45 protein-coding genes and 2 pseudogenes are annotated in these 51,378 nt (G+C 43.7%); 9 read left to right on the top strand and 38 right to left on the bottom strand.

The window, feature by feature from the left end:
• Positions 1–54 precede the first annotated feature (54 nt).
• From HMPREF2685_RS10830 to HMPREF2685_RS04165, 3 genes are all read right to left on the bottom strand, one after another.
• Positions 55–183, bottom strand: a complete 129-nt coding sequence (locus tag HMPREF2685_RS10830) for a hypothetical protein (RefSeq protein WP_009732443.1) — start codon at positions 181–183, stop codon at positions 55–57.
• Positions 184–297: 114 nt separating this feature from the next.
• Entirely contained in the window at positions 298–1,272 is a 975-nt protein-coding gene (locus HMPREF2685_RS04170) for a sensor histidine kinase (RefSeq protein ID WP_070465475.1), read from the bottom strand.
• Positions 1,265–1,942: a response regulator transcription factor gene (locus HMPREF2685_RS04165; protein ID WP_049505925.1), complete on the bottom strand. Its 678-nt coding sequence runs from the start codon at positions 1,940–1,942 to the stop codon at positions 1,265–1,267. The genes HMPREF2685_RS04170 and HMPREF2685_RS04165 overlap by 8 nt, the downstream gene beginning before the upstream one ends.
• A gap of 147 nt (positions 1,943–2,089) precedes the next feature.
• Here HMPREF2685_RS04165 and HMPREF2685_RS04160 point away from each other — a divergent pair, with 147 nt between their 5' ends.
• Entirely contained in the window at positions 2,090–3,274 is a 1,185-nt protein-coding gene (locus tag HMPREF2685_RS04160) for a DUF2974 domain-containing protein (RefSeq protein WP_070465473.1), read from the top strand.
• A 227-nt stretch (positions 3,275–3,501) separates the two neighbouring features.
• Here the strand turns inward: HMPREF2685_RS04160 and HMPREF2685_RS04155 are convergent, their stop codons facing one another.
• The 4 genes from HMPREF2685_RS04155 to HMPREF2685_RS04140 all read right to left on the bottom strand — a co-directional run bounded on the left by HMPREF2685_RS04155 (position 3,502) and on the right by HMPREF2685_RS04140 (position 10,328).
• Positions 3,502–6,768, bottom strand: coding sequence for a pneumococcal-type histidine triad protein (locus HMPREF2685_RS04155; protein ID WP_070465470.1), 3,267 nt, complete (start codon positions 6,766–6,768; stop codon positions 3,502–3,504).
• Between the two features lie 7 nt (positions 6,769–6,775).
• Positions 6,776–7,711, bottom strand: coding sequence for a metal ABC transporter solute-binding protein, Zn/Mn family (locus tag HMPREF2685_RS04150; protein ID WP_148130445.1), 936 nt, complete (start codon positions 7,709–7,711; stop codon positions 6,776–6,778).
• 354 nt (positions 7,712–8,065) lie between these two features.
• Positions 8,066–9,049, bottom strand: a complete 984-nt coding sequence (locus HMPREF2685_RS04145) for a Gfo/Idh/MocA family protein (RefSeq protein ID WP_023917493.1) — start codon at positions 9,047–9,049, stop codon at positions 8,066–8,068.
• A gap of 16 nt (positions 9,050–9,065) precedes the next feature.
• Positions 9,066–10,328: a DUF6287 domain-containing protein gene (locus HMPREF2685_RS04140; RefSeq protein ID WP_023917492.1), complete on the bottom strand. Its 1,263-nt coding sequence runs from the start codon at positions 10,326–10,328 to the stop codon at positions 9,066–9,068.
• A gap of 248 nt (positions 10,329–10,576) precedes the next feature.
• Here HMPREF2685_RS04140 and HMPREF2685_RS04135 point away from each other — a divergent pair, with 248 nt between their 5' ends.
• Complete coding sequence (locus tag HMPREF2685_RS04135) at positions 10,577–11,098, top strand: DUF2975 domain-containing protein (protein WP_070465464.1); 522 nt, start codon at positions 10,577–10,579, stop codon at positions 11,096–11,098.
• Between the two features lie 10 nt (positions 11,099–11,108).
• Positions 11,109–11,315: a helix-turn-helix domain-containing protein gene (locus HMPREF2685_RS04130; protein WP_003006064.1), complete on the top strand. Its 207-nt coding sequence runs from the start codon at positions 11,109–11,111 to the stop codon at positions 11,313–11,315.
• 516 nt (positions 11,316–11,831) lie between these two features.
• Here the strand turns inward: HMPREF2685_RS04130 and metG are convergent.
• From metG to HMPREF2685_RS04065, 13 genes are all read right to left on the bottom strand, one after another.
• Entirely contained in the window at positions 11,832–13,823 is a 1,992-nt protein-coding gene (gene metG, locus HMPREF2685_RS04125; protein WP_070465461.1) for a methionine--tRNA ligase, read from the bottom strand.
• A gap of 214 nt (positions 13,824–14,037) precedes the next feature.
• Positions 14,038–14,730, bottom strand: coding sequence for a phosphoglycerate mutase (locus HMPREF2685_RS04120; RefSeq protein ID WP_003012031.1), 693 nt, complete (start codon positions 14,728–14,730; stop codon positions 14,038–14,040).
• Positions 14,731–14,874: 144 nt separating this feature from the next.
• Positions 14,875–15,321, bottom strand: coding sequence for a Fur family transcriptional regulator (locus HMPREF2685_RS04115; protein WP_003006041.1), 447 nt, complete (start codon positions 15,319–15,321; stop codon positions 14,875–14,877).
• 504 nt (positions 15,322–15,825) lie between these two features.
• Complete coding sequence (locus HMPREF2685_RS04110) at positions 15,826–16,101, bottom strand: HU family DNA-binding protein (protein ID WP_003006038.1); 276 nt, start codon at positions 16,099–16,101, stop codon at positions 15,826–15,828.
• A 110-nt stretch (positions 16,102–16,211) separates the two neighbouring features.
• Entirely contained in the window at positions 16,212–17,045 is an 834-nt protein-coding gene (locus HMPREF2685_RS04105) for a DegV family protein (protein ID WP_070465458.1), read from the bottom strand.
• An 89-nt stretch (positions 17,046–17,134) separates the two neighbouring features.
• The gene (locus HMPREF2685_RS04100; RefSeq protein ID WP_070465453.1) at positions 17,135–17,863 is read right to left on the bottom strand and encodes a metallophosphoesterase; all 729 of its coding nucleotides are present in this window, start codon (positions 17,861–17,863) and stop codon (positions 17,135–17,137) included.
• Between the two features lie 20 nt (positions 17,864–17,883).
• Complete coding sequence (gene recN, locus HMPREF2685_RS04095; RefSeq protein WP_045759180.1) at positions 17,884–19,542, bottom strand: DNA repair protein RecN; 1,659 nt, start codon at positions 19,540–19,542, stop codon at positions 17,884–17,886.
• Positions 19,543–19,548: 6 nt separating this feature from the next.
• Positions 19,549–19,983, bottom strand: coding sequence for an arginine repressor (locus HMPREF2685_RS04090; RefSeq protein ID WP_003012247.1), 435 nt, complete (start codon positions 19,981–19,983; stop codon positions 19,549–19,551).
• Positions 19,973–20,791, bottom strand: a complete 819-nt coding sequence (locus HMPREF2685_RS04085) for a TlyA family RNA methyltransferase (protein ID WP_070465450.1) — start codon at positions 20,789–20,791, stop codon at positions 19,973–19,975. The genes HMPREF2685_RS04090 and HMPREF2685_RS04085 overlap by 11 nt, the downstream gene beginning before the upstream one ends.
• On the bottom strand, positions 20,784–21,659 hold the full coding sequence (locus HMPREF2685_RS04080; protein WP_070465447.1) for a polyprenyl synthetase family protein: 876 nt from the start codon (positions 21,657–21,659) through the stop codon (positions 20,784–20,786). The genes HMPREF2685_RS04085 and HMPREF2685_RS04080 overlap by 8 nt, the downstream gene beginning before the upstream one ends.
• Complete coding sequence (locus tag HMPREF2685_RS04075; RefSeq protein ID WP_003006013.1) at positions 21,656–21,868, bottom strand: exodeoxyribonuclease VII small subunit; 213 nt, start codon at positions 21,866–21,868, stop codon at positions 21,656–21,658. Before HMPREF2685_RS04075 ends, HMPREF2685_RS04080 begins: the two co-directional genes overlap by 4 nt.
• Complete coding sequence (gene xseA, locus HMPREF2685_RS04070) at positions 21,846–23,186, bottom strand: exodeoxyribonuclease VII large subunit (RefSeq protein ID WP_070465444.1); 1,341 nt, start codon at positions 23,184–23,186, stop codon at positions 21,846–21,848. Before xseA ends, HMPREF2685_RS04075 begins: the two co-directional genes overlap by 23 nt.
• 152 nt (positions 23,187–23,338) lie before the next feature.
• Positions 23,339–24,223, bottom strand: coding sequence for a LysR family transcriptional regulator (locus tag HMPREF2685_RS04065; RefSeq protein WP_070465441.1), 885 nt, complete (start codon positions 24,221–24,223; stop codon positions 23,339–23,341).
• A gap of 172 nt (positions 24,224–24,395) precedes the next feature.
• On the opposite strand from HMPREF2685_RS04065, the gene HMPREF2685_RS04060 reads away from it, so the two are divergent.
• Both HMPREF2685_RS04060 and HMPREF2685_RS04055 read left to right on the top strand, forming a co-directional pair.
• Positions 24,396–26,018 carry a malolactic enzyme gene (locus HMPREF2685_RS04060; RefSeq protein ID WP_070465437.1) on the top strand — a complete coding sequence of 541 codons (1,623 nt, stop codon included), beginning with the start codon at positions 24,396–24,398 and terminating at the stop codon, positions 26,016–26,018.
• 21 nt (positions 26,019–26,039) lie between these two features.
• On the top strand, positions 26,040–27,314 hold the full coding sequence (locus HMPREF2685_RS04055; RefSeq protein ID WP_070465435.1) for a 2-hydroxycarboxylate transporter family protein: 1,275 nt from the start codon (positions 26,040–26,042) through the stop codon (positions 27,312–27,314).
• A 54-nt stretch (positions 27,315–27,368) separates the two neighbouring features.
• On the opposite strand, the gene HMPREF2685_RS04050 is transcribed toward HMPREF2685_RS04055, so the two are convergent.
• The 5 genes from HMPREF2685_RS04050 to HMPREF2685_RS04030 all read right to left on the bottom strand — a co-directional run bounded on the left by HMPREF2685_RS04050 (position 27,369) and on the right by HMPREF2685_RS04030 (position 31,798).
• On the bottom strand, positions 27,369–28,823 hold the full coding sequence (locus HMPREF2685_RS04050; protein WP_070465432.1) for a glycoside hydrolase family 32 protein: 1,455 nt from the start codon (positions 28,821–28,823) through the stop codon (positions 27,369–27,371).
• A gap of 9 nt (positions 28,824–28,832) precedes the next feature.
• Positions 28,833–29,708: an NAD(P)H-hydrate dehydratase gene (locus HMPREF2685_RS04045; RefSeq protein WP_070465429.1), complete on the bottom strand. Its 876-nt coding sequence runs from the start codon at positions 29,706–29,708 to the stop codon at positions 28,833–28,835.
• 52 nt (positions 29,709–29,760) lie between these two features.
• Positions 29,761–30,534, bottom strand: coding sequence for an HAD-IIB family hydrolase (locus tag HMPREF2685_RS04040; RefSeq protein WP_045759174.1), 774 nt, complete (start codon positions 30,532–30,534; stop codon positions 29,761–29,763).
• Positions 30,535–30,547: 13 nt separating this feature from the next.
• Complete coding sequence (locus HMPREF2685_RS04035) at positions 30,548–31,402, bottom strand: bifunctional methylenetetrahydrofolate dehydrogenase/methenyltetrahydrofolate cyclohydrolase (protein WP_041826248.1); 855 nt, start codon at positions 31,400–31,402, stop codon at positions 30,548–30,550.
• Between the two features lie 165 nt (positions 31,403–31,567).
• Positions 31,568–31,798: a DUF1797 family protein gene (locus tag HMPREF2685_RS04030; RefSeq protein WP_003005989.1), complete on the bottom strand. Its 231-nt coding sequence runs from the start codon at positions 31,796–31,798 to the stop codon at positions 31,568–31,570.
• A 248-nt stretch (positions 31,799–32,046) separates the two neighbouring features.
• Here HMPREF2685_RS04030 and HMPREF2685_RS04025 point away from each other — a divergent pair, with 248 nt between their 5' ends.
• The 3 genes from HMPREF2685_RS04025 to HMPREF2685_RS04015 all read left to right on the top strand — a co-directional run bounded on the left by HMPREF2685_RS04025 (position 32,047) and on the right by HMPREF2685_RS04015 (position 35,434).
• The gene (locus HMPREF2685_RS04025; protein WP_070466677.1) at positions 32,047–34,302 is read left to right on the top strand and encodes an ATP-dependent Clp protease ATP-binding subunit; all 2,256 of its coding nucleotides are present in this window, start codon (positions 32,047–32,049) and stop codon (positions 34,300–34,302) included.
• Between the two features lie 312 nt (positions 34,303–34,614).
• Positions 34,615–35,064, top strand: coding sequence for an NUDIX hydrolase (locus HMPREF2685_RS04020; RefSeq protein ID WP_070465426.1), 450 nt, complete (start codon positions 34,615–34,617; stop codon positions 35,062–35,064).
• 67 nt (positions 35,065–35,131) lie between these two features.
• Complete coding sequence (locus tag HMPREF2685_RS04015) at positions 35,132–35,434, top strand: DUF1827 family protein (RefSeq protein WP_003012157.1); 303 nt, start codon at positions 35,132–35,134, stop codon at positions 35,432–35,434.
• Positions 35,435–35,535: 101 nt separating this feature from the next.
• On the opposite strand, the gene ileS is transcribed toward HMPREF2685_RS04015, so the two are convergent.
• From ileS to typA, 13 genes and pseudogenes are all read right to left on the bottom strand, one after another.
• Positions 35,536–38,328 carry an isoleucine--tRNA ligase gene (ileS, locus tag HMPREF2685_RS04010; protein ID WP_070465424.1) on the bottom strand — a complete coding sequence of 931 codons (2,793 nt, stop codon included), beginning with the start codon at positions 38,326–38,328 and terminating at the stop codon, positions 35,536–35,538.
• A 252-nt stretch (positions 38,329–38,580) separates the two neighbouring features.
• The gene (locus HMPREF2685_RS04005; protein WP_049483060.1) at positions 38,581–39,399 is read right to left on the bottom strand and encodes a DivIVA domain-containing protein; all 819 of its coding nucleotides are present in this window, start codon (positions 39,397–39,399) and stop codon (positions 38,581–38,583) included.
• A 9-nt stretch (positions 39,400–39,408) separates the two neighbouring features.
• Positions 39,409–40,200, bottom strand: coding sequence for a YlmH family RNA-binding protein (locus HMPREF2685_RS04000; protein ID WP_024055398.1), 792 nt, complete (start codon positions 40,198–40,200; stop codon positions 39,409–39,411).
• A gap of 6 nt (positions 40,201–40,206) precedes the next feature.
• Positions 40,207–40,471, bottom strand: a pseudogene (locus HMPREF2685_RS10465) (YggT family protein).
• A gap of 1 nt (position 40,472) precedes the next feature.
• Positions 40,473–40,844 (bottom strand): annotated as a pseudogene (locus tag HMPREF2685_RS10960) (cell division protein SepF); the annotation flags it as partial.
• Positions 40,845–41,111: 267 nt separating this feature from the next.
• Positions 41,112–41,780: a YggS family pyridoxal phosphate-dependent enzyme gene (locus HMPREF2685_RS03990; protein ID WP_070465418.1), complete on the bottom strand. Its 669-nt coding sequence runs from the start codon at positions 41,778–41,780 to the stop codon at positions 41,112–41,114.
• 2 nt (positions 41,781–41,782) lie between these two features.
• A complete protein-coding gene (gene ftsZ, locus HMPREF2685_RS03985) occupies positions 41,783–43,048 on the bottom strand; it encodes a cell division protein FtsZ (protein ID WP_003005955.1) in 1,266 nt (421 codons plus the stop codon).
• 15 nt (positions 43,049–43,063) lie between these two features.
• Entirely contained in the window at positions 43,064–44,452 is a 1,389-nt protein-coding gene (gene ftsA / locus HMPREF2685_RS03980) for a cell division protein FtsA (protein WP_049498360.1), read from the bottom strand.
• A 142-nt stretch (positions 44,453–44,594) separates the two neighbouring features.
• Positions 44,595–45,818 (bottom strand): cell division protein FtsQ/DivIB, encoded by a 1,224-nt coding sequence (locus HMPREF2685_RS03975; protein WP_070465416.1) that lies wholly within the window; start codon positions 45,816–45,818, stop codon positions 44,595–44,597.
• Positions 45,802–46,884, bottom strand: a complete 1,083-nt coding sequence (locus HMPREF2685_RS03970; RefSeq protein ID WP_070465413.1) for a UDP-N-acetylglucosamine--N-acetylmuramyl-(pentapeptide) pyrophosphoryl-undecaprenol N-acetylglucosamine transferase — start codon at positions 46,882–46,884, stop codon at positions 45,802–45,804. Before HMPREF2685_RS03970 ends, HMPREF2685_RS03975 begins: the two co-directional genes overlap by 17 nt.
• Position 46,885: 1 nt before the next feature.
• Positions 46,886–48,235 (bottom strand): UDP-N-acetylmuramoyl-L-alanine--D-glutamate ligase, encoded by a 1,350-nt coding sequence (murD, locus tag HMPREF2685_RS03965; protein WP_070465409.1) that lies wholly within the window; start codon positions 48,233–48,235, stop codon positions 46,886–46,888.
• 90 nt (positions 48,236–48,325) lie between these two features.
• Complete coding sequence (locus tag HMPREF2685_RS03960; protein ID WP_049507003.1) at positions 48,326–48,574, bottom strand: DUF3165 family protein; 249 nt, start codon at positions 48,572–48,574, stop codon at positions 48,326–48,328.
• A 23-nt stretch (positions 48,575–48,597) separates the two neighbouring features.
• Complete coding sequence (gene typA / locus HMPREF2685_RS03955; protein ID WP_070465406.1) at positions 48,598–50,445, bottom strand: translational GTPase TypA; 1,848 nt, start codon at positions 50,443–50,445, stop codon at positions 48,598–48,600.
• A 178-nt stretch (positions 50,446–50,623) separates the two neighbouring features.
• On the opposite strand from typA, the gene HMPREF2685_RS03950 reads away from it, so the two are divergent.
• Positions 50,624–51,349, top strand: coding sequence for a 16S rRNA pseudouridine(516) synthase (locus tag HMPREF2685_RS03950; protein ID WP_070465404.1), 726 nt, complete (start codon positions 50,624–50,626; stop codon positions 51,347–51,349).
• The last annotated feature ends 29 nt before the right edge of the window (positions 51,350–51,378 follow it).

The following is a 51,378-nucleotide window of genomic DNA, read 5'->3' as shown; positions in this document are numbered from 1 at the left end:
GTAGATTTTTTTGATGTGTTGAACGTCTAGCAATGACATACTTTTCTCCTTTTTCTAGTAGATCAAGAAAAATTCTTGGGTTTGTTGCAGGACTTGGAGACCAAATTCCGTCTTTTCCAGATCGGTTTGCTCATTTGGTTTCTTAATCTTTTTGGGTTCTTTCATCCATTTCAAGAGTTTCATTTTCTTGACCTCCTTCATTTGATGAGACTATTGTATAAAAAATAAAAGGCGGCTACCATAACCTAACCTTTCATTTTACCGTTTATTTCTTACATTTTTGTAAGATGGAAAAAACTAATCCATGACCAACTTCTTCTCTTCAAAGCGAATAGCGACGGTTGTGCCTTGGCCAACCTCTGAGTGGAGGCTAATCTTGTGGCCCAATTGCTCTGCGATTTTCTTAGACAGATAGAGCCCCAGACCTGAGGATTGCTGGGTCATGTGGCCATTGTAACCGGAGAAGCCCCGCTCAAATACGCGGAGGACATCGCTATTTTTGATTCCAATCCCGCTGTCTTTTATATAGAGAGTCTGGTCCTTAAAATAGATCTCAATTCCACCTGTACTGGTATACTTGAGGCTATTGGACAAGAGTTGCTCGATGATGACCAAAAGCCACTTGCGATCGGTAATGACGGCGACATCCAAATCATGCAGGTTCACTGTCAAGTTCTTTTGGATAAAAAAGAGGGCATATTTGCGGACCACTTCTTTGACCAAGTCCTCTAGCGACACGCGCTTCAAGACCAGATCGTCATGAAAACTCTCCAGTCGCAGGTACTGTAGAACCAGATTGGCATAGGAATCAATCTTGAAAAGCTCCTGCTCCATCTGCTGCTTGACAATAGGTGTCTCGACATCTTGGACTAAGAGCTGGCTAGCTGCAATGGGCGTCTTAATCTGGTGAACCCAGAGGGTGTAGTAATCCATCAGGTCATTGAACTTGGCCTGGGCTACTTTACCCTGCTCCAGGCGCGCCTGCTGTTCTTCTGTATATTTTTCATAAAGGAGATGTTCCAGTGGTGAGGCAAGCTCTATTTCCTCATACAGCAAGGCTTTGCGGTAGTCTTGAAAGGTCATAGCGAAATCCCAGATCAAGATACAGAGGGTAAAAAATCCTAGCACTAGGGTCGCATAGAGGAAAACCGTCCCTGTCTCTGGAAAGAGATAGGCAAAGACCAAATCAATGATCAAAAAGATGACCAATAGATAGAGTAGGCGCCTGCGGGATACCACATACTGCCAGAAGATCGTTCCAAATTTATTCATGGGTCAACCCGTAACCGATGCCTTTCTTGGTTTCGATGAAGTTTGACAAGCCAGCCTCTTCTAGTTTCTTACGAAGGCGGGCTACATTGACAGACAAGGTATTGTCATCAATAAAGAAGTCGCTATTCCAGAGCTCCTTCATCATGTCATCGCGTGCTACGATACTGCCTGCATGCTCAAACAGGACGCGCAGGATCTGAAATTCATTCTTGGTCAGCTTGATGACTTCCCCTTCATACATCAAGTCCGTAGACTTGAGATTAAGGATAGCACCCCGGTGCTCCAGCAGATTTTGATCTGTCCCAAATTCGTAGGAGCGGCGCAAGAGCCCTTGGACCTTGGCAAGGAGGACATTTTGGTCAAAGGGCTTGGTGACAAAGTCGTCTCCACCCATATTGATGGCCATGACAATATCCATGGCTTGATCCCGTGAAGAAAGAAACATGATCGGAACCTTTGAAACCTTGCGAATCTCTTGGCACCAGTGGTAGCCATTGTAAAGAGGCAGACCAATATCCATGAGGATCAAGTGGGGGTCACTTTCGACAAAGATCCCAAGGACATCCATAAAATCCTCTACTGCGACCACTTCATAGCCCCATTGTTCCAATAATTGTTTGACTTGTTGGCGGATAATTTCATCGTCTTCTACTAAGAGAATTTTATGCATGGCTTTCTTTCCTTCTTTTTTTCTTCTTCCTATTATAACAGATTAAGAAGCAGAGAAAAAGATCGAGCGTAGCCTTCTTAACAGTAAGAGCTTTTTCTACTCCCATTTTTGTGCTATACTGAAAGAAATAAGACACGGGAGGCACAGATGTCGACGATTTTTGATTACCTAAAAGAAGTGACTTACGATTCCATATATGACCGCCCCTTCAAGGAGCTGGATGTCCTCGCATTGACAGAGCTGACCTATCTGCCCTTTGGACACATTGTGCCTCAAGGAGATACAACAGGAATTCCAGTGCGCCTGTCTGATGCGATGGAACTGATCGATCGGACTACCGATTTTATCGTGAGTAACCAGCACCTGCAATTAGTCGATGAGTTGGCTACTTCAAAGCGCTTTAAGAACATCAAACTCCTCAACTATGTCGATGAATACGATCCCGATGTACAAAAACAGTTTGCGGCCATGGCCTATCGGCTTAGTCTGGATACGTATTTGGTCGTTTTCAGAGGGACGGATGACACCTTGATCGGCTGGAAGGAAGACTTCCACATGACCTATATGGACCATGTCCCAGCTCAGAGGCGCGCAGCCAGCTACCTGCAACATGTCATGAAGGAATTTCCGAAAGGGCGCTTCTTGGTGGCTGGTCACTCCAAAGGTGGCAACCTTGCGACCTATGCCTGCTCGTATCTACCTGATTCCTTATTTGAGCGGGTCGACGCGATCTACAGCTACGATGCTCCTGGCCTCAACAAGGCCATCATCGAAACCGAAGGCTACCAGCGTACGTCTCCATACATTCGTCGCTTTGTCCCTCAGGGATCCATCGTTGGCATGATGTTGGAAGTGCCAGAACCGACGACCATTGTCAAAAGTCGCGCATTTGGTGGCTTTACCCAGCATGATGCCTTTACTTGGGAAATCAAGGACTACAGCTTTGTGACCGTTTCTGAAACCAGTCCAGATAGCCAGCAGACCGATCTGACCTTAAAACAATGGGTTCGCGAAACATCGGCAGACGAGCGCAAGAAGTTCTTTGATACCTTTTTTGGTATTTTTCTGGATGCCGGCATCACTTCCATCAATGACCTAATCGATCTCAAGCAGCTAGCCAAGGCCAAGGAAATCCTCCAAAATGCTCAAGATTTGGATCCGACCGAGCGAGAAATGCTGGAACGTCTCGCTAAACAACTCATCGACACCCGGGTACAAGCTTGGAAAAAATGGCAGACGGTGCCCCGCATCCTGGTTCAAATGGCCGCATTTTTCAAGCGAAAAAAAGCAGTCGAGCTTTCCTCACCACTGCTCCTGGAGCACAAGGAGTGAAGTTCAACTACTGACCTCTAATATTCACTAGAATGCAAAAAGAGGCTGGGACAAAAGTCCTAGCCTCTCAATTATTTTTGGATTGTCGAGCAAGACGCAGTGGTTGAGTGGGCTCTACTACGCTGATTTCATCAGCTTTTACAGCCCTACTCAACTGTGCGGAGGTGGGACGACGAAATCGAATTCTAACGAATTACCGATTTCTGTCCCACTCTCTTTTCTATTTTCTATTGGTTCTGAGGAGATGGAGTATCTGGCGTGCTTGCTTCTGTTGAAGCTGGGCTTGCAGGCTCTGTTTCTATCTCAGTTGTGGCAGGCTTGCTTCCTTCTGAAGCTGCTGCTTCTTTTTCCACCGGAGTTTCTGTAGCGACAGGCGTTTCAACCGTGGTAGCTGGTTTGCCCGCTTCGCTTGCAGATGGGGCAGCTGCCAACTCTGCCTGGAAGGCTTGGATGGCCTGTAGTAAGGCTGCTTTATCACTCTTTGGATTAGCCAATTGGTCAAAGAGAGCTTCTAAGCGATCAAATACAGCATCACTAGCTCCCTTGTCCTGCAATTGTTGGTGTAGAGCCATCAATTGGTTATAGAGCTGTTGATAAAGAGCAACATCCCCAATTTGAGGCTCTTCCGTTTGCTTTTGTTTTTGCTTTTCAATGCTATCACTGATTTCGCGTAGAAGTGCTTGCCCACTTGTAATAGCCTTGTCTGGATCAGATTCTTTTCCAAGTTGAGCCAAGCCTGCTTCAAAAGCAGTTCGTTTGCCTTGGTCTTCGACTTGTGGCAAGAGCGACTGGATTTGCTCTAAGAGAGCTGTCAAAATCTTGTTCTGTTGACGGGCTTCTGTTGCCTTATCCAACTCGCCATACAAGCCTTTGAGGAAATCATAAACCGCTACGTTGTAGGATGGAGTTTGACTTCCTTTTTGATCCAAAACTGTTTTTTCAATAGGATAGGTTTGGCCTTTTTCTTGGGAGAAGAGCTGGTCAATAGCTTGCTTGGTTTGGTAGAGTTCCATAAAGTGAAACTTGGAATCCCAAGCTTCTTCAAAGGCTTGAGCTCGGTAGAGCTTCAAGGCTAGATCTGCTGCCTTAGTGCGGAGTTCTGGTGTCAAGCGCGCATCGCTCAAGCTTTGGTAGAAATACTTGAGGTAGTCGACCGATGTCACACCCGTCCGATCTTGCATCTCCTGAACAGCTTCTAATAGCTTCCCTTCCTGCTCTAGACGCTTACTGTCCTTGGCAGCATAGGCTTCCTGCAGTTGAGAGACCAACTCTTCCTTCTTCAATTGGAATGCTTCTGTGTCTAGCAAGCGCACTTGTTCCAGCAATTCTTGGTAACGACGGTCCAAGGCTGTCTCTTCTTTTGGCTTGACCGCTTGAGTCGCATGAATGTACTGCGCATCAACCTGTTTGAGACTTGCCAGATAGCCCTCTGTTGAGTTACTTGGGAAACTCTTGACATTTTCCAAGAAGTGGCCCAAGATGAGCTCAATCCGTCTTTGTTGCAATGGATCAGAAGCATAGAGGCTGCGGCTTTCTGCTAAGAGTTGGTTGACCTTTTCCTCTACTGCTTTTTTGTCCAAGTCTCCTTTTTTGTAAGGAGATTGGATGGTTGGAAGACGGTGGGCTAAGTAGTCTGCTAGTCCTGCTGAACGTACCTTGATGTAGTGGTTGTGATCGCCATGCGGGATAACAAACTGACCATTTTCAATCTGGAGGCTATAAGGAGAAATCCCTGAACGAAGCGCTGTTGCATAGAGTTCATTGATAAAGTCTAGTTCAGGATTGCCAGTTTCAAGTGGGATGCGGACATGTTCCTTCCGAACGGCATAAGGATGGATGTGGGTCGGATCATATTCTTGGTCTGGATTGTTAAAGACAAAGAAACCATTGGAAATCTTAATGGCCTCGCGAGGGACACCGTAGGTCTTACTGATGTACTGGATCTTTTCCTCATCTGAGGCATCACGAGAATAGGTCGCAACGTCATCTGTCAGGGGCTGACCCTTGTCTTCTTCTTTCTTACCAGTTAGAGTTGCCTCCGCTGCTGCAATCTCTTGAGGAGAGAGGTCCTTTTTATAGAAATAATGGGCATGGTTGCCATGAGCGACCATATAGCCTTCCTCGTCCTTGCTGATGACCTTGTCAGCGTGGAAGCCGTGATCGTGCTCCTCTTCGTGCTCGTGATCATGACTGTCCCCATGTTCATGTTCATGATCGTGACTGTCGCCATGCTCATGATCATGCTCATGTTCAACTGGTTTTGTGCTTGGATTTGAAGGCAAGCTTGGACTTACTTCTGTTGGACTACTAGTTCCTTGAGCACGAAGCAATTGGAATTGCCGCGCCAACTCACGCTCTAAAGGCGATAGGGAGCTGTATGGGATAAAGTGGAAATGATCCCCATGAGGGTAGACAATCCCTTGATCGGTCCACTTGGTAATCTTACTTGGATCAAAGACAGAACCGTCAGACTCCACATGACGAGAAGACAACGGGGCTTTCTGCAATTCTTCGATCAAGTTGGTCAGGGTCGGACTTGGTTTGGAAGTAGCTGGTTTAGAAGTCGTTGGGGTTGTCTGTGTATTGCTTGGACTGGATGACGGCTGGTTGCTCGCTTGCTTCCCAAGGCTTGGAGAGGCTTGATCCGGAGTAACTTGCTCTGTGCTTGCTCCAGCTAGGTGTGAACTTCCTGCATGATGGCCAGCTTGACCACCTAAGACAGAGAGAGCTGCTGCTAACTCTCCAGCAGATAAGGCACTCTTTGGAATAAAATGGAAATGGCCACCATGGGGCACAATAAAGCCGTCCCCTGTATCTGAAATGACATCTCCAGGGCTAAAGACATAACCATCGTCCGTACGGTAGCCACCACCTGTATGGTTCTTAGCCGTCAGCATCTCTAGAGTCTTTCCTTCTTTCAGCGCTTGACTCGGTTGACGGAAGTCACGGGTCTTGCCTGCCTTGTGCGAGGAGCTCGCTTGCACCGATCCCGTCTCTCCTTCTTCTTTGGTGCCTCCCTTTTGTTGTTGGGCGATCTCCTCGATCGAGCGCACATTAACCGTATGTTGGGCATCCTTTAAGTAGAGATAGTATTTCCCAGCGCGTTTGATGATATAGCCATCCTTGACCTTGCTCACGATATCTGCTTCTTTCAGCTGATAAGTTGGATCCCGCAAAATCAACTCTTCACTAAAGATGGCATCAAATGGAACCTTGCCGCTGTAGTAATGAAAATGATCCCCATGAGAAGTGACAAAGCCTTCATCTGTAATCTTGATGACAATCTGCTCTGCCTGGGTCTTTTCCTTGGCATTGACTGCTTCGATGCTGTCTTCCTTTTTGCTGGTGGCAGACGATGACGATTTCTTGTCCGCTTGCAAATACTGAATCTGATTCTTTTTCTCTTCCTTGACTTGTGGTTGCTGACTGAGCGCATAGGCACAGAGTCCTAGCCCCAATGTCGCTACAATTCCAATCGTTCCCTTTTTCTTCATTCTTGATTTACTCCTCTAATTCCTTGGCTAAAGTCGCCATATTTTCTTCTAAATTTTCTAGTAGATCCTTATCGTTTTGTGGATCGGCTTCCAGTGGATCCAAGACCTTGACACGCGCCCCTGTTGCCTTAGCGATACTATCTGCCACCTTTGACGACGTGTGCTTTTCCACAAAGATCGTTTTCACTTTGTAGTCTTTGACAAACTGCTGGATCTCGGCCAATTGCCGAGCGGTCGGTTCTTGCTCTGGGGAAATCCCTGCAATCCCTAACTGCTTGAGACCAAAGCGTTTGGCCAGATAAGAAAAGGCCGTATGCTGGGTCACAAAAGTCTTTTGCTTGGCCTTGTCAAAGAGAGGCTGGTAGTGAGCTACTAGTTCCTCACAGCGCTTTTCAAGCTTTTGAGCATTGGCCTGATAGCGCTCCTTGTTCTTTGGATCGATCTCTCCCAAACGTTGGGCGATGATCTTTCCTTCCTCTGCGATTTTTACAGGATCCAACCAAGTATGCGGATCATACAAGTGCTTGGCTTCTTTTCCCTGACCAGCCTCGACATCCTCTAATCCAGCCACCTTATCAAGGGTCATTCCTTGGCTACCTTCGATCACTCGCAACTTGGAACCTTGAAGATTAGGATCTAAGCGACCGGCCCAAGATTCCAGGGTCTGAGAATGATAGACAAATACATCCGCATCATAGATCTGGGCTACTTCCTTGGTTGAGGGTTCATAATCATGGATCCCTGCACCTGACTGAACCATCCAGATGTCATTTTGATCGCCAGAGATTTCCTTGACCAGGGCATAGATAGGATAAAAACTCGTGACAATTTTAAGACCTTTTTTAGAAGGGGGCTTGCCTGCATTTCCTTGACTTCCACAAGCTGTCAGCAGAAAGAAACCGAGAAACAAGAGTCCCAGAACCTTCATTCTTCTCCTATTCATCCTTCACCTCTTTTTCATTTTCGTTAACTAGTTTATTAATCAGTTAATTAACTAGTTAATAATACTGCTAATCATTTGCTTTGTCAAGCCTTTTTTACATTTTTTTCCTTTTAATGCTAGAGACTAACAGTTGCCTAGACTCCACGAGCCTTCCTTGCAGTAAAAAGAGAGAGTGGGACAGAAATCGGTAATTCGTTAGAATTCGATTTCATCGTCCCACCTCCGCACAATTGAGTAGGACTGTAAAAGCTGATGAAAGCAGCGTAGTAGAGCCCACTCAACCACTGCGTCTTGCTCGACAATCCAAAAATAATTGAGAGGCTAGGACTTTTGTCCCAGCCTCTTTTCCGACTCCTATTCTTCTTCTGGGTAAACCAAGCCCCAGTCTTTGCGGAGTTGAGTCATGAGGTCCATGACATCACGGCTGTAGTTTAGGTAGAGATGATTTTCCCTTCCTGCGACTGCTGCTTCCATATCAAGGACTTCATACTGGAGGGCTTTAGCGGTTTCTCCTGCTTCGATCACTTCTTGTGATCCATCTTCCGTATAGGTGATGACCGCTTTTTGCCCACGCGGGTATTCGTAGAGTTCGATATAGCCCTTGTCATAAGCGATCGTCCCACGTTTCGGTTGTTTGGCGTGAAGACTCAGCGTCACCGTTGCCATTTCCCCTTCACGATTCGTAAGAAGGATCCCCGCTTGCTCATCGACACCAGTCGGTGCCAGCTTGACCTGTGAAACCATCTCTGTCGGCTGTGACGTCATAAACCAACGTACGAAAGACAGGGCATAGACACCGATGTCCAGTAGAGCTCCACCTGCCAGATTGCGATTGAAAAAGCGGTTGGTCATGTCGTATTCCTTATAGGAACCGAAGTTCATCTGGATAACCTTAAGGGGTCCCAGCTTGCCACTTGCTACAATTTCAGAGAGTTTCCGATAAATAGGCATATGGAAAATGGTCATGGCTTCTGCTAGTTTGACATGGTTTTCTTCAGCAAGCTTTATCGCTTCTGCCAATTCCTCACTGTTGAGGGTGATGGACTTTTCGCAGAGCACGTGCTTGCCAGCTGCGAGGGCCTTACGAAGATACTGGATATGAGTATTGTGAGGCGTTGAGATATAGATGATATCCACTTCAGGGTCTTCAAAGACTTCATCAATCTCTTTATAAACCTTTTCGATCCCGTATTTTTCAGCGAAGGCTACCCCCTTGTCATAGGTACGATTGGCAACGGAATAGAGTTTCCCACCAAGCGCTTCAAGGGCTTGCGCCAATTCATTGGCAATAACGCCTGTTCCAAGACTCGCCCACTTATAGTTGATGTGATAGCCCATGGTTTAATCTCCTTTTTTATTGACGGTAGAAATATTGATCAGCCGGGTAGTTGCCTGCAGATTGAGTGACCACTAGACGTGGCTTGCTGGTATCAGACTGGTCTCCATCTGGATTTTGGAAACCGATTTTCAGAAGTCCAATCGCAGCACCAGTCTCCCCCATCTTCATCTCAACATAAGGAATCTTGCTCTTCTTATCCGAATCTGCAACAGCCTTGAGGCTGCCTTGGCCCTTGACTTTTCCGTCTGCTTGGATGACGATTTCAGCCCCCTTGCCATTGCGCCAGGTTCCAGCTAAGCTTGAGAAGTCTCCTCCGTTAATAGCCGCAATATCCAAGTCTTTCTCTTTTTTCGGTTGTGGGTAAGCTTTCCACCACTCTAGATGGTAATCACGGTAGGCCACGTCACCAAAGAGAATCCGACGTTCTTGGGAAGCTACTCCGTCAGGACCTGTCACACCCGCTGGGATCAAGTACAAGGTTTGTTCCTGCCCTTGGATCGCAGTCGCATTTGCCCCTGTGAAATAAACTTCATAATAGCCTTTTCGCTTCTTGGGCTCTTTTTCTTTATTGAACAAGTAACTTGCCCGAGTGCCTCCACTCCAGAAAGTCCAGCCAGTCTCCCCATTTACAATACTTGGAAAGGCATTGGTCTTGTTTTGGTAATATTCTTCTGGAGTATAGCCATAAAGTTTAAAACCGGAATCTGCGATTTCCTTTTCATAGGTATCATTGGAATAAGCACCTTCAAACGGTGAGAGATTGCCATCAAGGACGACATCATTTGGATCTGTCGATTTGAAAAAATCCTCCCGATTGGCAAAGACCATCTCGTGGTCGGGATTTTTGTCAGACATGGTGACCGTGATCAAAGGCTTCTTATCTGTCTTGTATTTAAAGACACGAACAGTGACTGTAAAGTCTGTATTGCCATCGGACTTTTTCATCTTGCCTGTCGAAACTTTATTAGACCCTTCGACCTTCCAATCCGTGCTAAATTCAGCGGATACCTTGCCGTCAGCTGTTTGGTAATCGATCTTCCAGGCCTTGCCTTTTTTCTCGATTTTGGCTTCATCCCGTTCATTAGAGACATAGTCACCACTCAGGTCAATAGCTTTTTCCTTTGGCTTGGTGACCTTCTTGCTAGTCTGGTTAAATTCCTTTTGATGGTCTGGTTGGATGTTGGAGCTAGAGTAGAGATAAACTCCTCCGATCAGAACAACTGCTCCGACCAGCCCCAAAATCGGCCCCAGGTATTTTTTCTTCCACTTAAGATTCATTTTACTACCTCCATGGAATAAGATCTTTACACTAGTATACCCTAAATCGAAAGTATAGTAAAATTCCCCTCTATGTAGTGGTTTTCCAGGTTTAAACTGACTAGTCTTAGCAGAGAATACCTGTTTCTCAAAAATAATATTTTGTTTATCGTTATTTTTTTATCGTTTTTCGATACTTTTTTATTGACTATTTTTTTATAAAGAGTATACTATAAGTGAAAAATAAATAAACTTCAAGGAGGCTTGCGATGAAAAACTCAAAAACCTTAAAAAATGTCATTGAAGTCTTGACGGCTTTCATTTACTTCTGTGGCTTTATGACTGTGGCTGCACTGGTCGTCCACCTGCTTTCACGGATGGGAGTGTTTAAAGATCTCATTCAAACTGGACGCTTGTCCTTTGATGTGAATGGCATCCAACTCTTCCCCAAACATCCGCAACCTCTCTGGCAGCTGCTCTTCCCACTAGCCTCAAGCGCTATCTATATTTACCTTCTCATCACCATTCGCAGCTTCCTCCAAAATCTCTACCAAGAAAAGATCTTTTCTCACTCTAACATTGATCTTTGCAACCGAGCTTCGAAGATTCTCTTGGTCTTGTCCTTTATGTCTGGCACACTTGAAACCAGTGGAAATGCTTATCTCCTTCCCTTCACTTTCCAATTTACCTTTAACACAGGGCTTCTCCTTGCCGTTCCAATCGTCTGGGTCTCTGGCAAGATTCTGGAGAGAGGTATTGAGATTGCTGAAGAAAATGAGCTAACCATTTAAGGAGGTTGCCATGATTATCGTCAATCTAGATGTCATGCTAGCCAAGCGAAAGATGAAATCCAACGAGCTAGCCGACAAAATCGGCATCACCACAGCCAACCTCTCCATCCTCAAAACCGGCAAGGCCAAAGCCATCCGCTTCACCACCCTTGAAGCCATCTGCAAAGAACTCGACTGCCAGCCAGGAGATATCCTAGAATACCGGCCGGATGAATAGGACATATATTTAAAAATATAATTGGAGACCTTCCTTAGGTGAGGACGGACGGTAGCGAATCCCTTTGGGATTCCATACCTAAGATTTGAGCCTACTGTCTCAAATCTCCCGAAAGTCTGAAATGATACCGTTTCAGACTCTTTTCTCACTGCGGAAGTCTCCGTTAACATCCATTGCTAATAGGACTCATCTACCATCCTTGTAAAACTCAATGATAGGAACCATATCAATACAACAAAAGCACTCCCGCGGGAGTGCTTGAGAACATAGACAATCTGCTCTTCCATACAAATCAAATAAATTCTATAAAAATTAAAAAATTTATTCGTAAGAATTATTCAATCATCTACTGAATCTTTCCGCCGTGAGAAAAGTGCCTGAAATACAGTTGTTTCAGGCACTCGGAATTATTGAGACCTTAGGCTCAATAATTAGTCATGGAACTTCTTCGAAGTTCGCTGACGTCCGTACTCACCTAAGGAAAGTTTTTTAGATGATTTTTTCTTTGTCTATCGTTTAGCCAATGATACTTCCATTTGGTACAGATGGATCAACAGTTAAGACTGTTAATTGATCTCCGTATTCTGCGGAAAGAATCATGCCTTGGCTGACATATTTCTTCATCATCTTACGTGGTTTAAGGTTGGCTACGATTTGGAGTTTCTTGCCGACCAATTCTTGTTCATTTGGATAGAATTTCGCGATACCAGAAAGGATTTGACGGTCTTCGCCATCTCCTGCATCTAGGCGGAAGCGAAGCAATTTGTCTGAGCCTTCGACACGTTCCACTTCTTTGACTTCTGCGACACGGATTTCAACCTTGTCAAAGTCTTCAAATTTGATCTCATCTTTTTCAGACTTGAGTTCCACTTCTTCTGGAATCCATTCTTTTTCTTGTGGTTTACCAGCAGTCATTTGCGATTGGATGTAGGCAATTTCTTCATCCATGTCCAGACGTGGGAAGATTGGAGTTCCTTTGGCAACCACTGTAACATTTTCTGGGAAGCCAGCTAAGGTCAAGTTTTCAAGATCGAAGTCCATGCCCAAGCCTAGTTGTTCCATGATGGCATTTGAGGTGTTCATCATGAATGGTTGGATCAAGTGAGCCACAACACGGAGGCTGGCTGCCAAGTGAGTCATGACCGCTGCCAATTGTTCCTTGTCACCATCTTCTTTAGCGAGGACCCAAGGAGCAGTCTCATCGATGTACTTATTGGTACGAGAGATGATGTTCCATACGGCTTCCAAAGCGCGTGGGTAATCCACCGCGTTCATTTGCTTGTGGTATTCAGCGATGTTTTCTTCAACTACCTTAGCCAAATCTGCATCAAATGCTGTGACATTTTCGACATAAGCAGGAACTTGACCACCATAGTATTTATTGATCATGGCTACCGTCCGGTTAAGGAGGTTTCCAAGGTCATTGGCCAATTCATAGTTGATGCGAGCCACGTAGTCTTCTGGTGTGAAGGTACCATCAGAACCAACTGGCAAACTGCGCATGAGGTAGTAACGAAGTGGATCCAAGCCGAAGCGTTCCACCAACATTTCTGGGTAGATGACATTTCCTTTAGACTTAGACATCTTGCCGTCTTTCATGACAAACCAACCATGGGCAATCAAGCGTTCTGGCAATTTGATATCCAACATCATAAGAAGGATTGGCCAGTAAATCGAGTGGAAACGAAGGATGTCTTTTCCGACCATGTGGAAGACGGTTCCGTTCCAGAATCTGTCAAAGTTTTCATGATCTTCTTGACCGTATCCAAGAGCCGTCACATAGTTAAGCAGTGCATCAAACCAAACGTAGACAACGTGTCTAGGATTGGAAGGAACTTGTACTCCCCAGGTAAAGGTGGTCCGAGATACCGCCAAATCTTCCAAACCTGGCTCGATGAAGTTTTTCAACATTTCATTGAGACGGCCATCTGGCGTGATGAAATCAGGTTGTGATTTGAAAAATTCAACCAAGCGGTCTTGGTATTTGCTGAGGCGAAGGAAGTAAGATTCTTCGGAAACCCATTCTACTTCGTGGCCTGATGGGGCTACCCCACCGATGACCTTGCCATTCTCATCACGGTAAACCTCAGCCAATTGGCTTTCTGTAAAGAACTCTTCATCAGAGACTGAGTACCAGCCAGAGTATTCACCCAGGTAGATGTCATCTTGCGCAAGCAAGCGTTCAAAGACTTGAGCCACCACTTTTTCATGGTAATCGTCTGTCGTACGGATGAATTTATCATATGAGATATCGAGTAATTGCCAGAGTTCTTTCACTCCAACGGCCATCCCATCTACATAAGCTTGCGGCGTAATCCCAGCTTCTTCTGCTTTCTGCTGGATCTTTTGACCATGCTCATCGAGACCAGTCAGGTAGAAAACATCGTAGTTCATCATGCGTTTGTAACGCGCCAAAACGTCACAGGCGATCGTTGTATAAGCTGAACCAATATGCAATTTACCTGATGGGTAATAGATAGGAGTTGTGATGTAGAATGATTTTGTCATTTTCTTTTCCTTTCAGGGCTAATGGAACCCAATTTAGTAACACTCTATTATAACATTTTTAGGGGACCCTGAAAACCCAAAACCAGCTAGGATCTAAGGAAGACAAGCAAAAAAGCTGACCGAAGTCAGCTTTCTATGATTGATAACGAATCACGTTATAATTGCCTCGCTTTTGCGTTTTCAGGCTCGGGATAAAAATATCCACTGGATATTTTTATTTTCCAAGATAGTATTCTTTTACAACGTTCAATTTTTCGTCAAATTCGAATACCAATGGTGGGAAGTTAGGGATTTCCACATCCATGATTTCGTCGTCTGACAATTGTTTGATGTGTTTTACAAGAGCACGGATTGAGTTACCATGTGCTCCTACGAATACGTTTTTACCGTCTTTAAGAGCTGGAGCGATTTTATCTTCCCAGAATGGAAGGGCACGTTCCAAAGTAACTTTCAAGTTTTCAGCATCTGGAATTACTGAATCGTCAAGTGAAGCATAACGACGGTCAGTGTGTGCTGAGTGTTCATCATCACGGTCCATTGCAGGAGGCAATACATCGTAAGAACGACGCCAGATGTGAACTTGTTCATCACCAAATTGTTCAGCAGCTTCTGCTTTGTTTTTACCAGTCAAACCACCATAGTGACGTTCGTTCAAGCGCCATGATTTTTCAACTGGAACCCACAATTGGTCAGAAGCTTCAAGAGCCAAGTTAGTCGTTTTGATCGCACGTTTCAATACTGAAGTATAAGCTTGGTCAAATTCGATACCAGCTTCTTTGATCAATTTACCAGCGTCGATCGCTTGTTGTGTACCTTTTTCAGACAAATCAACATCAGCCCAACCAGTGAAAAGGTTAGCTTTGTTCCATTCAGACTCACCGTGGCGAGCAAAAACCAATTTTACCATTAGATGGATCTCCTTTTTATTCTCCGAGGTTTCCCCCGTTTATCTATTCTATTCTACTAGATTTTCAGTGAAAAATCTAGTGGCGACCATAGAAAAGTGCAATTTCTCACAAAAAAGAGCCTGACGGCTCTGATTTCTCTCACATTAATTTTTCTGACAGTCGGGGCAAATGCCATAGACGGTCATCTGAGTCTTGGTGATCTGATAACCACTTTGACTGGCTGCTTCTTCGCGAAGATCTGGGACTTCAATGTCCACATCTGCGATACGACCACATTTTTCACATACCACATTCAAATGGTCATGCCCCATGAAATCAAAATAGGTCGTGGTATCATTGCGAACCTTGATCTCAGAGACAACCCCCTCATCAATCAAAACTTTGATATTGTTGTAGACAGTTGCTAGACTCATGCTTGGAAACTGAGGCAATAAATCGCGATAGATCTTCTCAGCGCTCGGATGTTCATGACTCGCCACTAAATAGGAAAGAACTGCTCTGCGGGTATCAGTAATCCGAATACCCTTGGCACGCAAATTTTGCAAGACTTCTTCCACGCGCTCTTCTTCATGACGATGCAATGCGTTCACTATGATCCCCCCTTTCCAATATGATTAATCGATGCGTTACCCTTATTATATCATGTTTCAAAATAAATCACTATTTAGAATGCTTTTAATTAAAAAAAATGTCCGGGGGACATTTTTTTCACGAGCCTGAAAATGGAAAAGCGAGTTTATGTCCGGGGGACATTTTTTTCACGAGCCTGAAAACGGAAAAGCGAGTTTATGTCCGGGGGACATTGATTCACGAGCCTGAAATAGATTCATCTACTCTCAACCGATCCAACTGGTCATCCAGCGCACGGTTCCTAGGATCATTTTGAACACGAGGATCATAAAGCAAAATTCCAGTACGAACCACAGCCCTTTCAATAGATACAAAATAGGTCGGATAAACAACAAGGCAAATAGTCCTAAAATGAATCGCATGGTCTTTTCTCTCTTTCTTTTTTCCTATTATACCCTTATCCTATAGAGCTGTCCAACCAAAAAAGCCATCCTAGAAATCTAGGATGGCTTTTCAAAATGCAATTATTTAACTGCTTCTTTAAGAGCTTTACCAGCTTTGAATGCTGGAACTTTAGAAGCTGCGATTTTGATTTCTTTACCAGTTTGTGGGTTGCGACCTTTACGAGCTGCACGTTCACGAACTTCGAAGTTACCGAAACCGATCAATTGAACTTTTTCACCTTTTGAAAGGTATTCTGAAACTGCTGCGAATACAGCGTCAACAGCTGCTGCTGAATCTTTTTTAGTCAATTCTGTAGCTTCTGCCACTTTTGCGATCAAATCTTGTTTGTTAGCCATTTAACAAATCCTCCAAATTTTTTTAGACTTTACGCCTTAACAGTACTATAATATCTAAAAAAAGCCTTTAGGTCAAGTACTAAACCTGTTTTTTCAAACATTTATTCAGCTTATTCGTAGCGCACCAAAACTGCAAATGCATTCTCACCTGTATGGGTTTGAATAATCGATCCAGTTTCGAGAACTGGGATCGCATTTTCAACGAGCGATTGCAACTTAGCCTTCATTTCATTGGCCCACTCTGGTGTCCCTGCGTAAGAAATCCCGATCTCAGCCACCTTGCTGTGGGATAGTTTCTCTACCAATTCATCCAACCATTTCTTAAAGGTCTTGTTTCCACGTCCCTTGACGATTGGTTCTAACTGATGGTCCTTCATTTGCATCACCACACGGATGTTAAGAAGCGAGCTCAAAAGTCCGGTAACACGGCCAATCCGACCACCTTTAACTAGATTTTCCAAGGTAGATACGCCGATATACAACTCAGTCTTTTCTTTGACTTCTTCGATACGAGCTAAAACGGTGTCTAGATCTGCTCCTTCTTTAGCCAACTTAGCTGCCTCAACCACTTGGAACTTCATAGCTTGGTCTGTAAAGCCACTATCAATCACGGTCACATCTGCTCCAGATAAGGTTGCCCCTTGACGAGCTGCCTCTACTGTTCCAGACAAGGCATGAGACATATGAATCGAAACGATATGAGCTCCGTCTGCTGCTAACTTTTCATACACCTCCGCAAAGACTCCAACGGGTGGTTGGCTGGTCTTTGGAAGATTTTTGCTAGACTGCATTAAGCGCAAGAAGTCCCCTTCGCCCAACTCACTGTCGGAATAAAGGACTCCATCCACCATAACAGAAAGTGGCACAATGGTAATGCCATATTCTTCAACCACTTCAGGCTCAATTGTAATAGATGAGTCTGTAACTATTTTAATATTTGCCATATATTTCTATACTCTTCCTAAGAATGTTCTGCTTTCATTATATCAAAAAACACGGGGTTTTGCAGTGAAAGATATCCATTCCTGCTTCCTCAGTCGTCTGCGGCAGAAAAACCTGTATTATGAAGGACATGGTCATGGACAATGCCTTGATCATCCAAGAGCAATCCATGGAGGACTCCGCCATAGACAGCGCCTCCATCGACGCCCATCTTCTGATCTGAAATCCAAAGATTTTCAGTACCGACTGGCTCATTGAGCAGTCCATAGACTGGTGTATGGCCAAAGACGATCCATTTGCCTGTATGATTCTCCGCTTCATGGAATGGTTTTCGGATCCAGACTTTTTGGTAATCACTGGTTTCCCGCCAATTTTCAAGGGTTAGATCCACACCAGCGTGGACAAAATAATAGCTCTCTGTCTCGTAGTCAAAAGGCAAACTACGGATGAAGGCCACCAAGTCAGGAACGGCATTTTCTACTGCTTGCGCATCCGCAATGCCATCTACAGGAGCATCGAGTGGCCGGCCTAACAGAGAGTTGATGGTCGTATCGCCACCATTTCTTCGGTAGTGGTCATAACGCTCTTCTGGATTGTCCAACCAGGCTAAAAACATGTACTCGTGATTCCCGGAAAGGCAAACAGCTCCGTGATGGTCTACGTAGTCCTTTACGATTTCAATTGATCGTTTGCCATTTTCGCCTCGATCTATCAAATCCCCTAAAAAGACCAATTGAGCTTTTCCATCCCACTCTGTCATGAGTTCTTCTAGCATTTGTGCTTTTCCGTGAATATCTCCGACTACAAAGTATGTTGACATTGTTTCAAACCTTCTTTCTCTTAACGCTTGAGAAGTTGCTCTGCTTGTTGACGGGCAGCTTCCGTTAGATCCTCTCCTGCCAGCATCTTGGCAATTTCTTCGATTCGTTCTTCTCTATTGAGCAAACGCACAGTAGAGACAGTTGAGTGTTCATCACTGATTTTCTCAATATAGAATTGATAATCTGCTGCAGCGATGACTTGAGGCAGGTGAGAAATGGCAAGCACTTGGCCATTTTGACCAATCTTGTGAATTTTCGCTGCGATGGCTTGAGCCACGCGCCCAGAGACTCCTGTATCCACCTCGTCAAAGACAATACTGGTTTTTCCTTCTTTTCGAGAAAAAGCCGACTTAATGGCCAACATCAAGCGTGACAATTCTCCGCCGGATGCTACCTTGACAAGGGGTTTAAAGTCCTCACCTGGGTTGGTCGAAATGTAAAATTCGACAGCTTCATTTCCCTCACGATTAAACTTAGCCTTGCTAAAACGTACTTGAAAACGCGCCTTGTCCATGTAGAGATCTGCCAATTCTTGCTGGATTTCATTTTCCAAAGCTTGGGCCAAAACATGCCGCTGATCACTCAAGTCTTGAGCCAAGGTGACCAAACTCTTTTCTAGACGTTTGAGTTCTTTTTCCATGTCCTCAGACGAGAGGTCACTTCCGGTGAGGAGGCTATATTCTTTGGTGATTTGCGCCAGGTATTCCAAGACGTCCTTGACTTGGCCACCATACTTGCGCGTGATGGAGTGGATCAAATCTAAACGTGATTCCACCTGCATGAGGCGATTGCCATCAAACTCCAGACCATCTACTACATCTTCTAAGCGCTTGGTAATATCCTCAAGGGCATAGAAGGTTTCCGATAACTGGCTTGAGAGCTCTTTGTAGCTGGGATCATATTCTTCAATGCTTTCCAGATCATTCATGGCTGAGCGAACATTGGAGAGGCTCGAAAACTCTTCTGCATCCAGCATGGTATAGGCATTGGTTAAGGTATCTGCAATCATCTTGTGATTGAGCAGGCGTTGGCGTTCTTGCTCCAGACGCAGGTCCTCATCCACTTCCAAGGCAGCTGCCTCAATCTCTGCAATTTGAAACTCCAACATCTCGATACGAGCCTTGTTTTCCTGCTGGTTGCGCTGAAGTTCCACTACTTGTTTGCGCAGACGTTTGTAATCTTCAAAGGTTTGACGATAAGCGTCTTTGGTTTGGAAAAAGGCTGCATCCCCAAATTCATCCAGCATGGCGATATGCAATTGGGGCCGCATGAGTTCTTCCTGATCATGCTGGCCATGGATATCCACCAAATGTTGACCGACTGCCTTTAAGACAGATAAATTCACCATTTGACCATTGATCCGGCTGACACTTCGTCCATTTTGTAAGATCTCTCGGCGGATGATCAACTCATCGGTCCACTCTAGTCCTTGCTCTTCAAAGAGAGTCGTCAAGTGGCGATTGCTCTCAACAGCAAAGAGCCCTTCGATTTCCGCTTTTGGGGCTCCGTGTCGAATGACATCCGTCGTTGCACGGCTTCCCAGCATCATGTTCATAGCATCGATAATGATGGATTTCCCTGCACCTGTTTCCCCTGTCAGTACCGTCATTCCCTTTTCAAAATTTAAGGAAATCTCTTCGATAATGGCAAAGTTCTTAATCGAAATTTCTAATAGCATAGGCTCTTACCACCCAAAGATTGATTTGAGGATATTCTCTGCTTCTGGTGCGGAATAAGCAATCAACAAGATCGTATCATCATCTGCGACAATACTAAAGATATGATCTTTATAAATCTCCCGCAAACGACGTTTGACTAAGGGCGCTGTCCCTGGAACCATGGTGAAATTGACATATTCTCCCATGCGACGATGAGACAAGATATTGCTTTCAATCATCCCAATTCCTTGGTGGTGCTTACGTGGCAATTCATAGACATAGGTCATGTCTTTCAGAGGGCGTTTTACGATGCCCAATTCTTTGATATCCCGTGATACCGTCGCTTGGGTTGCTGAAATGCCTTCTTCTTTCAAATGTTCGACGATCTCTTCTTGGGTCCCCACTTCATGATCGCGAATGAAGCGGCGAATTTTTTCTAATCTGATATTCTTACTCTTCATGTTTAAATTCCTTATGTGCCAGCTCCACAACAGCCTCCAGCTGCTCTGTCGTTGGCTTTGTTTTCTCTTCTTTTTTTTCTAGATACATCAAAAATTCGATGTTGCCATGGCCTCCTTGGATAGGGGAATAATCCACTCCCATTACAGAAAAGCCATGCGTTCCTGCAAATGTAGCGACCTTTTCAAGGACTGCTAAATGAATCTTAGGATCCTTAATGATCCCATTTTTCCCAATCTGCTCGCGTCCTGCTTCAAACTGGGGTTTAACTAGCGCAACCACTTGTCCATTTTCTGCCAAAATCCGATAAAGGGCTGGCAGAATCAAGTCCAAGGAAATAAAGCTGACATCGATACTCGCAAAGCTCGGTATCGCTTCAAAATCATCTGGCTCAGCATATCGGAAATTGAACTGTTCCATCGAGACTACCCGAGGATCGTTGCGCAATTTCCAGGCCAACTGATTGGTCCCGACATCCACCGAAAAGACCTGGCTGGCTCCATTTTGCAGCATGACATCTGTAAAGCCACCTGTAGAAGCTCCAATATCAATCGCAATTTTATCCTCTACAGTTAAGCCAAATTGGTGCAAGGCTTTTTCTAATTTGAGTCCGCCGCGGCTGACATACTTGAGCTTTTCACCCTTTAATTTCAACTCGGTCGATTCATCAATTTTTTCACCCGGTTTATCAAAGCGCTCACCATTGATAACGGCAACGACAAGGCCTGCCATCACCCCTCTTTTGGCTTGTTCGCGGGTATCAAATAGGCCTTGTTTATAGGCTAATACATCCACTCTTTCCTTAGCCATCTATTCGTAATCCTTCTATTAATTTCTTGATTGCTTGCGGATCAAAGTCGCAAGCAGCTGTAATCTGATCCAACAAGTCCTCGCAAGCATCTAATTCACTTGCCAGCAAAGCTTTTGATTCTTCCAATCCCAACATAGCTGGATAGGTCGATTTTTCTGCCACTAAGTCCTTTTGAGGAGTCTTACCTAGAGCTTCAAAATCAGCGACCAAATCCAAAATATCATCCCGTACTTGAAAAGCCAGCCCTAATGTTTTCCCGATTTTTTCTAAGAGCTGACCAATGTCTGCTGGCAACTCTAAAATCGAGGCTGCTGCGATGAATGGATAGGCAAGGAGGCGTCCCGTCTTATTGGCATGGATGGTCTGCAATTCTGCTAGAGTGAGCTGTTTGTGCTCCCCTTCCATGTCAAGGACTTGGCCAGCTACCATTCCGCGACTACCGGAAGCATCTGATAACTCAAGGATCAAAGAAACCTTGACCGCATCTGAAAGGTCACTCGCAGCAATCATTCCAAAGGGATCGAGGAAAAGTGCATCTCCTGCTAAAATCGCCAAGTCTTCTCCAAATTTCTTGTGGTTGGTCAATTGCCCCCGACGGTAATCGTCATTGTCCATGGCCGGTAGATCATCATGAATAAGGCTTCCTGTGTGGATCATCTCCAAAGCCCCTGCCACTTGAAAATGAGCCTCTGTCAACTCCTGTCCGAAGGCTTCTAACAATTCTAGAAGAAGCATTGGGCGCAGGCGTTTTCCACCTGCTTGAATCGAATAAAGGACCGACTCCACTAAATGGGGGGCGATGGATGTTTCCTCATAAAAAGAGCGAATCGCTTGCTCTACTCTATTTCGTTTTTCTTCTTGTCTCATGCTAGATCCGCTTCAGTACCATCTGCTTGCATGACCTTGACCAAGGTTTTCTCTGCTTGATCCAAGGTATCTTGCAATTCTTTTGACAACTTCATTCCTTTTTGGAATTCTGTAATCGCTTCTTCAAGAGCCACATCCCCACTCTCCAATTTTTGGACGATGGCTTCCAAATCTGCTAAATTTTCTTCAAATTTCTTTTCTTTCGACATGTTTTACCTCTACTTCTAACTGGCCATCTCTCATGATGAGGGACAGCGGGTCTCCTTCTTTTACTTTCGCAACCGAATCCAAGACTTGATCGTCTTGCTTGACCATGGCATAGCCACGCGCAATAATCCGACTAGTATCCAGCATCAAGAGGGCTTCTGATAAGCCTTGAACCTTGATCTTTTGCTCTTTTAGGACTTGTTCCATGCGGCTGGTTAAGAGTCTCTTATCTTGGAAGACACGGTCTTGATAACGTTCGATACGATGCAAAGGAGACATAGCCTCTAGACGATGGCGCAGACCTTGCAACTGATTGTCCCCTTGTCCATAAACTTCGCGCATCCCTTGTTTCAATCGCAATTGCAACTGGTCAATCTTTTGCAGGTAGCCATCATAGAGTCTCTCGGGCTGTCTAAAAATAACCGATTGACTTAATTTGGCCAAACGTTCACGATTATAGGCCAAGCGATTGGACATGGCTGTTGCCATGCGATTTTCCTGCTTTTGTAAATGGGACAAGAGATCCAATTTGGTTACCGGAGTGGCCAATTCAGCAGCTGCTGTCGGAGTAGCGGCTCGTCGGTCCGCTACAAAATCTGCTAGAGTCGTGTCTGTCTCATGTCCCACACTGGAAATAATGGGAATTCTAGACTCAAAAATAGCCCGCACAACCGGCTCTTCATTAAAGGCCCAGAGGTCTTCAATCGAACCACCCCCACGACCGATGATCAGGATATCTAGGTCCGTCCGAGCATTGGCCTTCTGAATATTAGCAACCACCTCACTAGCTGCACCTTCACCCTGAACCTTGGTCGGGTAGAGCACGATGTCCACACCAGGAAAACGACGGCTCACCGTTGTGATAATATCGCGAATCACGGCGCCACTTTGACTAGTGACCACCCCGATCTTTCTTGGAAATTGCGGCAGAGCTTGCTTCCACCTATCCTGAAAGAGCCCTTCTTCGGTCAACTTTTTCTTGAGCTGCTCAAATTGGATAGCCAAGGCCCCTACCCCATCTGGCTCCGCCTTTTCGATGACAATGGAATAACTCCCACTTGGCTCATAGAGTTGGATCCGACCAATGACATTGATTTTCATGCCTTCTTCTAGCTCAAAACCAAAACTCTTATAGATCCCAGCCCAAACAGTCGCCTGAATCACAGCCTTTTCATCCTTTAGAGAGAAATACTGGTGGTTGGGGCGTTTTCGGAAATTGGAGACCTGCCCTGTCAGATAAACCCTTTCCAAATAGGGATCCTTATCAAATTTTAATTTCAAATATTTGGTCAAACTGGATACGGATAAATAGTTGGACATAGGAACTCCTTTCTGCAGAATATGATCAAGTTTAATTATACCAAAAAACACCAAAAAAGGCTGGCAGACAAAGCGAAATCATGAATTTCCTTTCTCTACAAGCCTCATTTTATTCAAGACACTTTCTATTTGTCTGTTTAACACCAGCTTCCCTATTTTTCACACTTCTCTAACCGTTCAATAAAGGAGCTAAGAAGCGCTTGGGGTTCCCCTTCATTTGGATAGGCATAACTAATATAGAAGACTGTTTTTTCCTCTTCAACCAGCGGAATTTTGACAAGATTTGGATATTCAGGAAAGAGAGTCAGATCGGTCATGAGACCAATTCCCAAATTTTCTTCGATGAAACTCAAGACCAAGTTGGAATCGGTCAAGACAACAGTAGACTGGGCCAAATCATCAAAGCGAGCATTCAAGCGTTTAAAAGCCGTCATGTGGACATGATGCTCATCTAACAGAATGAAGGTCTCCTCTAACACCTCTTTAAAAGAAATTTCCTTGCGATCTGCTAGTGAATGATCTTTTGAGACAATCACAAAAAATTCTTTTTTATACAGGAGCTGACTGGTTAAATGCGTGTGCGAAATGGGCTCTAAGCTTCCCAATAGACTAAAATCTAAATCTCCACGCACCAACAATCGCATCAAATCCCTGGAACCTAATTGCACCAATTGCGATTGACGAAAAATCTCAAGTTCTTCATCATGCGTCCCAAATTTTTTCATGATATCGCTAGTGATCAAAGGCGGTAGTCCAATGCGCAACAGATTCTTTTTACTTCGTTCAACAGCTTTTTCCGTCTTTTCGATTTCGATTAAAACCTCTCGCGCGTGATTGGCTAAAACCTTCCCTGGCTGAGTTAGGTGCAAGACACGATTAGAAGACGATTTTTCTACCAACTGACAAGCATAGTGGTCCTCTAAACGCTTGATGGCATAGGTCACAGTCGGTTGACTCACTTGAAAATAATGCGCCACGTCTGTATAAGACTTTAATTTCGACAGTTGATAAAAATATTCCAAGTCTCGGATATTCATCTCTATCCCTCTATTTCTACAATTTCCATTTCTTTCATTCTAACACAAAACTCTTACTTATAAAATTTTTTTATAAGGACAAGGGAAGTTGACTATAAGAATTACAGAAGACTATAATGGCTTGCGTGAGAAAAAATCTTACAGATAAATTATTTATGAGGAGTATTTCGCAATGAAATCACATGAAATTTTAAACAATCCTTTCTTAAATAAAGGAACTGCTTTCACAATGGAAGAACGTAAAGAACTTGGCCTGATCGGTCTTCTTCCTCCATATGTTCAAACCATCGAAGAACAAGCTGAACAAGCTTACCAACATTTCTTGCGCAAACCATCAGACCTTGAAAAACGTCTTTTCTTGATGGAAATTTTCAATACAAACCGTACTCTTTTCTACTACCTCTTCAAACAACACATCGTTGAGTTCAACCCAATCGTCTATGATCCAGTGATCGCAGACACCATTGAACAATATTCTGAACTCTTTGTAGACCCACAATATGCCGCTTACCTTGATATTAACCACCCAGAAAATATCGAAGAAACATTGAAAAATGCGGCTGGCGATCGCGATATCCGCTTGATCGTTGCAACTGACGCAGAAGGAATTCTTGGTATCGGTGACTGGGGTGTCCAAGGGGTCGACATCTCTGTCGGAAAATTGATGGTCTACACTGCTGCAGCCGGAATTGATCCAGCTTGCGTTATGCCTCTTGTCATCGATGCTGGTACCAACCGTGAAGAATTGTTGAACAATCCAATGTATCTTGGAAACCGTCATGAACGTGTTCGTGGTGAAAAATACGATGCCTTTATCGATCAATTCGTTCAAACAGCTGGAAAACTTTTCCCTAAATTGTACCTTCACTGGGAAGACTTTGGTCGTTCAAATGCGGCTGATATCTTGAACCGTTACAAGAAAGAAATCCCAACTTTCAACGATGATATTCAAGGAACTGGGATCGTTGTTTTGGGCGGTATCTTTGGAGCAATGGATATCACTGGTGAAAAATTGACAGACCAAGTTTACCTTTGCTATGGTGGTGGTTCTGCTGGTGCTGGTATTGCAGACCGTGTTCACGCTGAAATGGTTGCTGAAGGTCTTTCTCCAGAAGAAGCATACAAACGTTTCTTCATGATCGATAAACAGGGACTTTTGTTTGACGATATGGAAGATTTGACGCCAGCTCAAAAACCATTTGCTAAAAAACGTGCTGACTTCGAAGGTAAAGGCGATATGACCAATCTTCTTGAAGTGATCAAAACAGTAAAACCAACGATCTTGGTCGGAACTTCTACAAACCCAGATGCCTTCACCAAAGAAGTGGTTGAAGCCATGTGTGAAAACACTGAACGCCCAGTTATCTTCCCAATTTCTAACCCAACCAAGAAATTGGAAGCAACAGCCCAACAAGTCATCGAATGGTCAGACGGAAAAGCCTTTGTCGCTACCGGTGTCCCTTCAGGAACCATCAGCTACAAAGGTGTGGACTACGAAATCGGTCAAGCTAATAACGCTTTGATCTACCCAGGACTTGGTCTTGGTATGTTGGCATCTGAAGCCAAATTGTTGACAGATGAAATGATCGGGGCAGCAGCTCACTCATTGTCAGGTATTGTCAATCCAGGTCAACCAGGTGCGCCAGTCCTTCCACCATTCCAATATGTAGCTGACGTATCTATCAAGGTAGCAGAAGCTGTTGCCAAGAAAGCTCAAGAGCAAGGGCTTGCACAAGCTAAAGAAACAGATATGGCCAAAGCTGTACGTGACCTTAAATGGTATCCTAAATACTAATAAGGAGATGACTGAACAACCATGAAAAAATTGAATGAAATCAAAATTTCCGGTGTCAGTCTTCCTCTATATGCATTCATCGTCATCGTTCTTGCGGTGACGATTGCTATGGGGAAACTCCCACTCAATATGCTTGGACTAACCCTCCTTTTGGTCGTCATGGGGCATCTTCTCTACTTTATCGGTGAGAAACTTCCAATCATGAATTCTTACCTAGGTGGGGGATCTGTCTTCACCTTACTAGGAGCTACTCTTCTAGCGACCTTCCATGTTATTCCAGCAAATGTTATCACAGCCACCAAGGGCTTTTTGGGAGATTCCTTTGGCTTTCTTGATTTTTATATCGCAGCCTTGATTTGTGGGGCTATTCTAGGGATGAATCGCAATCTCTTGGTAAAAGCTTCCGCTCGCTTTATTCCTGTTTCCTTGGTCACCATGGTCTTTGGGGCTCTCTCTGTTGGGATCGTTGGAAGCCTTTTGGGACAAGGATTTGGACATTCGATTCTCTATGTTTCCTTCCCACAAATGGTCGGAGGAATGGGAGCTGGAATCCTGCCTCTTTCAAAGATCTACGCTGCCAATCTCCACGGAAGCCAAGCAGCCATCTTCTCTCAATTGGCACCCGCTACTACACTTGGTAATATCCTCGCCATCATTGGAGCTGTTTTGATCGTCAAAGTCTTTGCAGATAGTCCTTACAATGGTCACGGTGTCTTGATTCCTGTCAATAAAGATGAATTGAAGAAAGAAAAACTCACCCTTGATCCGACCCAAATCGGAGTTGGAATGATGTTTGCCTTTAGTATTTTTCTTCTCGGGGTCATCTGCAATGCCTTTGTTCCAAAAATCCACAGTTATGCCTTCATGATTATCATCGTCTTTATCCTGAAAGCTTTCAATGCTGTCCCAAAACCTTTGGAAAACTGTGTGGTCATGTTCAACCAAGTCATTATGACCAACCTCACCCATGCAGTCCTAGCTGGGATCGGTCTTTCCTTGATTGACCTTTCAACTCTAGCTAAGGCGATGACCTGGCAATTCATTCTCCTAAGCTTGACTTCTGTAGTAGCTATGGGGCTTGCATCTGCTGTGATCGGAAAACTGGTTGGATTGTATCCAGTCGAGACTGCTATCGGATCTGGTATGATCAATAACTCGATGGGAGGAACCGGAAATATCGCTGTTCTCTCGGCATCCGATCGCATGGAAATGATCGCCTTCGCCCAAATGGCCAACCGACTGAGCGGGGCTATCATCCTCATTCTGGGAGGGCTCCTCGCTTCCATTCTCTCCTAAAACAAAAAGACAAGTCACAAGACTTGTCTTTTTGTTTTAGGAGGCTTTTGTATCCTATTTTTGATAGGTTTTTACGACCCAATTGACCCCTTCATCTGCTGTGAGAGTATAGACGGGATTCTCAGTCGTTTCATAAAAGGTCATCGAGAGAGTTTTACCATCCACGAATACTTCAATTGAGTTGGTATCGCGAATGATCGAAAAATGATGATCCTTTTCAGCATTTAACTGAATCCATCTCGATTGAAATACTGGATTTTCTTTTCCAGAAATTGGGTGCCCAAATTGGTCTCGACTTAAGCTAAAGCGTTTTTGAGAGGCGTCGTAAACCAATTGCAAGACACTATCAGGATCGGTTTCATCGCCATATCCAAGGATAAAGGAGCGACCCGGTTTGGCATCTAGCTCAAACAAGGTTTGTTTCCCTCTAGCCGGAATCGTGATCTGATTGCCCTGAACAATAGTTTCAGACGTATGCTCTACAAGAAAGTGTTCGTTCACTGACTCAGGTAACTCCTGAACCAATCGTCCGTCTTTCAGAGACAATTTTCTTGGAAGAGTCATACTACCTGCCCACCCATGAGCTAAATCATGACTGGGGATAGACCGGTGCCACATTTGCATCCAGGCAACCATGTATCGTTCGCCATTTGGTCCTTGACAAGTTTGAGGGGCATAGAAATCCAAACCACCATCCATTTCATCATAGGAATCGACATGAAAGCGCCCTGTTTCCCAATTCATGTCACCGATAAAAGCAACTGTCGAATTTAAGTTCCAGTATTTTTCTTGCTGCCTTTCCATTTCAATGGGAGACAGGATCAAGACCCATTTACCATCTAAAGGGAAGAAATCGGGACACTCCCACATAATCCCTTGCCCTTTTTCACCTTCTAGAAGGACTGATGTAAAGTCCCAATCTACTAGATTACTTGATGCAAATAGGAGAATTTGACCTCTTTCGTCTGGTGTCTTAGAAGCAACGACAGCGTAATAGTTTCCTTGATATTCAAATACTTTAGGATCACGAAAATCTGCAATATCTGCGATCCCCTCAATATGTTGAGCATGGATTACTGGATTAGTAGGCAACTTTTCAAAGGTAATGCTATCTGTCGACACCGCAAGACACTGCGTCTCTTCTCGCTTTTCCCCATCGTCTACATGACCAGTATAAAGCAAATAGAGCTTGTCATCTTTCACAATAGCACTACCCGAGAAACAACCATCCTTATCATAGCTTTCACTTGGTGCTAAAGCTACTGGCAATTCTTCCCAATGGAGAAGATCTTTTGATTTGGCATGCCCCCAATGCATGGGACCCCAAACACTATCATAGGGATAGAATTGGTAAAACAAATGGTATTCCCCTCGGAAATAAACAAAGCCATTTGGATCGTTCATCCAGCCGATTGGAGGTAGCAAATGAAATGCTCCTCTATATTGCTGGTCAACCTTCTCCCTGTTTTCATCGATATACTGATTTGCTTTTCGAATGCTTTCCTTCATCTTTTTTACCTATTTTCTATTTTCAGTGCTGGTAACCTGATCTTTGTCACTCCACTTTTTCATCCATTTGGGAATTTCTTGGCTAATGGTCGTGGGTAGAACCACATAGGCCTCCTTGCTCAAGTCCTCAGCAATGGCTGAATGGAGATAGGTCGCAACCACCACGCGCTCATAGAGACTGACCTGTGGGAATTGACCCGCAAATCCTGCGATCATCCCTGCCAAGGTATCTCCCATACCCCCTGTTGCTTGATAGGGACCACCAACATCTAGCTGATAGCCCTCATCTTGCCCACTTGTCCAAATGCGGGTGTGTGGCCCTTTTTCTACAATGACAGTCCCTTGAGGAAAGTTCTGTACTGCTCTTCGACTCTTGCCTTCTGTCTGGCTTGCTAGATCAAGCCCTGACAGTTTTTCCCATTCTTTTTGATGGGGGGTAAAGACCAACTGAGCCTCTGGCAGGTCAAACTGAGAGGCTGCAAAAAGACTAATAGCTCCTCCATCTAATATCAAGACCTGCTGGCTAGAGACTTGCTCAAAAATCATGTGCAAGATTGCTTGGTTTTCTCTTGCTTCCTTAAAGCCTGGACCGACAAGAATCACGCTGGCTTTTTGGAGCTGCTCACAAAGGAGTTCGTGATCTGCCAAATCAAAGCCCATGGCTTCAGGAAGATGGCTATGAAGGGCTGTCAGATTATCAGGATCTGTTGCGACAGTGACCAGCCCCGCACCACTATGAACCGCAGCAAGCGCCGCCATAATGATGGCTCCCCCATAAGGGTAAGTCCCTCCAATCAAGAGCAGGCGACCAAAATCCCCTTTATAAGAATTCGCCTTTCGCTTTGCAATGACACGCTGGATCTCTTCTTTTTGAACTGTTCTCATACCTTCCTCATTTCTAGCGAAAAAGGAGAAGCCACGACTCCCCCTCCTTCTTTTATTTTCCTCTGAATTCTGCGAAGACTTGCAAGATTTTAGCAGCCACAGCTTGTGGTTGATTTTGTTTGGCTACCAATTGATCATCCGCATAAGGCCGAAGGGCTGGAAAATCACCAATTTGAACTGCATAAAGAGCTTTTTCAAAGAGCTCGATATCATTTTGATCATTGCCAAAAGCCACGAAATTCTCTCCACAGAGTTCTTCTACGGTTGTCGCTTTATGCGTATCTGCTGGATTGAGATAGATGCATTTTTCATGCGCATGATAGCGGATATGGGCCTTGTCTGTCTTTTCGATCCGCTCGATGATCTCATCCACGAGCTCCTCATGGCCACCCATATAGATCACGACCTTAATCGGATCTGTCAGCTCCTCTAATGAACGATACTGGGCTTTCTTGAGGGGATCTACATTAGCAACAAAAGGAATCTTTTCCAAAATCTGTCCGCTGTAATCAAAGGTATCATCCACAAAAAATGGTAGATTGTAATGGCGGCAAAAGCCAAGGACTTCCCGATACACATCCTTGTCCAATTGTTCCTCATATACTAATTGCCCCTGGCGATAGGCCAATCCACCATTTAAGCCTATCACGAGTTGCTGACTCAATGGGTCCCCTAAAAGACCCAAGCAGTCCCGGTAAGAACGTGCAGAAGCAAAGGCGACTTCATGACCAAATTCTTCTGCTCTCAATAAGACCTGTTTGATTTCATCATCGATTGTGACACCATCGAATGACAGGGTTCCATCTAAATCAAATACAAACTTCATCTTGTTCACACTTTCATTTTTTTAAGGCACGAACAGCTGCTTCGTAGGTCTGCTCCATCAGCATGGTGACGGTCATAGGCCCAACCCCTCCTGGTACCGGGGTAATATGACTGGCCAAAGGGGCAACGGAGTCAAAATCGACATCCCCACACAATTTGCCATTCTCATCGCGATTCATTCCGACGTCAATAACAACGGCGCCTTCTTTCACGAAGTCTGCTGTTACAAATTTCGCACGACCGATCGCAACAACCAAGATATCTGCTCTTCTAGCAATTTTAGGCAGATGATGGGTCCGGGAATGGGTCAAGGTTACCGTCGCATTTTTGGCGAGGAGCAACTGCGCCATGGGTTTTCCAACGATATTGGAACGACCAATCACGACTGCTCGCTTCCCTTCTAGATCAATCCCGTACTCTTTGAACATCTCCATGATCCCAGCAGGCGTCGATGGCACCATAATAGGATTTCCAGCCCACAAGCGTCCCATATTCAATGGATGAAAGCCATCCACATCTTTTGCCGGGTCAATCGCTAAAAGGACTGCATCCGCATCGATATGCTTAGGCAGTGGCAACTGCACCAAAATCCCATGCCAAAGGGGATCCTGATTGTAGTGTTCGATCACTTCTAATAATTCAGCTTGGCTGATGCTTTCAGGAAGTCGTCTCACTTCACTCCGAAAGCCTGCCGCAATAGCAGAACGCTCTTTATTTCTTACATAGATTTTGCTAGCTGGATTATCTCCTACCACGATGACAACGAGGCCAGGCACAACTCCTGTCTCTTCTTTTAATCGTGCTGTTTTCTCTGCAATCTCACCCTGTAATTTTGTAGCGAGCGCCTTCCCATCAATGAGTGTCGTCATATCAATTCTCTTTCTAGTCAAGTAATGAAAATAGTCCTCTCTATTATAGCAGATTTCAACTCTCAAACCTAACTGTTCCTATTTAGAATTTCTTATAGACGAAAACTATAGCCAGATGGACAAAAAATGAGCTTGAGACCACCCCAAACTCATCCACACAGCTGCTTAGTAAAGCAATTCATAAATTTCCATTGCAATTAAATCAATGCTATCAAATGTATAGGTTTCACGCGCTTCAACATCACGAAGTGTAAAGGTTGAACCTTCTTCTTCATTGTGGTTGTAGGCTACTTCAGCGACAACAACACCGTCACGTTCAAAATTACGTTTCAAGTTTCCACCGTCTTTTGTCATCGTCTCCAAACGGTTGATAATCCGTACTAAATGTGATTCCATTTTATTTCTCCTCTTAACTTTCTACTCTCCTATTTTATCATAAAAGAGAAAGCTCTTCCAATAAAAATTCACATTTTTCCATTGATTTGCTCTCATCTTCACTCCTTAGCGACATTCCGTAGCAAATTCTTGCAAACTTCTAGAATACTGATATAATGAAACTATAAATCTTTGACTATTTTTGACCTTTCAAAAATAGGCTCGTCTCTTGATGGAAAACCATCAAAAACCTACTGTGAGGTATGTATATGCTTTGTCAAAATTGTAAAATAAATGAATCAACCATCCATTTATATACAAATGTAAATGGACGTCAGCAGCAAGTAGACCTCTGTCAAAATTGCTATAAAATTATGAAAACAGACCCTAATAACAGCTTCTTGAAAGGCATGACCCAACGGAGCCAACTCACTGGAGATCCTTTTGAAGATTTCTTCAATAACCTTGGAAACTTCCAAAGTCCGCAAGAACCTCAAACCCCTCCAACTCAATCCGGAGGCAGTTATGGAGGTGGCGGCTACGGCCAAAACAATAACCGTGGTGGTGGTCAAGACCCTCGTCAAGCACGCCCTCAAAAGCCAAAAGGACTGTTAGAAGAGTTCGGCATCAATGTCACAGAAATTGCCCGCAAAGGGGATATTGACCCTGTCATTGGCCGTGACGAGGAGATTATCCGTGTCATCGAAATCCTCAACCGTCGAACCAAGAACAATCCGGTTCTGATTGGAGAGCCTGGGGTCGGAAAAACTGCCGTAGTGGAAGGCCTGGCTCAAAAAATCGTCGATGGCGACGTTCCACATAAATTGCAAGGAAAAGAAGTCATCCGCCTAGACGTCGTCAGCCTCGTTCAGGGCACAGGCATCCGTGGTCAATTCGAAGAACGCATGCAAAAATTAATGGATGAAATTCGTCAACGTGAAGATGTGATTCTGTTCATCGACGAAATCCATGAAATTGTTGGCGCAGGATCAGCTGGTGAGGGCAATATGGACGCTGGAAATATCCTCAAACCAGCCTTGGCGCGTGGAGAACTCCAATTAGTCGGTGCTACTACCCTCAATGAATACCGTATTATTGAAAAAGATGCAGCCTTGGAACGTCGGATGCAGCCCGTTAAGGTCGATGAGCCAACGGTTGAAGAAACCATTACCATCCTCAAGGGCATCCAGAAAAAATACGAAGACTACCACCACGTCCACTATACAGACGGGGCCATCGAAGCGGCAGCTATTCTTTCAAACCGCTACATCCAAGATCGCTTCCTGCCAGACAAGGCCATTGATTTGTTGGATGAAGCGGGATCTAAGATGAACCTGACCCTAAACTTTGTGGATCCAAAAGTGATCGACCAGCGCTTGATTGAAGCGGAAAACCTCAAAGCTCAAGCGACACGCGAAGAAGACTTTGAAAAAGCAGCCTACTTCCGCGACCAAATCGCGAAATACAAGGAAATGCAAGGTCAACATGTCACCGATCAGGAAACCCCTGTCATCAGTGAAAAAACTATTGAACACATAGTTGAACAAAAGACCAATATTCCTGTTGGTGATTTGAAAGAAAAAGAACAGTCTCAATTGATCAATCTGGCTTCTGATTTGAAAGCTCATGTGATCGGTCAAGATGATGCAGTAGATAAAATCGCGAAAGCCATTCGACGCAATCGTGTCGGCCTAGGATCGCCAAATCGTCCAATCGGAAGCTTCCTTTTTGTCGGACCAACCGGTGTCGGGAAGACCGAATTGTCTAAACAATTGGCGATTGAACTCTTTGGTTCTGCAGACAATATGATCCGCTTTGATATGAGCGAATACATGGAAAAACACAGCGTAGCGAAACTAGTCGGAGCTCCTCCGGGCTATGTGGGCTACGATGAAGCTGGACAACTAACTGAAAAGGTCCGCCGCAATCCATACTCTCTCGTTTTGCTGGATGAAGTTGAAAAAGCCCATCCAGACGTCATGCACATGTTCTTGCAAGTCTTGGATGATGGCCGTCTGACAGATGGTCAAGGCCGCACTGTCAGCTTTAAAGATACCATTATCATCATGACCTCTAATGCTGGAACTGGCAAAGCTGAGGCCAATGTTGGTTTTGGAGCAGCTCGAGAAGGACGCACCAACTCTGTACTTGGAGAACTCGGTAACTTCTTTAGCCCCGAATTCATGAACCGTTTTGATGGCATCATTGAATTCCAACCTCTATCAAAAGAAAACCTGCTTCAAATCGTTACCCTCATGCTCGATGAAGTCAATCAACGTCTCGCACAAAATGAGATTCATCTGGACGTGACAGAGAAGGTGAAAGAAAAATTGGTCGATCTGGGATACGATCCAAAAATGGGGGCCCGCCCACTCCGTCGTACCATCCAAGACTATATCGAAGATGCTATTACCGATTATTACCTGGAACATCCAAGTGAAAAACAACTCAAAGCCGTCTTGACCAGCAATGGAAATATTAGTATTAAATCGGTTTCTAAGACAGTTGAAAAGACAAAAGAATAATCATCCAAATTATGAAAGAATGAGGCTGAAAAGAAGTCAGAATCATAATCAGTAAATGTACATTCAGAGAGTGGGACAGAAATCGGTAATTCGTTAGAATTCGATTTCGTCGTCCCACCTCCGCACAGTTGAGTAGGACTGTAAAAGCTGATGAAAGCAGCGTAGTAGAGCCCACTCAACCACTGCGTCTTGCTCGACAATCCAAAAACAATTGAGAGGCTAGGACTTTTGTCCCAGTCTCTTTCTTTTTTCCCTCCAGATTTTTGCTAAAAAATATGATATAATGATGAAAAAATAAGAAAAGAGAAAACCATGACCATTCCAAGTTTTGGTGAAAAGAAACAAGATGTGACCTACGTCAATCGCTATGGTGTCTACGCTGTTATTCCCAATAAGGACAAGGATCAGATCATCCTCGTTCAAGCTCCAAATGGGGCTTGGTTCTTACCAGGCGGGGAAATTGAGGCAGGTGAAGATCACTTACAAGCTCTGAAACGGGAACTGATCGAAGAATTAGGCTTTACCGCTGTTTTAGGGCAATACTATGGCCAAGCAGATGAGTATTTCTATTCCAGTCATCGCGACACCTACTACTACAATCCTGCCTATATTTATGAAGTGCTAGACTATACAGAAGCTCAAAAACCACTGGAAGATTTTAACAATCTTGCTTGGTTTCCTGTAGATGAAGCTATTAAAAAACTCAAACGTGGCAGTCACAAATGGGGCATTGAACAGTGGAAAAATACCCACAAAAAATAAAGGAATTCTTTCACAAATAATAAAAAAGTGCTATAATAAATGAAGATAGAGGTTAGGAGGAACTCATATGAAGCTCATTAATACCACAAATAGTCATGCTGCACTGGTCAAAAGCCAACTTGCCAGCACTGATGCCTTGCTTGTCGAGGTTTATTCCGCGGGCAATACCGATGTCGTTTTTACACAGGCCCCAACACACTATGAATTATTGATCAGTAACAAACACCGAGCTATTCGTGAAACTGAAGTAGAAAAAATTCGTGAGTTCTTTTTAAAACGTAAGATTGATCTTCAAATCATTGACCAATCCGCTATTAAAACCCTCTACTCCGATAAACTAATTGAAATTTCCTTTCCAATTACTAAGTAAGGCCAATTTGCCTTACTTTTTTCTTTCCTTAATGCATGAATCTCTACACTATTCTAGCCATTAAAAAAGAAGTTCCTTTATGGAACTTCTTTTAATGGCTTTTATTTAGCTTCAAATCCTTCTGCGACTGCATCCGCAAAGTTCTCTTCGACGATGCTTGCACAGTGATCACAGATGGTTGCGTGGTAGTGACGTTCAGCCGTTGTTGGATCGATGCGACGGCAACGGTCACAAACTTCACCAGCGGCACGTTCAACTGTGAAGGCTACATCTTCAAAGGTCACTGCATCTTCTGGAGCTGGTCCTTCTGCGATCGTCAATTCAGAAACAATCAAGAGTTGAGCAACATTGCTATCAACAGCTCCAAGAAGTGTTTTCACGACTTCGTTTGGATAAACTGTCAAGTGAGCTTCAAGTGATTTACCAATCACTTTTTCATTCCGTGCTTCTTCCAAGGCCTTTTGCGCTTGACCACGGAAGTCCATGAAGGCTGACCATGTATCCAAGATTTCTTCTTGGTTGGCAAACGTTTCTGCTTCTGGCAATTCTGACAATTGAACGAAGTCTTCTGCTTCAAACTCAAGATAAGACCAGATTTCTTCAGCAGTGTGAGGAAGAATTGGAGTTAAGAGTTTCGTGATTTTCACAAGGATATCATAGAAGACTGTTTGCATTTGACGACGTTCAAGGGATTTTGCACCTTCAATATAGACAACATCTTTGGCAAAATCCAGGTAGAAGGCAGACAAATCAACGTTGATAAAGTTGACTAGCGCTTTGTAGATCGTCAAGAATTCGAAGTTGGTATAAGCATCACGAATCGTCTTAACAAGTTGGTTAAAGCGAATGGTCATGTACTTATCAACAGAACGAAGTTCTTCGTAAGCGACTGCATCCTCAGCTGGGTTAAAGTCAGAAGTATTGGCAATCAAGAAACGAAGGGTATTCCGGATCTTACGGTAAGTCTCAGACACTTGGCTCAAGATATCCATTGAGATACGCACGTCATTGCTTGAGTCTACACTGGTTACCCAGAGACGCAAGATTTCAGCACCAAATTGCTTTTCAACATCACTTGGAGCGATGGTATTTCCAAGAGATTTAGACATCTTCTCACCTTTACCATCCAAGGCGAAACCTTGAGACAAGATTTGTTTATAAGGCGCTACACCATGGTTCGCCACAGAAGTGATAAGAGATGAGTTGAACCAACCACGGTATTGGTCTGAACCTTCCAGGTAAAGATCAGCTGGATATTTGAGTTCTGGACGGTTAACTACAACCCCATTCCATGATGAACCCGAGTCAAACCAGACGTCCATGATATCTGTTTCTTTTGTAAATTCCCCATTTGGTGAACCAGGATGCGTAAATCCTTCTGGCAAGAGGTCTTTCGCTTCACGTTGCCACCAGATGATGGAACCATGTTCTTCAAAGAGTTGCGCTACATGTTCGATGGTTTCAGCTGTCATGATTGGTGTTCCGTCTTCTGCATAGAAGATTGGAAGGGGCACACCCCAGGCACGCTGACGAGAGATGACCCAGTCACCACGGTCACGAATCATGTTATAAAGACGCACTTTCCCCCATTCTGAGTGGAATTTCACTTTTTCAATTTCGTCCAAGATATCTTGACGGAATTTTGATACAGAAGCGAACCACTGTGGCACGGCACGCCAGATGATTGGTTTTTTCGTACGCCAGTCAAATGGGTAAGAGTGAGAGATTTCTTCTTGAGCAAGGAGCAAATCTCCAAGTTTTTCGATAACCGTTGGAACAACCTTGTCATAGAACTGACCTGCAAAGTCAGGACCAGCATTCTCCATCATGATTCCGCGTTCATTAACAGTAACAGCAACTTCGAGGCCATTGGCAATCCCTACATTGTAGTCATCCTCACCAAAACCAGGAGCAGTATGGACGATACCAGTACCTGAATCAAGGGTTACATGCTCACCAAGGATCACCAATTCATCCACTTCCGGATCCCATGGATGTTCTGTCACGATATGGTTCAATTCTTTCCCTTGGTAAGTCGCAAGGACTTCAGCATTTTCCCAACCGAATTTTTCAGAAAGACTTGGTAAGAGTTCAGAGGCTACGACGTACTTGCGGTCAGATCCAGCAGGTTTTACTACGACATAATCAAACTCTGCACCCACCGTCAATCCACGAGAAGCTGTAACCGTAAATGGAGTTGTTGTCCAGACAACGATGTAAGTGTCTGTATCTAGGACACCCTTACCATCTTTAACTTTGTTCGCATAGTAAAGGGAAGTTGAAACCAAATCATGGTATTCAATTTCTGCTTCAGCAAGGGCTGATTCAGAAGACCAAGACCAGTAAACTGGCTTAGCTCCACGGTAGATATAGCCTTTATTGGCCATTTCACCAAAGACGCGGATTTGTGCTGCTTCATAGTCAGGCGTCAAGGTTACATAAGGATGGTCCCAATCACCTGAAACACCTAAGCGTTTAAAGTCTTCGCGTTGTTTATCTACTTGAGAAAGCGCATATTCACGACAGAGTTTCAGGTACTCAACTAAGTCCATTTCTTTACGTTTCACACCTTGTTTAGCCAAGACTTGCTCAATTGGCAAACCATGGGTATCCCAACCTGGAATATAAGGGGCGTAAAATCCTGACATAGATTTGGAACGAACAATGATATCTTTTGAGATCTTGTTCATGGCATGTCCCACGTGAATATTTCCGTTGGCATACGGAGGGCCATCATGAAGGGTAAAATGCGGTTTCCCTTCATTCAACTCTTGACGGCGTTGATACAATTTTGCATCTTCCCATTCTTTTTGCCAAACAGGTTCTTTCGTTGGAAGCCCAGCCCGCATTGGAAAAGCTGTTTTTCCAAGATTCAATGTTTCTTTGAGTTTCATTATGTCTCCTTATTGATTTAAAAGCTATAAAAAAACACGAGCATCCTAAAAAGGACGATTGCTCGTGGTACCACCTTTGTTCGAGAAGTCGCAAGCGACCTTCTCCTCTCATCCCGTAACGAGGGAAACGTCCGTTCTTACTCAAGGGTTCAGAACGAATACTGTAAAAGGATCATCCATTAAGAGGGAGTGCAGACCTTCCACCATCATCTGCTCGCTAGACCTATCATTAATGGACCTGTTTTTACAAAATTATAAAATATTGACAGATTCACGATTCGTTTCGTCTTCTGGTTGAACCGGTTCCTCAACAACCGCCTCATTTTCATGACGAGCGTGCTCTGCTTCTTCTAAAGCGGATTGAACTTTTTCATTCAAACCTTCAAACGCTTGTGTTGCACCCAATTCTAAATTAGCTGCTTCGATGCGTTTTTGCAATTCTTCGATTTCAGCTGGAGAGAATTGACGAGTCAAATCGATATTCTCATTTTCTGGATGATGGTGCACTGATTCACCCAAAGCTTTTTCCACAATTTCACGGAAAGCTTCATCACTTGTCTGAATATACATAGCAGTTGGACGAAGAATTTCATCCCATTCAGGCGTATCGATAATGCTCAATTGGCTTTCGATGGTTGATTTCAAACGTTGATGGAAGACACGTGTCTTGTTTTTCAATTCTTCCGTTTCAACTGCAACTTTCTTGGCATTATCCGTTGCATGACGAAGGATTTCATTTGCTTTTTGTTTTGCTTCATCTACTAAATGTTGTGCATCTTGTTCAGCTTGACGAACAATATTTTCAGAACGTTCGTTAGCTGCTTGTTTTACACGTTCAGCAGTATCTTGTGCAATCAAAACAGATTGACTCAATGAATCTTTCATTTCATCAAAATAGTTTAAGCGTTCTTCAAGAGCATGAATTTTTGCTTCTTGATCATGATTTAAACGAACAAGATCTTCATAATCGCGAACAACGATATCTAGAAATTCTTCTACTTCGTTCGCATCATATCCTCTAAATTTAACGCCAAAAGTTTTATCTTTAATTTCTAAAGCAGTAAGAGCCATAACTCCTCCTCATTTTTTACTCAAGAGTACTTCAACAGTTACTTTATATTTTCCACTCTTTGAAATACCATTTTCAGAAACAATTTTAAGACGCCCAAAGCGTCGAACACTGACTAAATCATTCAAACCTACAGTATAGCTAACATTGGAAGTTGTCGCATAATTAACTTTCACCAAGCCAGAACTAATCAACTGACTGGCTTGTGAGCGCGAAAGCTTGAAAGTCCCAGCAATCACCTTGTCTAACCGAAAACTCGACACGAGAATATCTCGCTGTTGGCTTTCTTCCTCTACGATCATTTGTTCAGATAGAGGAACTTCCCTCAGCTTAACAGGTACCCGAGAAATTTTCTGGATGTGATCCATGAAATAGTGAACAAAACGCTGTTCAACAAATACTTGGATCTTTCCTTCACTCGTCAGAATATCTCCAAAGGACTTGCGCTCCACACCTAATTGGTGAACAATGGTCCCCATTACCTGGGAATGGGTCAAGTGATGAAATTTTGAAGCATAGACCATTTCCAATAAGGCCAGATCAAAGTCACTTGGATCTAATTGGTAATAATCCGGAGCAACAATAACCTTGGCATACTCCATTTTCTGCTCATCACTGGAAGCAAAGACCTGTAATTGATAGCTTGTCGCAACATTTCGTAAAATAGCGACCTGATGAGGGTTTAAAAAACCTGTCACTTCAACAGAATAGCGTTCAATTACTCTTTCTGACAATTCAATACAACGATCAATAAATTCGTGATCTTCGCGATTGAAATGTTGGTAAATCTCTGTCTGTCCCATCGTATTCTATCCAATCAAAAGTAGGAACAAGCGGGCTAATAACTGATTCATCAAGTTCAAGACCAAAAGTGCCACTAGAACTGTAAAATCCAAGCCCCCAAACTGCAATGGTAACTTTCTAAAAAGGCTCAAAAATGGTTCAACTAGGCGGTGAACCATTTTGTCCAAGAGTACTCTGAGGTGCCCCAGGGAACCAAGATAGTAAGGCATAGATGACAAGAATGATGGAATAGATTTGAATGATATTTGATAAGTATTGAAAGATAATCATCTTAACGATTACGTTTCATATCATAGTCAAATTCTGTCACTTCCACATCATTTGGAAGGCGGATATCTTCAATGTTAACGACTACATTAATTGGAGTCAACAAGTACATGGTACTTGCAACACGACGAAGATTTCCTGCTAAAACATAACGAGCCCCATCCAAATAATCTAAACAACGACGTGCTTGTACTTCTGTCATATATTGGAAGTCAATCAAGATACTCTCATTAGATAGTAATAGATCAACAATTTCAGTCGCTTCCTCGTATTTGCGGGGATAGCGTACATCAATGGTAATCTTTTCATCTGTATTCGCACGATTAGCAGCCAATTCACGTTGACGTTCATGCAAGCGAGTAATATTCTCAGATGTATTTTTCGTTGTTGAAACAGGTTCCTTCACTGCCGCTGTAGACACTGGAGTCGTAACAGGTGCAACAGGAGTCGGTTTTGGTCTTACCGGTTCTTTTTGACTAATCTGTGGACGTGGAGAAGTCACTTGAGGAGTCGGCTGTGGCTGTGGAACTGGTTGAGTTTCCGCCCCAGCTGCTTTTGCCTCGCGAACTTCTACTTCTTCACCGTCTTCTGTGAAGTAGTCAATAAAGTTGTTAAATTTATCTTTTAATGACATAATTCTTTCCTATTTAAAAAATGATGTCCCAATTCTAACATAAGTCGCTCCGTTCGCAATGGCTAATTCAAAGTCACGACTCATACCCATACTTAGTTCTGAAAAAGGCATATTTTTTAATTGTTTCTTTTCTAGTTGTTTCTGAAGTTGGTGAGTTTTTGAAAAAATATCCTGCAACTCTTCTTGACTAGCCTCAAAAGGAGCCATCGTCATTAAACCAACAATTTCAATTTTGTCCAGCTGTGCGATTTCCGCTAAAACATCATCCAGTTCATCGGGTGCAAATCCATGCTTACTTTCTTCACCAGAAATGTTCACTTGGAGGAAACACTTGATTGGGTGTTCTGCTCGCTTTTGAATTTCTTGAGCCAGCTTCACCGAATCCAAGGCATGAAAGTAATCGACGAGATTGATCACGTCTTTTACTTTCCGCCGTTGGAGGCTCCCAATCAAGTGCCAAGTGAGATCATACTCTTTTAGAGCTTGATACTTTTCTAGGAATTTATCGACACGATTTTCACCGATATGTTGGATACCTGTTTTCACCAGTGCTTCTGTTGTAGCAACATCCACATACTTGGTGACAGCTATCACATTAACTTGATCTTGACGGTTGGCTTTGTTTCTTGCTGTTTCTACTTGTTGCCGAACAAGATCAGCATTTTCTACCAGATTCATGATTAACGATTCCGGAAGAATGGTGGTGTTTCCAATTCATCATCATCTGAAGATGAATCTACGTAACGATCAACTTGATGTGTTGATGTTGGTTCAGTTTGGCGAACGATATTCTCACGACGAATATCCCAATCACCAAAGGCTGAGCCACGGTTTGGTTCTACCGCTGGACGACTTGGAGTTGTTGGCAATTCAACATCTTGTTTCAAATCAAATTCACGGTCAAATGGTGCAGCTTGTGGGCGTTGTTCACGTGGTCCTGTTTTATAAGGACGTTGTGAAGAAGCAATGCCGCTAACGCGTTCTACCTTGTCTTGACGGACACCAGTTGCAACAACCGTCACGCGGATTTCATCTTTAAGAGATTCATCAATAGATGTACCCAACCAGATATTCACTCCGTGACCTGCAGCTTGGTTCACAATTTCTGAAGCTTCTTCAGCTTCGATCAATGTCATATCCAAACCACCGGTTACGTTGACGATCACGTCTTCTGCACCATCAATTGTAGTTTCAAGAAGTGGAGAGTAAATGGCTTTACGAGCTGCTTCGATAACGCGTTCTTCACCACTACCGACACCAATACCCATGAGGGCATTTCCTTTGTTTTCCATAACAGTCTTCACGTCTGCAAAGTCAAGGTTGATCAATCCAGGACTTGTGATCAAGTCAGTGATCCCTTGAACACCTTGACGAAGAACGTTATCTGCTTCACTCAAAGCTTCAAGAAGCGGTGTCTTCTTGTCTACAATTTCAAGCAAGTTGTTATTAGAAATAATCAACAATGTATCTACATGTTCGCGAAGTTCGTTGATCCCTTCTATAGCGAAGTTGCCACGTTTTGAACCTTCAAACCCGAATGGACGAGTCACAACGGCTACTGTCAAAGCACCTACAGCTTTGGCAATACGAGCGATGACTGGTGCAGCACCTGTACCAGATCCTCCACCCATCCCTGCAGTGATGAAGACCATGTCTGCACCTTGCAAAGCTTCTGTTAACACTTCTTCGCTTTCTTCAGCTGCCTTACGACCAACTTCAGGTTGACCTCCAGCACCCAATCCACGAGTCAATTTTGGACCCAATTGGATAACTGTTTCAGCTTTTGCACTTGAAAGTGCTTGAACATCTGTATTAGCCGCGATGAATTCTACACCGGCAACGCCTTCGTCAATCATACGATTGATGGCGTTACCGCCACCGCCACCGACACCGATTACTTTAATTACTGCACCTTGTGCCGCTGCTGTGTCAAATGAAAATGTCATAAATACTTACACTCCTTAATCAAACATATTACCGATCAAATTTTTCATTCGGTCTGTGAATGTAGCTTTTGGTTCTTGTTTGCTATCATTGCTTGCTGCTGGAATTTCTCGAGCATCCACTGGAGATTCAATCTTCTCAGCATTGTATGCAGGTACTACCGGTTGTGCTGGAGCAGCAGGTTGTGGTTGTACTTGTGGTTGCACTGGACGATCAAATTGAATCGGTTGTTGACGCAAGACTTCGTCTCCATGAACCGCAGCTTGAGCAATAATATCCACATCTGTCAAATTGCCTGCATATTCAGACAAGCTAATTACATGGGCAAAAGCTGGATTGCGAATTCCAATTTGATTTGGAACAAACAATTTCACATTTACACCAAAGACTTCTTGAGCCAATTCCTCAACACCAGGAAGGATCGCTCCTCCACCGATAATCACAATTCCACCAGGAAGATCCAACAGATGTCTTCTCTCAAGGTCTTGCTTGATTTGCTCAAAGATGTGTTTGATACGTGCTGAAATGATTTCAGCCAAGTACTTCTCAGTCACTTCAACTGGCTCTACTTCACCGATGACTTCTACATGGAAGACTTCGTTTCCAGCAGATGGCACATAGGCTTCACCATAGTTGAACTTCAAGCCTTCTGCCAATTTTTGAGAAGTTTTCAATACTTTAGAAATATCTTTGGTAACATAATCGCCACCTTCTTGGTAGATATTTGTAAATTGAAGTTCTTGGCTACGAACAGATGCCACCGTTGTTTGGCCACCACCCATATCGATCACCGTTGCTCCGAATTCACGTTCGCCTTCATTCAAGACTGTTTTGATCATCGCAAGCGGTGAAATGATGATGTTTTCAACTTGTAAGCCTGCACGTTCAACAGTTTTACGCAAATTGTGCAAGATTGTACGAGGTCCTGTATAAAGAAGGCCACGCATTTCAAGTCGGATCCCCATCATTCCGCGTGGATCGCGGATTCCTTGGAAACCATCAACTGTGAATTCCTCAGGAATGAAGGTGATTACTTCACGATCCGGTGTCATACTTTTTGTGAGTGCAGATTTGACAACATTTTCAACATCTGCATCTGTGATTTCTTTCGAATCACTTGTGACTGGAATCATTCCTTGAGTTGCTTCGATTTGTAGTAAGTTTGCAGGCAACCCAACATTGACTAGATTGATTGAAATCCCTGCTTTTTCTTCAGCTTGGCTGATTGCATTTTTAATTGCATTTGAAGCAGCTTCGATATCTACTATAATTCCATCTTTGACGCCAGCACTTTTTGCATTGCTGACTCCAATTACATTCATTTCTCCATTGACATGTTCTGCCACCAATACTTTTATTGAACTAGTACCGATATCTAAACCTGTAAAAAAGCCGTCTCTAGCCATTACACCAGTCCTCTCTCTTTATTTGTTTTCACTTTACATCTATTTATAGCCCTTTTAGTTGGAACTATCCAAATTTCATTATATCACAAAGAAGCCTAAAATGGACATTTTTTCTTCAATTATTTGAGATAATTTATGGGCTTTACTCATTCCCAGAAGAATTTTCTCCTTCTGGATTCTGTTCTTGATTCTGTTCTTGGCTTGCTTCCTCAGAATGTTCTTCTTGCTTTTCTGTACTTTCAGCCTTTTCTTTTTCAGCTTGCTCTTTGGCATCTGCGATGGATTGTTCACTATAGCTGAAGACTCCAGCCTCCATATCAATGGTGGAATCATCGTCTAATTGCTTACTGATCGCCTTATAATAAGGAAGCTTGCGGGTAATTTGGGAAACAGGCACCAAGATTTTATTATCGTTTTTCATGGTGATGGTCACCAGATCCTTGGTGACCTTACTCGGTGTCAGATCAACCGAAACAATTTTATCCGTAATGGAAGAAGAAATAGACTTCATTTCTTGGACAAATTGTCTAACCAATTCTCGATCTGAGAATTTTAAGCTAATATAGGAGGACGGCAATTCCGAAGCTGGAGTTACTGTCTCCACTACTTCTCCATTTTCCAATACTGGATAGTGGTCTTCTCCGGTCACATAATAGGCAACCACTTTGTGTTCCACGATATTGACTTTAAAAGTCACAGGAAATTGATAATGCATGTGAACCTCTTTGATCCATGGACTAGCCGTTTTCATATTTTGTTCATAGACCGATTTATGAAGGAAAGTCGTCAGAGTATAATCTTCTTCTTTGATGCGACTTTTTTCATACAAGAGTTGCTGGTCAACCGCCTTGTTCCCTGAAAATTCAATCACTTTCTGTGTGGACAAGGGACTTAAAAAATAGATGGAGAGAAGGGCGACAAGCGAGCTGATTCCGATAACCGGAAGGGCACGATAGATATGGCGTTTTGCCACTGTCGGTTCCTTCTTTGGCTTTTTCGTCTTTAAGCCTTTAAAGAATGAAGGCTTTTTCTCTTGTTTCTCTGAAGGATCTAGCTCCTCTTTAGCCGGATCAACTTCTTCTCCTTCTGAACTTTCTCCATCCGCATCTGGATCCTCTTCGGCCTCAGATTCATCTTCCTCTTCAGACTCTTCTATTTCTTCAGATTCTTCCTCTGAGACGGAAGCTGTCTCTTTTTCTGAAAGGTCTTCGTCTTCTTGTGCTTCTTCGCTTTCAGTTTCCTCTGTTTCAGCTTCTTCCGCTTTTTCAAGCGCTTTTTTTTCTAAATATTCTTTGTTTCTTTTTTGCCAGGCTGACAATTCTGTAATTTTGTCATCCGTTGGCGTTTTTTTATTGTCGTCCGTCATCTTTTCCCTTACTGATATCTTTTTGAAGCAGGCCATAAAAATCGTCTAGTGAAAGGAGTTCTGTCGATTTTTCCATTGCTTGGTGGTAGACTTGGCTTTGCTTCAACATTTCTTGAATGGTTTCATTAAAGGTTTCGAGGGTCAATTGATCTTCCTGCAATTGCTCTGCATAACCTTTATCCACAAAATATTGGGCATTTTCAATCTGATCGCCACGGCTAGCTTCTTTTCCTAGCGGTACGATCAGGTGGAGTTTGTTCATGGCCAAGAGTTCAAACAAGGTATTGGCCCCACCTCTAGTCACCACTAAATCAGCCTTCTGGAGCATTGGCAAATACTGATCGGTTACATAATCCACTCGATACAAACCACCCTCAGCCTGATTCAATGTTGAATCGCCCGTCAAATTGATGATATTGTAGTGCTGCAAGAGCTCTGCTTGATGCTCTGTCACAAATTCATTAAAGACACGAGCACCAGCAGATCCTCCGACAAAGAGAAGGATCGGCAAATCTTTTCGGAAACCTTTTGTTTTTTCGTCTAATTCTTCAGAAGTTGTCGGAATATGATCTGTAACCTTGGTTACCGCACCGATATGCGCACTCTTTGTTAAACCATGAGCTTGCTCAAAAGTCGTGTACATCTTGGTAGCGAATTTATAAGCAATTTTATTGGCCAATCCCATCGAGAGATCGGACTCATGGATATAGACAGGAACACGCGTGAGTCGGGCCGCAATCACTGGTGGCACAGAGACAAATCCCCCTTTTGAGAAGAGAACTTGTGGGCGCACACGAAGCAGGATTGCAATGGACTGGAGCGTTCCCCAAGCTACCTTGAACACATCCATCATATTTTGGAAAGAGAAATAGCGGCGCAATTTCCCCGTTGCAATTGAATGGAAGCGTACGTCTAAGCCAGACTTTTTGATCTCTTGGTATTCGATTCCTTTTTTGTCTCCAATATAATGAACTTCCCATCCATCTTCGATAAATTTTGGAATCAAGAGGAGATTAAGGGTCACATGTCCCACGGTTCCTCCACCAGTAAACATTATTTTTTTCATCTTATTTCAACCCTTTTACTGTAGCAAGGAATTCATCCCCACGCACTTCAAAATTCGGATACATATCCCAGCTGGCATTGGCAGGACTTAAGAGCACAACATCTCCAGGGCTAGCCAAGTCGAAGGCTTTCTTTGTAGCATCTGCTACATCTGCCGCATCGACATATGAAACACCTGCTTTATCGGCTGCGCGTTTCACTCGTGGAGCTGATTCCCCGAGAATCACCATTTCCTTTAGGCCCGCAATATGAGGTACCAATTCATCAAATTCATTGCCACGATCAAGTCCTCCTGCAATCAAGATAACCTTGCTGTTATCAAAACCAGAAAGAGCTTTTTGTGTCGCTAAAATATTGGTCGATTTACTGTCATTGTAGAATTTGACACCTTGAATCTCATCTACATATTGTAGACGGTGTTTGACACCCCCGAAGGCTGACAAGGTTTCTTTAATGACCTCATTCTCTACTCCCCGGACTTTTGCAACAGCAATCGTTGCCAAGGCATTTTCTACATTGTGGCTTCCTGGAACACCCAGTTCATCCGCACGCATGACAGCTTCTCCCTTAAACTTGAGAAGTCCATCTTCCAAATAAGCTCCGTCCACTTTTTCGATTGTAGAAAATGGAAGGACCCTTGCCTTGGTTTTTGTAGCCAGTTCCTTAGCCAGGTCTTGGTTGAAGTTTAATACAATGACATCTTTTTCTGTCATATTCTTTTGAAGATTCCATTTGGCAGCTACATAATTTTCAAAAGAACCATGGTAGTCGATATGGGTTGGCATGAGGTTGGTAATCACTGCAATCTCTGGATGGAAGGCTTCAATGCCCATCAATTGGAAAGAAGACAATTCCATGACCAGAACTTCTTTTTCTGTCGCTGTTTGTGCGACTTGGCTGGCTGGAAAACCAATATTCCCAGACAATAGACCACCTTGACCAGCAGCCGTCAAAGCTTCCCCGATCATGGTTGTCGTCGTCGTTTTTCCGTTTGATCCTGTAATCCCAATAATTGGCGCATCTGAAATCAGATAGGCCAATTCCACTTCAGTAAGGACTGGAATACCCTTTTCAAGTGCTTTTTCGACCATCGGATTCGTATAAGGGATTCCAGGATTTTTGACCATAACCGCAAAGTCTTCATCCAACAACTCCAGAGGGTGCCCTCCTGTCACAACTTTAATCCCTTCTTCCAGTAAACTTTGTGCTGCTGGATTTTCTTCAAAAGGTTTGCCATCATTGACGGTCACAATCGCTCCTAGGCGATCCAACAAACGGGCAGCTGACTCGCCTGACTTAGCCAAACCTAATACAAGAACCTTTTTATTTTCAAATTGTTTCACAAATTTCATGATTTCTTCGCTCCATTTTTATCACTCTCTATTTTACCTTTTTTTAGCAAAATTAAAAAGCCCAAAGGGCTTTAAAAATCACGTCACCGTTTATTTTTTCTGTTTGGTCGTCATTTTGGAAATATCTACCAAAGCCAGGTAGCCAACAAAGGCTAGAAAGGCACCGACAAAAAACTCGGACGGTAGTTGGAATATCTGAAAAATGGCGAGACAAGCAAGGACGATAAAAGAGACGATCAATACCACCATTGTGACACTGTTTAAGGTACCACGAATACTCTTTGGGGTCATAAAAAGGTAAAAAAGGAGAATCAAAATCCCTAAGATAAAATAGACCATTTTGTTTCTCCTTTCTTTTCGTATTATTCAGCAGCTGCTGATTTTTTCTTTTTATTTGCTTTTTCGCGTTCTGCTTTGTTCAAGATTTGTTTACGCAAACGGATAGATTCAGGTGTTACTTCCATGTACTCATCGTCGTTCAAGAACTCAAGAGATTCTTCCAAGGTTAAGATACGAGGAGTCTTGATAACCGCTGTTTGGTCCTTGGTAGCTGAACGAACGTTGGTCATTTGTTTTGCTTTCGTAATGTTGACAGTCAAGTCGTTCTCACGAGAGTTTTCCCCAATGATCATTCCTTCGTAAACTTCTGTACCTGGATTGACAAAGATCGTACCACGTTCTTCAATAGACATGATCGAGTAGGTCGTTGCTTTTCCGTTATCGATGGAAACAAGAGCACCACGGTGACGTCCACCAATTTCTCCTGGAATCACTGGCAAGTATTGGTCAAAGGTGTGGTTCATGATTCCGTAACCACGTGTCATTGACAAGAACTCTGTTGAGTATCCAATCAACCCACGCGCTGGAACAAGGAAGACCAAACGAGTTTGACCGTTACCAGTTGCAATCATATCCAACATTTCACCTTTACGTTCAGAAAGGCTTTGGATAACAGATCCTTGGTATTCTTCTGGTGTATCGATTTGTACGCGCTCAAATGGTTCACATTTGACACCATCAATTTCCTTGATGATAACTTCTGGACGAGATACTTGCAATTCGTATCCTTCACGACGCATGGTTTCGATCAAGATAGACAAGTGCAATTCCCCACGTCCTGAAACTGTCCATTTATCAGGTGAGTCAGTCGGGTCAACTCGAAGAGAGACGTCTGTTTGCAATTCTGCTTGCAAGCGTTCTTCGACTTTACGAGAGGTCACCCATTTCCCTTCACGACCAGCAAATGGTGAGTTATTCACCAAGAAGGTCATTTGAAGTGTTGGTTCATCGATGTGAAGGATTGGAAGAGCTTCAACTGCATCTGTCGGTGTGATGGTTTCTCCAACGAAGATATCTTCCATACCAGAGATCGCAATCAAGTCACCAGCTTTAGCTTCTTGAATCTCGCGACGTTCCAAACCAAAGAAACCAAAGAGTTTGGTCACACGGAAGTTTTTAGTTGTACCATCCAGTTTAGAAAGGGTAACTTGGTCCCCAACCTTAACTGTACCACGGAAGACACGTCCGATACCGATACGACCAACGAAGTCATTGTAGTCAAGAAGAGACACTTGGAATTGAAGGGGCTCATCTGAGTTATCAACTGGAGCTGGGATGTGGTCGATAATGGTGTCAAAGATTGGCGCCATAGTTTTTTCTTGATCTGCTGGATCATCTGACAAGGATGATGTTCCGTTGATCGCTGATGCATAAACAACTGGGAAGTCAAGCTGGTCATCATCCGCACCTAGCTCGATGAAGAGTTCCAAGACTTCGTCTACTACTTCTGCTGGACGAGCAGATGGCTTATCGATTTTATTAACTACAACGATCGGCACAAGGTCTTGTTCCAAGGCTTTTTTCAATACGAAACGAGTCTGAGGCATAGTTCCTTCGTAGGCATCTACGACCAATACAACCCCGTCAACCATTTTCATGATCCGTTCCACTTCTCCACCGAAATCCGCGTGTCCTGGTGTGTCCATGATATTGATCCGAGTTCCGTTATAAGCAACGGCTGTATTTTTAGCAAGAATGGTAATCCCACGTTCTTTTTCAAGATCGTTTGAGTCCATTGCACGTTCTTGCAATTCTTTGCGTTCATCCAAGGTGTGCGATTGTTTCAACAATTCGTCTACCAAGGTTGTTTTACCATGGTCAACGTGGGCAATGATCGCAACGTTACGAATATCTTCTCTTAATTTTGTCATGATTTCCTCTATAAAATTTTAAATAATATTTCTAACTGAACAATTATACCACAGTCCTATCTAAAAAACACAGTTCAGCTAGTTGTAAATGTTTTCATCTTCATTTCTTTTCTCCGACTCGATTTCCTTTTCTTTTCATGATACACTGATGATAAGAATTTCAGAAAAAGAGGCTCCCATGAGATTAGATCAATTGATGGCAGACCATCATTACGCTCGCAAAGACATCAAACAACTTCTGGCCCGAAGGCAAATCTTGGTCGATCACCTACCAGCTAAAAAACTGTCACAAAACATCGACCCTGGACTCCAAGAGATTCAAATAGGGGAACGGCTCATTCAGGAACCGCGTCACCACTACTACATGCTCCATAAACCAATCGGGGCAGTGACTGCCAAAAGAGATGCCCACCACCAAACGGTGATCGAACTAGTAGATCCCCAACAAGAGTACCCAGATCTTTATCCGCTTGGTCGCCTCGATCGCGATACCAGTGGCTTGCTCCTCATCACAGATAATGGTCCTTTAGGGTTTCAACTGCTCCATCCTCAATACCATGTGGAAAAGGTCTATGAGGTAGAAGTCAACGGTCCACTCTATGCAGCCCACATAGAGCAATTTCAGAATGGGATTTCATTCAAAGATGGCCCCATCTGTAAGCCTGCTTCCTTAACCATTCTAGAAAGTAGCCCTAGCTACAGCAAGGCCCAGGTCCGAATCTCAGAAGGAAAATACCACCAAGTGAAAAAGATGTTCTTAGCCATTGGCGTCAAAGTAATGACCTTAAAACGCTTGTCTTTTGGTCCCTTCACCTTGGATGCTCAGTTAGTCCCTGGCGAAAGCCGGCCTTTGAATAAAGTGGAGCTCACTTGGGTCAAAGATTCCCTTGAAAAAACGAGATAAAAGAGGCTAGGACAAAAGTCCTAGCCTCT

This window comes from Streptococcus sp. HMSC074F05 (assembly GCF_001808725.1).
Classification (GTDB): Bacteria; Bacillota; Bacilli; order Lactobacillales; family Streptococcaceae; genus Streptococcus; species Streptococcus parasanguinis_I.
This window is presented reverse-complemented; position numbering and strand designations above follow the sequence as displayed.

Coding starts and splice junctions, on each gene's coding strand:
- HMPREF2685_RS03990 (WP_070465418.1), bottom strand. CDS start 41,780: ATGAATCTGGTAGAAAATGCTGATCTTGTTCGGCAACAAGTAGAAACA.
- HMPREF2685_RS03960 (WP_049507003.1), bottom strand. CDS start 48,574: ATGGTCTATTTTATCTTAGGGATTTTGATTCTCCTTTTTTACCTTTTT.
- HMPREF2685_RS03950 (WP_070465404.1), top strand. CDS start 50,624: ATGAGATTAGATCAATTGATGGCAGACCATCATTACGCTCGCAAAGAC.
- metG (WP_070465461.1), bottom strand. CDS start 13,823: ATGACAAAATCATTCTACATCACAACTCCTATCTATTACCCATCAGGT.
- HMPREF2685_RS04060 (WP_070465437.1), top strand. CDS start 24,396: ATGAAATCACATGAAATTTTAAACAATCCTTTCTTAAATAAAGGAACT.
- HMPREF2685_RS04090 (WP_003012247.1), bottom strand. CDS start 19,983: ATGAAGAGTAAGAATATCAGATTAGAAAAAATTCGCCGCTTCATTCGC.
- HMPREF2685_RS04105 (WP_070465458.1), bottom strand. CDS start 17,045: ATGGCAAATATTAAAATAGTTACAGACTCATCTATTACAATTGAGCCT.
- HMPREF2685_RS04035 (WP_041826248.1), bottom strand. CDS start 31,402: ATGACGACACTCATTGATGGGAAGGCGCTCGCTACAAAATTACAGGGT.
- typA (WP_070465406.1), bottom strand. CDS start 50,445: ATGACAAAATTAAGAGAAGATATTCGTAACGTTGCGATCATTGCCCAC.
- HMPREF2685_RS04080 (WP_070465447.1), bottom strand. CDS start 21,659: ATGAGACAAGAAGAAAAACGAAATAGAGTAGAGCAAGCGATTCGCTCT.
- HMPREF2685_RS04015 (WP_003012157.1), top strand. CDS start 35,132: ATGAAGCTCATTAATACCACAAATAGTCATGCTGCACTGGTCAAAAGC.
- ftsA (WP_049498360.1), bottom strand. CDS start 44,452: ATGGCTAGAGACGGCTTTTTTACAGGTTTAGATATCGGTACTAGTTCA.
- xseA (WP_070465444.1), bottom strand. CDS start 23,186: ATGTCCAACTATTTATCCGTATCCAGTTTGACCAAATATTTGAAATTA.
- HMPREF2685_RS04040 (WP_045759174.1), bottom strand. CDS start 30,534: ATGAAGTTTGTATTTGATTTAGATGGAACCCTGTCATTCGATGGTGTC.
- HMPREF2685_RS04100 (WP_070465453.1), bottom strand. CDS start 17,863: ATGTCAACATACTTTGTAGTCGGAGATATTCACGGAAAAGCACAAATG.
- HMPREF2685_RS04000 (WP_024055398.1), bottom strand. CDS start 40,200: ATGGGACAGACAGAGATTTACCAACATTTCAATCGCGAAGATCACGAA.
- HMPREF2685_RS04005 (WP_049483060.1), bottom strand. CDS start 39,399: ATGGCTCTTACTGCTTTAGAAATTAAAGATAAAACTTTTGGCGTTAAA.
- HMPREF2685_RS04145 (WP_023917493.1), bottom strand. CDS start 9,049: ATGGGCTATCACATCAACTATAAGTGGGCGAGTCTTGGAACAGGCGTT.
- HMPREF2685_RS04020 (WP_070465426.1), top strand. CDS start 34,615: ATGACCATTCCAAGTTTTGGTGAAAAGAAACAAGATGTGACCTACGTC.
- HMPREF2685_RS04140 (WP_023917492.1), bottom strand. CDS start 10,328: ATGAATCTTAAGTGGAAGAAAAAATACCTGGGGCCGATTTTGGGGCTG.
- ftsZ (WP_003005955.1), bottom strand. CDS start 43,048: ATGACATTTTCATTTGACACAGCAGCGGCACAAGGTGCAGTAATTAAA.
- HMPREF2685_RS04160 (WP_070465473.1), top strand. CDS start 2,090: ATGTCGACGATTTTTGATTACCTAAAAGAAGTGACTTACGATTCCATA.
- HMPREF2685_RS10830 (WP_009732443.1), bottom strand. CDS start 183: ATGAAACTCTTGAAATGGATGAAAGAACCCAAAAAGATTAAGAAACCA.
- HMPREF2685_RS03970 (WP_070465413.1), bottom strand. CDS start 46,884: ATGAAAAAAATAATGTTTACTGGTGGAGGAACCGTGGGACATGTGACC.
- HMPREF2685_RS04120 (WP_003012031.1), bottom strand. CDS start 14,730: ATGGTAAAATTGGTTTTTGCTCGCCACGGTGAGTCTGAATGGAACAAA.
- HMPREF2685_RS04055 (WP_070465435.1), top strand. CDS start 26,040: ATGAAAAAATTGAATGAAATCAAAATTTCCGGTGTCAGTCTTCCTCTA.
- murD (WP_070465409.1), bottom strand. CDS start 48,235: ATGAAATTTGTGAAACAATTTGAAAATAAAAAGGTTCTTGTATTAGGT.
- HMPREF2685_RS04150 (WP_148130445.1), bottom strand. CDS start 7,711: ATGAATAGGAGAAGAATGAAGGTTCTGGGACTCTTGTTTCTCGGTTTC.
- HMPREF2685_RS03975 (WP_070465416.1), bottom strand. CDS start 45,818: ATGACGGACGACAATAAAAAAACGCCAACGGATGACAAAATTACAGAA.
- HMPREF2685_RS04155 (WP_070465470.1), bottom strand. CDS start 6,768: ATGAAGAAAAAGGGAACGATTGGAATTGTAGCGACATTGGGGCTAGGA.
- recN (WP_045759180.1), bottom strand. CDS start 19,542: ATGCTATTAGAAATTTCGATTAAGAACTTTGCCATTATCGAAGAGATT.
- HMPREF2685_RS04030 (WP_003005989.1), bottom strand. CDS start 31,798: ATGGAATCACATTTAGTACGGATTATCAACCGTTTGGAGACGATGACA.
- HMPREF2685_RS04085 (WP_070465450.1), bottom strand. CDS start 20,791: ATGGCTAAGGAAAGAGTGGATGTATTAGCCTATAAACAAGGCCTATTT.
- HMPREF2685_RS04025 (WP_070466677.1), top strand. CDS start 32,047: ATGCTTTGTCAAAATTGTAAAATAAATGAATCAACCATCCATTTATAT.
- ileS (WP_070465424.1), bottom strand. CDS start 38,328: ATGAAACTCAAAGAAACATTGAATCTTGGAAAAACAGCTTTTCCAATG.
- HMPREF2685_RS04050 (WP_070465432.1), bottom strand. CDS start 28,823: ATGAAGGAAAGCATTCGAAAAGCAAATCAGTATATCGATGAAAACAGG.
- HMPREF2685_RS04170 (WP_070465475.1), bottom strand. CDS start 1,272: ATGAATAAATTTGGAACGATCTTCTGGCAGTATGTGGTATCCCGCAGG.
- HMPREF2685_RS04165 (WP_049505925.1), bottom strand. CDS start 1,942: ATGCATAAAATTCTCTTAGTAGAAGACGATGAAATTATCCGCCAACAA.
- HMPREF2685_RS04130 (WP_003006064.1), top strand. CDS start 11,109: ATGATTATCGTCAATCTAGATGTCATGCTAGCCAAGCGAAAGATGAAA.
- HMPREF2685_RS04110 (WP_003006038.1), bottom strand. CDS start 16,101: ATGGCTAACAAACAAGATTTGATCGCAAAAGTGGCAGAAGCTACAGAA.
- HMPREF2685_RS04135 (WP_070465464.1), top strand. CDS start 10,577: ATGAAAAACTCAAAAACCTTAAAAAATGTCATTGAAGTCTTGACGGCT.
- HMPREF2685_RS04045 (WP_070465429.1), bottom strand. CDS start 29,708: ATGAGAACAGTTCAAAAAGAAGAGATCCAGCGTGTCATTGCAAAGCGA.
- HMPREF2685_RS04075 (WP_003006013.1), bottom strand. CDS start 21,868: ATGTCGAAAGAAAAGAAATTTGAAGAAAATTTAGCAGATTTGGAAGCC.
- HMPREF2685_RS04065 (WP_070465441.1), bottom strand. CDS start 24,223: ATGAATATCCGAGACTTGGAATATTTTTATCAACTGTCGAAATTAAAG.